This window comes from Actinomadura syzygii (genome assembly GCF_008085905.1).
In the GTDB taxonomy this organism is placed as follows: Bacteria; Actinomycetota; Actinomycetes; order Streptosporangiales; family Streptosporangiaceae; genus Spirillospora; species Spirillospora syzygii.
In genome coordinates this window covers 732,899-788,345 of the sequence record NZ_VSFF01000001.1, presented here as the reverse complement: position 1 = coordinate 788,345, position 55,447 = coordinate 732,899, and the positions used below count along the sequence as shown (strand labels likewise).

General features: G+C 71.4%; 55 protein-coding genes (2 of these 55 cut by a window edge). 32 read left to right on the top strand and 23 right to left on the bottom strand.

Annotated features, from left to right (window positions below; all coding sequences use genetic code 11):
- The 7 genes in view from FXF65_RS03835 to pknB are tightly spaced (at most 22 nt apart) and all read left to right on the top strand, a layout consistent with a single transcriptional unit that may run on beyond the window.
- On the top strand, window positions 1–581 hold the 3' portion of the coding sequence (locus FXF65_RS03835) for an FHA domain-containing protein (protein WP_067905231.1). Its footprint begins 175 nt before the window's first position; only the last 581 of its 756 coding nucleotides appear in the window; its start codon lies beyond the left edge, outside the window; it ends in the stop codon at window positions 579–581.
- Window positions 582–592: 11 nt separating this feature from the next.
- Window positions 593–1,093: an FHA domain-containing protein FhaB/FipA gene (locus FXF65_RS03830; RefSeq protein ID WP_148348243.1), complete on the top strand. Its 501-nt coding sequence runs from the start codon at window positions 593–595 to the stop codon at window positions 1,091–1,093.
- Entirely contained in the window at window positions 1,090–2,667 is a 1,578-nt protein-coding gene (locus FXF65_RS03825) for a Stp1/IreP family PP2C-type Ser/Thr phosphatase (protein ID WP_148348242.1), read from the top strand. The genes FXF65_RS03830 and FXF65_RS03825 overlap by 4 nt, the downstream gene beginning before the upstream one ends.
- On the top strand, window positions 2,668–4,257 hold the full coding sequence (locus tag FXF65_RS03820; RefSeq protein WP_148348241.1) for an FtsW/RodA/SpoVE family cell cycle protein: 1,590 nt from the start codon (window positions 2,668–2,670) through the stop codon (window positions 4,255–4,257).
- Between the two features lie 10 nt (window positions 4,258–4,267).
- Complete coding sequence (locus FXF65_RS03815) at window positions 4,268–5,767, top strand: peptidoglycan D,D-transpeptidase FtsI family protein (RefSeq protein ID WP_148348240.1); 1,500 nt, start codon at window positions 4,268–4,270, stop codon at window positions 5,765–5,767.
- Window positions 5,764–7,191: a serine/threonine-protein kinase gene (locus FXF65_RS03810; protein ID WP_148348239.1), complete on the top strand. Its 1,428-nt coding sequence runs from the start codon at window positions 5,764–5,766 to the stop codon at window positions 7,189–7,191. The genes FXF65_RS03815 and FXF65_RS03810 overlap by 4 nt, the downstream gene beginning before the upstream one ends.
- Before the next feature lie 22 nt (window positions 7,192–7,213).
- Entirely contained in the window at window positions 7,214–9,031 is a 1,818-nt protein-coding gene (gene pknB, locus FXF65_RS03805) for a Stk1 family PASTA domain-containing Ser/Thr kinase (RefSeq protein WP_148348238.1), read from the top strand.
- 228 nt (window positions 9,032–9,259) lie between these two features.
- On the opposite strand, the gene FXF65_RS03800 is transcribed toward pknB, so the two are convergent.
- Genes FXF65_RS03800 through FXF65_RS03785 form a run of 4 tightly spaced genes read right to left on the bottom strand, consistent with a single transcriptional unit; the run spans window position 9,260 to window position 11,434 of the window.
- Window positions 9,260–9,841 (bottom strand): anthranilate synthase component II, encoded by a 582-nt coding sequence (locus FXF65_RS03800; RefSeq protein ID WP_148348237.1) that lies wholly within the window; start codon window positions 9,839–9,841, stop codon window positions 9,260–9,262.
- Entirely contained in the window at window positions 9,841–10,026 is a 186-nt protein-coding gene (locus tag FXF65_RS03795; RefSeq protein ID WP_148348236.1) for a hypothetical protein, read from the bottom strand. The genes FXF65_RS03800 and FXF65_RS03795 overlap by 1 nt, the downstream gene beginning before the upstream one ends.
- An 8-nt stretch (window positions 10,027–10,034) precedes the next feature.
- Complete coding sequence (locus FXF65_RS03790; protein ID WP_246198327.1) at window positions 10,035–10,664, bottom strand: class E sortase; 630 nt, start codon at window positions 10,662–10,664, stop codon at window positions 10,035–10,037.
- Window positions 10,665–10,687: 23 nt separating this feature from the next.
- Window positions 10,688–11,434, bottom strand: a complete 747-nt coding sequence (locus tag FXF65_RS03785) for a DUF881 domain-containing protein (RefSeq protein WP_148348235.1) — start codon at window positions 11,432–11,434, stop codon at window positions 10,688–10,690.
- Between the two features lie 79 nt (window positions 11,435–11,513).
- Between FXF65_RS03785 and FXF65_RS03780 the strand changes: the two genes are divergently transcribed.
- Entirely contained in the window at window positions 11,514–11,771 is a 258-nt protein-coding gene (locus tag FXF65_RS03780) for a cell division protein CrgA (protein WP_148348234.1), read from the top strand.
- A gap of 168 nt (window positions 11,772–11,939) precedes the next feature.
- On the opposite strand, the gene FXF65_RS03775 is transcribed toward FXF65_RS03780, so the two are convergent.
- Together FXF65_RS03775 and FXF65_RS03770 are read right to left on the bottom strand one after the other, a co-directional pair.
- Window positions 11,940–12,836, bottom strand: a complete 897-nt coding sequence (locus FXF65_RS03775) for a rhomboid family intramembrane serine protease (protein WP_148348233.1) — start codon at window positions 12,834–12,836, stop codon at window positions 11,940–11,942.
- Between the two features lie 94 nt (window positions 12,837–12,930).
- Complete coding sequence (locus FXF65_RS03770; protein ID WP_148348367.1) at window positions 12,931–13,455, bottom strand: peptidylprolyl isomerase; 525 nt, start codon at window positions 13,453–13,455, stop codon at window positions 12,931–12,933.
- 217 nt (window positions 13,456–13,672) lie between these two features.
- Here FXF65_RS03770 and FXF65_RS03765 point away from each other — a divergent pair, with 217 nt between their 5' ends.
- Window positions 13,673–14,146: a hypothetical protein gene (locus FXF65_RS03765; RefSeq protein WP_148348232.1), complete on the top strand. Its 474-nt coding sequence runs from the start codon at window positions 13,673–13,675 to the stop codon at window positions 14,144–14,146.
- Between the two features lie 166 nt (window positions 14,147–14,312).
- Window positions 14,313–15,164 carry an acyltransferase gene (locus FXF65_RS03760; RefSeq protein ID WP_148348231.1) on the top strand — a complete coding sequence of 284 codons (852 nt, stop codon included), beginning with the start codon at window positions 14,313–14,315 and terminating at the stop codon, window positions 15,162–15,164.
- 7 nt (window positions 15,165–15,171) lie between these two features.
- On the opposite strand, the gene FXF65_RS03755 is transcribed toward FXF65_RS03760, so the two are convergent.
- A complete protein-coding gene (locus tag FXF65_RS03755) occupies window positions 15,172–16,248 on the bottom strand; it encodes an amidohydrolase family protein (protein ID WP_148348230.1) in 1,077 nt (358 codons plus the stop codon).
- A gap of 98 nt (window positions 16,249–16,346) precedes the next feature.
- Between FXF65_RS03755 and FXF65_RS03750 the strand changes: the two genes are divergently transcribed.
- Window positions 16,347–16,808, top strand: a complete 462-nt coding sequence (locus FXF65_RS03750) for a MarR family winged helix-turn-helix transcriptional regulator (RefSeq protein WP_148348229.1) — start codon at window positions 16,347–16,349, stop codon at window positions 16,806–16,808.
- A 28-nt stretch (window positions 16,809–16,836) separates the two neighbouring features.
- Here the strand turns inward: FXF65_RS03750 and FXF65_RS03745 are convergent, their stop codons facing one another.
- The 4 genes from FXF65_RS03745 to FXF65_RS03730 form a co-directional block, all read right to left on the bottom strand.
- A complete protein-coding gene (locus FXF65_RS03745) occupies window positions 16,837–17,253 on the bottom strand; it encodes a hypothetical protein (protein ID WP_148348228.1) in 417 nt (138 codons plus the stop codon).
- 165 nt (window positions 17,254–17,418) lie between these two features.
- Window positions 17,419–18,951, bottom strand: coding sequence for a DEAD/DEAH box helicase (locus FXF65_RS03740; protein WP_148348366.1), 1,533 nt, complete (start codon window positions 18,949–18,951; stop codon window positions 17,419–17,421).
- A 220-nt stretch (window positions 18,952–19,171) separates the two neighbouring features.
- On the bottom strand, window positions 19,172–19,693 hold the full coding sequence (locus FXF65_RS03735; protein WP_222868355.1) for a protein-tyrosine phosphatase family protein: 522 nt from the start codon (window positions 19,691–19,693) through the stop codon (window positions 19,172–19,174).
- Window positions 19,694–19,699: 6 nt separating this feature from the next.
- Window positions 19,700–19,957: a hypothetical protein gene (locus tag FXF65_RS03730; RefSeq protein WP_148348227.1), complete on the bottom strand. Its 258-nt coding sequence runs from the start codon at window positions 19,955–19,957 to the stop codon at window positions 19,700–19,702.
- Between the two features lie 191 nt (window positions 19,958–20,148).
- Between FXF65_RS03730 and FXF65_RS03725 the strand changes: the two genes are divergently transcribed.
- Complete coding sequence (locus FXF65_RS03725) at window positions 20,149–21,009, top strand: S1 family peptidase (RefSeq protein ID WP_148348226.1); 861 nt, start codon at window positions 20,149–20,151, stop codon at window positions 21,007–21,009.
- Between the two features lie 297 nt (window positions 21,010–21,306).
- Window positions 21,307–21,963 carry a DUF4232 domain-containing protein gene (locus FXF65_RS03720; protein WP_148348225.1) on the top strand — a complete coding sequence of 219 codons (657 nt, stop codon included), beginning with the start codon at window positions 21,307–21,309 and terminating at the stop codon, window positions 21,961–21,963.
- A gap of 51 nt (window positions 21,964–22,014) precedes the next feature.
- Here FXF65_RS03720 and FXF65_RS03715 read toward each other — a convergent pair whose 3' ends face one another.
- Complete coding sequence (locus FXF65_RS03715) at window positions 22,015–22,599, bottom strand: Uma2 family endonuclease (protein WP_148348224.1); 585 nt, start codon at window positions 22,597–22,599, stop codon at window positions 22,015–22,017.
- Window positions 22,600–22,763: 164 nt separating this feature from the next.
- Between FXF65_RS03715 and FXF65_RS03710 the strand changes: the two genes are divergently transcribed.
- The 4 genes from FXF65_RS03710 to cydC are packed head-to-tail and all read left to right on the top strand — an operon-like array spanning window position 22,764 to window position 28,601.
- On the top strand, window positions 22,764–24,179 hold the full coding sequence (locus FXF65_RS03710) for a cytochrome ubiquinol oxidase subunit I (RefSeq protein ID WP_148348223.1): 1,416 nt from the start codon (window positions 22,764–22,766) through the stop codon (window positions 24,177–24,179).
- An 11-nt stretch (window positions 24,180–24,190) separates the two neighbouring features.
- Complete coding sequence (cydB, locus tag FXF65_RS03705; protein ID WP_148348222.1) at window positions 24,191–25,216, top strand: cytochrome d ubiquinol oxidase subunit II; 1,026 nt, start codon at window positions 24,191–24,193, stop codon at window positions 25,214–25,216.
- Window positions 25,213–26,868: a thiol reductant ABC exporter subunit CydD gene (gene cydD, locus FXF65_RS44370; protein WP_222868354.1), complete on the top strand. Its 1,656-nt coding sequence runs from the start codon at window positions 25,213–25,215 to the stop codon at window positions 26,866–26,868. Before cydB ends, cydD begins: the two co-directional genes overlap by 4 nt.
- Window positions 26,865–28,601, top strand: a complete 1,737-nt coding sequence (gene cydC, locus FXF65_RS44365) for a thiol reductant ABC exporter subunit CydC (RefSeq protein WP_222868353.1) — start codon at window positions 26,865–26,867, stop codon at window positions 28,599–28,601. Before cydD ends, cydC begins: the two co-directional genes overlap by 4 nt.
- Window positions 28,602–28,616: 15 nt before the next feature.
- Here the strand turns inward: cydC and FXF65_RS03695 are convergent, their stop codons facing one another.
- Window positions 28,617–31,517, bottom strand: coding sequence for an ATP-binding protein (locus tag FXF65_RS03695; protein ID WP_148348221.1), 2,901 nt, complete (start codon window positions 31,515–31,517; stop codon window positions 28,617–28,619).
- Window positions 31,518–31,921: 404 nt separating this feature from the next.
- Here FXF65_RS03695 and FXF65_RS03690 point away from each other — a divergent pair, with 404 nt between their 5' ends.
- The 7 genes from FXF65_RS03690 to FXF65_RS03660 all read left to right on the top strand — a co-directional run bounded on the left by FXF65_RS03690 (window position 31,922) and on the right by FXF65_RS03660 (window position 38,626).
- A complete protein-coding gene (locus tag FXF65_RS03690) occupies window positions 31,922–32,353 on the top strand; it encodes a hypothetical protein (RefSeq protein WP_148348220.1) in 432 nt (143 codons plus the stop codon).
- Window positions 32,354–32,595: 242 nt separating this feature from the next.
- On the top strand, window positions 32,596–33,528 hold the full coding sequence (locus FXF65_RS03685; protein ID WP_148348219.1) for an ABC transporter ATP-binding protein: 933 nt from the start codon (window positions 32,596–32,598) through the stop codon (window positions 33,526–33,528).
- A 56-nt stretch (window positions 33,529–33,584) separates the two neighbouring features.
- Entirely contained in the window at window positions 33,585–34,367 is a 783-nt protein-coding gene (locus FXF65_RS03680) for an ABC transporter permease subunit (RefSeq protein ID WP_148348218.1), read from the top strand.
- A 671-nt stretch (window positions 34,368–35,038) separates the two neighbouring features.
- Window positions 35,039–35,485: a hypothetical protein gene (locus FXF65_RS03675; RefSeq protein ID WP_148348217.1), complete on the top strand. Its 447-nt coding sequence runs from the start codon at window positions 35,039–35,041 to the stop codon at window positions 35,483–35,485.
- A gap of 78 nt (window positions 35,486–35,563) precedes the next feature.
- Entirely contained in the window at window positions 35,564–35,872 is a 309-nt protein-coding gene (locus FXF65_RS03670; RefSeq protein ID WP_148348216.1) for a hypothetical protein, read from the top strand.
- A gap of 100 nt (window positions 35,873–35,972) precedes the next feature.
- Complete coding sequence (locus tag FXF65_RS03665; RefSeq protein ID WP_425458740.1) at window positions 35,973–37,961, top strand: sensor histidine kinase; 1,989 nt, start codon at window positions 35,973–35,975, stop codon at window positions 37,959–37,961.
- Window positions 37,958–38,626 (top strand): response regulator, encoded by a 669-nt coding sequence (locus tag FXF65_RS03660; protein ID WP_187412067.1) that lies wholly within the window; start codon window positions 37,958–37,960, stop codon window positions 38,624–38,626. Before FXF65_RS03665 ends, FXF65_RS03660 begins: the two co-directional genes overlap by 4 nt.
- Window positions 38,627–38,633: 7 nt before the next feature.
- Here FXF65_RS03660 and FXF65_RS03655 read toward each other — a convergent pair whose 3' ends face one another.
- Both FXF65_RS03655 and FXF65_RS03650 read right to left on the bottom strand, forming a co-directional pair.
- Window positions 38,634–39,344 carry an AfsR/SARP family transcriptional regulator gene (locus FXF65_RS03655; RefSeq protein WP_148348213.1) on the bottom strand — a complete coding sequence of 237 codons (711 nt, stop codon included), beginning with the start codon at window positions 39,342–39,344 and terminating at the stop codon, window positions 38,634–38,636.
- Between the two features lie 196 nt (window positions 39,345–39,540).
- The gene (locus FXF65_RS03650; RefSeq protein WP_148348212.1) at window positions 39,541–39,975 is read right to left on the bottom strand and encodes a hypothetical protein; all 435 of its coding nucleotides are present in this window, start codon (window positions 39,973–39,975) and stop codon (window positions 39,541–39,543) included.
- Between the two features lie 231 nt (window positions 39,976–40,206).
- Between FXF65_RS03650 and FXF65_RS03645 the strand changes: the two genes are divergently transcribed.
- Together FXF65_RS03645 and FXF65_RS03640 are read left to right on the top strand one after the other, a co-directional pair.
- Window positions 40,207–40,728: a GntR family transcriptional regulator gene (locus FXF65_RS03645; protein ID WP_246198325.1), complete on the top strand. Its 522-nt coding sequence runs from the start codon at window positions 40,207–40,209 to the stop codon at window positions 40,726–40,728.
- Window positions 40,729–40,733: 5 nt separating this feature from the next.
- Window positions 40,734–41,444, top strand: coding sequence for a GntR family transcriptional regulator (locus tag FXF65_RS03640; RefSeq protein WP_148348210.1), 711 nt, complete (start codon window positions 40,734–40,736; stop codon window positions 41,442–41,444).
- Window positions 41,445–41,527: 83 nt separating this feature from the next.
- Here the strand turns inward: FXF65_RS03640 and FXF65_RS03635 are convergent, their stop codons facing one another.
- Both FXF65_RS03635 and FXF65_RS03630 read right to left on the bottom strand, forming a co-directional pair.
- Window positions 41,528–41,734: a DUF397 domain-containing protein gene (locus FXF65_RS03635; protein ID WP_148348209.1), complete on the bottom strand. Its 207-nt coding sequence runs from the start codon at window positions 41,732–41,734 to the stop codon at window positions 41,528–41,530.
- Between the two features lie 24 nt (window positions 41,735–41,758).
- Window positions 41,759–42,622, bottom strand: a complete 864-nt coding sequence (locus tag FXF65_RS03630) for a helix-turn-helix domain-containing protein (RefSeq protein WP_148348208.1) — start codon at window positions 42,620–42,622, stop codon at window positions 41,759–41,761.
- Window positions 42,623–42,853: 231 nt separating this feature from the next.
- Here FXF65_RS03630 and FXF65_RS44360 point away from each other — a divergent pair, with 231 nt between their 5' ends.
- Window positions 42,854–43,534 (top strand): ATP-binding protein, encoded by a 681-nt coding sequence (locus FXF65_RS44360; protein WP_222868352.1) that lies wholly within the window; start codon window positions 42,854–42,856, stop codon window positions 43,532–43,534.
- 170 nt (window positions 43,535–43,704) lie between these two features.
- Window positions 43,705–43,992, top strand: coding sequence for a hypothetical protein (locus tag FXF65_RS03620; RefSeq protein WP_148348207.1), 288 nt, complete (start codon window positions 43,705–43,707; stop codon window positions 43,990–43,992).
- On the opposite strand, the gene FXF65_RS03615 is transcribed toward FXF65_RS03620, so the two are convergent.
- From FXF65_RS03615 to FXF65_RS03605, 3 genes are all read right to left on the bottom strand, one after another.
- Window positions 43,970–45,307: a sensor histidine kinase gene (locus tag FXF65_RS03615; RefSeq protein ID WP_148348206.1), complete on the bottom strand. Its 1,338-nt coding sequence runs from the start codon at window positions 45,305–45,307 to the stop codon at window positions 43,970–43,972. The two genes, FXF65_RS03620 and FXF65_RS03615, sit on opposite strands and share 23 nt — an antisense overlap.
- The gene (locus FXF65_RS03610) at window positions 45,304–45,990 is read right to left on the bottom strand and encodes a response regulator transcription factor (RefSeq protein ID WP_148348205.1); all 687 of its coding nucleotides are present in this window, start codon (window positions 45,988–45,990) and stop codon (window positions 45,304–45,306) included. Before FXF65_RS03610 ends, FXF65_RS03615 begins: the two co-directional genes overlap by 4 nt.
- Before the next feature lie 63 nt (window positions 45,991–46,053).
- Entirely contained in the window at window positions 46,054–46,587 is a 534-nt protein-coding gene (locus FXF65_RS03605; protein WP_148348204.1) for a DUF5666 domain-containing protein, read from the bottom strand.
- A 218-nt stretch (window positions 46,588–46,805) separates the two neighbouring features.
- Here FXF65_RS03605 and FXF65_RS03600 point away from each other — a divergent pair, with 218 nt between their 5' ends.
- Together FXF65_RS03600 and FXF65_RS03595 are read left to right on the top strand one after the other, a co-directional pair.
- On the top strand, window positions 46,806–48,053 hold the full coding sequence (locus FXF65_RS03600) for an alpha/beta hydrolase family protein (protein WP_222868351.1): 1,248 nt from the start codon (window positions 46,806–46,808) through the stop codon (window positions 48,051–48,053).
- Window positions 48,054–48,264: 211 nt separating this feature from the next.
- Window positions 48,265–48,753, top strand: a complete 489-nt coding sequence (locus FXF65_RS03595; RefSeq protein WP_148348203.1) for a hypothetical protein — start codon at window positions 48,265–48,267, stop codon at window positions 48,751–48,753.
- Here FXF65_RS03595 and recQ read toward each other — a convergent pair.
- Window positions 48,747–50,579, bottom strand: a complete 1,833-nt coding sequence (gene recQ, locus FXF65_RS03590) for a DNA helicase RecQ (protein WP_148348202.1) — start codon at window positions 50,577–50,579, stop codon at window positions 48,747–48,749. The genes FXF65_RS03595 and recQ overlap by 7 nt on opposite strands.
- 43 nt (window positions 50,580–50,622) lie before the next feature.
- Window positions 50,623–51,282 (bottom strand): HAD family hydrolase, encoded by a 660-nt coding sequence (locus tag FXF65_RS03585; protein ID WP_148348201.1) that lies wholly within the window; start codon window positions 51,280–51,282, stop codon window positions 50,623–50,625.
- A gap of 207 nt (window positions 51,283–51,489) precedes the next feature.
- On the opposite strand from FXF65_RS03585, the gene FXF65_RS03580 reads away from it, so the two are divergent.
- Window positions 51,490–51,954, top strand: a complete 465-nt coding sequence (locus FXF65_RS03580; RefSeq protein WP_187412066.1) for a hypothetical protein — start codon at window positions 51,490–51,492, stop codon at window positions 51,952–51,954.
- Window positions 51,955–52,100: 146 nt separating this feature from the next.
- The gene (locus FXF65_RS03575) at window positions 52,101–52,502 is read left to right on the top strand and encodes a phage holin family protein (protein WP_148348200.1); all 402 of its coding nucleotides are present in this window, start codon (window positions 52,101–52,103) and stop codon (window positions 52,500–52,502) included.
- Window positions 52,503–52,518: 16 nt separating this feature from the next.
- On the opposite strand, the gene FXF65_RS03570 is transcribed toward FXF65_RS03575, so the two are convergent.
- A protein-coding gene (locus tag FXF65_RS03570; RefSeq protein ID WP_148348199.1) for a hypothetical protein crosses the window boundary here: on the bottom strand, window positions 52,519–55,447 show its 3' portion. 134 nt of this gene lie beyond the right edge of the window; the window shows 2,929 of its 3,063 coding nt (coding positions 135–3,063); its start codon lies beyond the right edge, outside the window; it ends in the stop codon at window positions 52,519–52,521.

Here is a 55,447-nt window from a genome sequence, read left to right as displayed (position 1 = left end):
TCGTCGAGATCTCTCAGCAGGACGGGCAGCGGCTGCAGGTGTACGCCGACAGCCTGAGCCAGGAGCTGGCGAACCTGGCGCGCGAGTACGCGAAGGAGCAGGGGTACTCCTTCGTCGGTCCGGTGCGCGTGCGGTTCGAGAACGCGGGCGATCTCGCCACGGGCATGTTCCGCATCCGGTCCGGGGTGATCCGGGGTTCGACCGTCGAGGGCGGGGAGATCCGGCAGCCGGTGAGCGACGTTCCGCGGGGGGGCCGCGGGGGCGTGTTCGGCGGGCATCCGCGGCTGCTGGTGACCACGGCGGTGGAGGGGGCGGACGCGACCCAGCGCACCTATGAGATCAATACGCCGGTGACCCTGCTCGGTCGCGGCACTGACTGCGACCTGCGACTGGTCGATCCGGGCGTGTCTCGGCACCATGCCGAGATCCGCGTAGAAGGTCCCGAAATCGCTCTCGTGGATCTAGGGTCGACCAACGGCTCGTTCGTGAACGGGCAGCCGATCCGGCGGGTGACGCTGGTCGACGGCTCCCGGGTCACGATGGGCCGCACCACCCTTGTGTTCCGCCGCGACAGGGAGTAACCCCGACTCCGATGACCGAATTCACCCTCACGCTGATCAAGCTGGCGTTCCTCGCGGTCCTCTGGCTGTTCGTCATCGCGGCCGTCGGAGTGATCAGGGCCGACCTGTTCGGCTCGAAGGCCGCGGCGAGGGCGGCCAACCGGGAGTCCAAGCCCCGTCCCCCGAAGCCGCGGCAGCAGCAGCCGAAGCCGCAGCGACAGCCCCGCAGCGCCCAGCACGCCGCCCCGACGAAGCTCGTGGTGGTGCAGGGCGAACGGGCCGGCACCGTCATAGACCTCACCGGCGTCCCTATCACCATCGGTCGGGCGAATGACGCCACGCTCGTGGTGACCGACGACTACGCTTCGAGCCGGCATGCCCGAATTTACGCGCAGGACGGTCAGTGGATCGTGGAAGATCTCGGCTCGACCAATGGGACGTATCTCGGCCGCACGAAGGTGAGCCAGCCGATGCCGGTGCCGCCGGGGGTCCCGGTCCGTATCGGCAAGACCGTGATCGAGCTGCGCAAATGACCCTGGGAATCCGCTACGCCGCGCGCTCCGACGTCGGCATGCTGCGCGAGGGCAACGAGGACTCGGCGTACGCGGGCGCGCACCTGCTCGCGGTGGCCGACGGGATGGGCGGGCACGTCGGCGGCGAGATCGCCAGCGCGGCGGCCATAGAGGCGCTCCGCGCCCTCGACAAGGACCTTCCCGCGACGGAGCTGCTGGCCGCGCTGGAGCACACGGTCAAGGCGGCGAACGACAACCTGCACCGCATCGTCGAGTCCGACCCGGCCCTCCAGGGCATGGGGACGACCCTCACCGCGATGCTGTGGGCGGGCAACCAGGTCGCGCTCGTCCACATCGGCGACTCGCGCGCCTACCTCCTGCGCGACGGCAGCCTCTTCCAGATCACGCACGACCACACGCTGGTGCAGTCGCTCGTCGACGAGGGCCGGATCAGCCCGGACGAGGCGGCGTCGCACCCGCAGCGCTCACTGCTGCTGCGCGCGCTCGACGGCCGCGGCGAGGTCGATCCCGACCTGTCGCTGCGCGAGGCGCAGGTCGGCGACCGGTACCTGCTGTGCTCGGACGGCCTGTCCGGCGTCGTCACCGCCGAGACGATCTTCCAGGTGCTGACCGACGTGGACGAGCCCGACCAGGCCGTCCGGCAGCTCATCGACCTCGCGAACCGCGGCGGCGGGCCGGACAACATCACCTGCGTCGTCGCCGACGTGATCGACATGGAGCGGCAGCCGCCGACCGGCGGGCCGGGCCAGGCGGTCGGCGCGGCGGCGAACTCGGCGCCGCCGGAGCCGCCCGGCGGCGGGCCCGGCGCGAACACGACGGTCGCCGACACGCCCGCCGGACGCGCCGCGCAGCTCCGCGACACGATGCCGCAGCCCCCGGTCGCCGTCGACGAGATGCCGCCGCCGCCCGCCCCCGCCCCGCTGAGCGATCCGCGGGGCGGACCGCCGATGGCGGGCGCGATGCAGGGGGCCCCGATGGGCGGCCGGCGCCGCGGCGGCCGCCGCTGGACGTGGCTCGTCGTCGCCGCCGGGGTGGTCGTCGTCGGCCTCGTCGCGGGCGGGGTCGTGCTGGTGCAGAACGTCCGGAACGGCTACTACATCGGCGCGGAGAACAAGCAGGCGGTGCTCTTCCGCGGGACGCCGCACGGCGTCCCCGGCATCGACCTGTCCCGCAGGGCCGACGCCAAGGGCCTCCAGCCGATCATGGTCGAGGACCTCCCCGAGAACCTCCAGCGGCAGGTCGAGGACACCTACACCGTCGACGGCCCGCGCGACTGGAACCTCCTGGTCGAGCGGGTCTGCAAGTACAGCCTGGTCGACGAGTCCGGCAAGGTCGCCATCGTGCGCGGCCGGGCCCAGCAGAACTGCGTGGAGGGCAAGCCCGTCGCCACCTCCCTCCCGGTCGGCGAGCTCCCCGTCTCGGACGCCACGGCGATCCGGAAGGGCGAGGTGTCGAAGCTCATCGGGCGCGCCGCGGCCGACGACCGCCTCCGGCAGCTGACGGACCGCCGCGACAAGTGCAAGCGGCGCGACCCCGCGATCCGGGACTGTCCCTCCGAGGGAGGGAAGTCCTAGATGCAGTCGATCGGAGACCAGATCAGGGCGCACCTGCCCTACCAGCGGCGCAACTCCGCCTCGCTGGCGCTGCTGATCTTCGCGATGGTGCTGACGCTGTCGGCGTTCGCCGAGGTGGGGCTCGCGCGGGACGGCAAGATCCCCGGCGGGCTCTTCGTCTACGGCGGCGGGCTGGTCGTGCTGGCGTTCGCGGCGTTCTTCGTCCAGACGAAGTTCACGCCCTACGCCGACCCGCTGCTGCTGCCGCTCGCGGTCGCGCTGAACGGCATCGGGCTGGCCATGATCTACCGGCTCGACCTGGACACGAGCAAGGATCACAAGATCGCCGAGGCGGCCGGCAAGAAGCTCCTCAAGGACGCCGCCGACGCGCCCGGCCAGCTGATGTGGACGTTCGTCGGCATCGGCCTGTTCGTCATCGCCGTGCTGCTCATGCGCGACACCGACAAGCCGGACGCGCCGCTGTCCGTCACCCCGAAGACCGCGCAGCGCTACACGTACCTGATCGGCCTCACCGGCGTGATCTTCCTGCTGCTGCCGATCGTCCCCGGCATCGGGATGGAGATCAACGGCGCCCGCGTGTGGATCCACCTCGGTCCGCTGTCCGTCCAGCCGGGCGAGTTCACCAAGCTGCTGCTGGTCGTTTTCTTCGCCGGGTACCTGGTGAACAAGCGGCAGGCGATGTCGCTGATCGGGAAGAAGGTCGGGCCGATCAGCCTGCCCCGGGCCCGCGACCTCGGCCCGATCGTGGTGATCTGGTTCCTCTGCCTGGGCGTCCTGTTCATGCAGAAGGACCTCGGCACCGCGCTGCTGTTCTTCGGCCTGTTCGTGTCGATGCTCTACATCGCGACGCAGCGGGTGTCGTGGGTGTTCATCGGCGTCGGGCTGCTTGCGGTCGGCGTGTTCATCGCGACGCTGCTGCCCTTCATGGGGCACGTCAACCAGCGCATCGACATCTGGCAGAACCCGAAGCCGTACTTCGACGGCGGCTGCCTGATGGACGACGGCAAGGTCATCCCGGTCAACCCCGACACCGCCATCTACAAGAAGTTCAAGGCGCAGGGCGACCCGTCGCCGGGCTTCAGCGCCTGCGTCAGCGAGCTCGGCGGCGAGTACTCCGACAGCGCGCAGCTCATGAAGGGGCTGTTCTCGCTCGGGCAGGGCGGCGTCCTCGGCACCGGCCTCGGCCAGGGCGAACCCTGGCGGACACCGCTGTCCTTCAGCGACTTCATCTTCGACTCACTGGGTGAGGAACTCGGCCTGACCGGGTTGATGGTGCTGCTGCTGACGTACGCGTTGATCGTCCAACGGGGGATGAAGACCGCCGTGGCGGCGCGAGATCCGTTCCTCAAGCTGTTCGCGGGCGGTGTGTCGTTCGTCCTCGCCCTCCAGGTCTTCGTGATCGTCGGGGGCGTCACGCGGCTCATCCCGCTCACCGGCCTGACGACGCCGTTCCTGTCCCAGGGCGGTTCGTCGCTGATGGCCAACTGGATTCTGATCGCGATCCTGGTGCGGATGAGCCATGACGCGCGCAAGCCCGCCCCGCAGGCGATCCAGGACGAAGGCATGACCCAGATCGTGAGCACGAGGTGAGCTGCCCTTCATGAACATGGACAAGCCGGTCCGGCGGGTGGCGATCTTCGCGATGCTGCTGTTCTTCGGGCTGATGGCACAGGTGAACTACGTCCAGGGAAGCCAGGCGGAGGACCTCCGCACCGACGCGCGCAACGCCCGGCAGTACGCGGACGTCTTCAACTCGCCGCGCGGCCAGATCTCCGCGGGCGGCGAGGTGCTGGTCGAGTCGAAGGAGACCCACAAGCCCAACCCGAAGTACGGCCGGACGTACGGGTCGAAGCCCGGCGACGGGCCGATCTTCGCGCCGATCACGGGGTACTTCAACGGGAACGCCACGCAGGTCGAGCGGGCCTACAACTCGCTGCTCGGCGGCAAGGACAAGCGGATCACCCAGCAGCGCTGGTTCGACACGTTCATCGGCAAGAAGGCCGAGGGCGCGAACCTGGAGCTGACGGTCGACCCGGAGGCGCAGCGCACCGCCTACCGGGCGTTGAAGGAGAAGACCCAGCCGGGCCGCCGCGGCGGCGCCGTGGTGATCGACATCAAGACCGGGGCGATCAAGGTGGCGGCGTCGTGGCCGTCGTTCGACCCGAACGAGGTCGCGCCGCAGACCGGTGAGAAGGGCGCGAAGCGCCTGGAGGAGCTGGACAAGGGCAGCGGCGTGATCAGGCCGCTGGTCGACAACGCGCTCAGCCAGACGTTCCCGCCCGGCTCGTCGTTCAAGACGGTCACCTCGGCGGTGGCGATGGAGCGGCTCGGGCTGAACATCTCCAGCCAGGTCAACACGGGGCAGCTGATCCTGCCGGAGTCGGGGCGTCCGCTGCCGAACTCGCACGACAGCGGGAGCTGCGCGGGCTCGGCGCCGCTCAAGGGCGCGTTCGCCGAGTCGTGCAACACCTCGTTCGCGAAGATGGCGCTCGACATGGGCATCCAGCAGCTGCACGACGGCTCCGCGAAGTTCGGGTTCGGCGAGCGGATCAAGATGGAGCCGGACATGTACGCCGCCGCGAGCGCCGTCCCGGTGTCGGTGACGGACGCCAAGGGCAACAAGATCGAGACCGGCAAGGACGGGACGGCCCGGTCCGGCATCGGGCAGGAGAACGTCCGCGCCACGCCGCTGCAGATGGCGATGGTCGCCTGCGCCGTCGCCAACGACGGCAAGATCATGAGCCCGTACGTCGTCCAGACGGTCCGCGCGAAGGACCAGAGCGAGCTGTACTCCGCGTCGCCGAAGCAGTTCGCGCAGGCGATGAGCGGCGACCACGCCGAGCAGATGCAGGAGATGATGCGCGCGGTGGTCTCCGAGGGCACCGCGAAGAACCTCCAGGGCCGGCAGATCGCGGGCAAGACCGGCACCGCCGAGCAGGACCCGGCGTCCGGCATCCCGAACTCCCGCTGGTTCGTCGGGTTCAGCCCGGTGCAGAACCCGCGGTACGCCTTCGCCGTCGTCACCGAGGGTTCGGGCGACGGCGCGACCAACGCCGGCCCGATCGCGGCGACGATCATGGCCGAGGTCCTGAAGAAGTGAGCCCGGGCCTCGTCCTGAACGACCGGTACCGGCTGCTGGAGCGGCTGGCGATCGGCGGGATGGGCGAGGTCTGGCGCGCGTCCGACGACGCGGCCGGGTACGAGGTCGCGGTGAAGCTGCTGCGCCGCGAGCTCGGCGGCGACCAGTCGGCGCAGGGCAGGTTCGCGGCGGAGGCGCGGTTCGCGGCCGAGCTGCGGCACCCCGGGATCGCGCGGGCGTACGACTTCGGCGAGCAGGACGGCCGGACGTTCATCGTGATGGAGCTGGTCCCCGGCGAGCCGCTGGACGAGATCCTCGCGCGCGGCGGCGGGCTGCCGGTGGAGGCCGTCCTCGACCTGATGGTGCAGGCCGGGCGGGCGCTGACGGTGGCGCACGCGGCGGGCGTCGTGCACCGGGACGTGAAGCCCGCGAACCTGATGGTGTCCCCGGACGGCACCCTCAAGATCACCGACTTCGGGATCGCGCGGCGGCTGGCGGGGGCGTCGCAGACCGCGACGGGCATGGTCATGGGGACGGCCCACTACATCTCGCCGGAGCAGGCGCAGGGCCACGACCTGTCCCCGGCGGCCGACCTCTACTCGCTGGGCGTGGTGGCGTACGAGTGCCTGACGGGCGCGCCGCCGTTCGACGGGTCCACGCCGGTGGAGGTGGCGCTCAAGCACGTCCGGGACGCGCCCGCCGGGCTGCCGGGCCGGGTGCCGCGCGCCGCCCGCGAGCTGGTCATGCAGATGCTGGCGAAGCATCCGGCGGGACGTCCGGCCGACGCGGGCGAGGTGGTCCGGCGGGCGCTCGGGATCCGCGCGGCGCTGAGCACCGGCCGGCAGGCCCGGGTGGACGCCGGGAACGGCGGGCGCCCGCGCCGATCAGGTGACACCATCGTTACCCGATCGTCCACCTTGTCGGGATTTGACGACTCCGGCGCGGCGGATAGCCTCACCAAGGGGCCGGCGCGCGGGCAACGGCGCAGCGCGCTCGCCTACACGTCGGTCGCCGCCGTCCTGCTGGTGGCCTGCGCCATCGTCATCGGGACGCTGTGGCGCGGGTTCGCCTTCGCGGGCCTCGGCGCCGACGAGCGCGACCCGCCGGCCGGCCCGCCCGCGACCAGGCCGGTCGGGGACCAGCACGTCCGCGACCCGGCCGTCCACCCGGACGGGCTCCCACGGCACCGGGCGCGCACACCCTGGCCGACTGTCGTGCCACGGCACCGGACGCATAGGATCCGTCCGTCAACGCGGGGGGCCCGGAGGACGTCCCCGACACGAGAGACCTCAACGAATCCGCCCCGGGCGACCCCCACCGCCCCAGAGCCACCTGCCCCAGAGCCAACACCCGCACCGACGGAGACCTCCACGACTCCGTCAACTCCGAGCCCGGATCCCTCTTCCGCACAGGACGGGAAGCTAGGTTCGGAGGACAAGGTGTAGACGTACGAGGGAAAGTGCACATATGAGTCAACCTCGGCTGCTCGGCGGCCGCTACGAGCTCGATACGGTGATCGGGCGAGGCGGCATGGCCGAGGTCTACCGTGCCCGGGACCTGCGGTTGGACCGCGTCGTCGCGGTCAAGACGCTCAGGTCCGACCTGGCCCGCGACCCGACGTTCCAGGCCCGGTTCCGGCGCGAGGCGCAGTCCGCCGCGTCGCTGAACCACCCCTCGGTCATCGCCGTGTACGACACCGGCGAGGACATGATCGGCGACACCTCGATCCCGTACATCGTCATGGAGTACGTGGACGGGAGCACGCTGCGCGACCTCCTCCGCGAGAACCGCGCGCTGATGCCCGACAAGGCCCTGGAGATCACCGACGGGATCCTGCGCGCCCTCGACTACAGCCACCGCGGCGGCATCGTCCACCGCGACATCAAGCCCGCCAACGTGATGCTGACCCGGCAGCACGAGGTCAAGGTCATGGACTTCGGCATCGCCCGGGCCATGGCCGACACCGCCGCCACCATGACGCAGACCGCGCAGGTCATCGGCACCGCGCAGTACCTGTCGCCGGAGCAGGCGCGGGGCGAGCGGGTCGACGCCCGCAGCGACATCTACTCCACCGGCTGCGTGCTGTACGAACTGCTCACCGGAAAGCCGCCGTTCACCGGCGACTCCCCGGTCGCGATCGCCTACCAGCACGTCCGGGAGGAGCCCGTCCCGCCGTCGCAGGTCGACCCGCAGATTCCGCAGTGGGCGGACGCGATCGTCCTGAAGGCCATGGCCAAGGAGGCCGACAACCGCTACCAGAACGCGACGGAGTTCCGGCAGGAGATCCAGCGCGTGCTGCAGGGGCAGCCGGTGGCGTCGACGGCCGCGTCCACGATGATGATGGGCGCGCAGCAGCCGCAGGGCACGCAGGTCATGGGCGCCTATCCCGGCGGCGGACCGGCCCGCACCCAGGTGCACCGGCCGGACGACGGGTACGGGCTGCCGCCCGTCCGGTACGACGACGAGCCCGAGCGCGGCGGCGCCGGGAAGAAGGTCGCGCTGTGGGTGGGGCTCGCCATCCTGTTCATCGGCGGCGCGGCGCTCATCGGCTGGAAGATGAGCGGCAACGGGGGGAGCGGCACCGACGAGGTCGCCATCCCGCAGAGCATCGTCAACGTGTCGCAGACCGACGCGTCCGGGCAGCTCACCAAGCTCGGCTTCAAGGTCGGCGAGTCGAAGACCGACTACAGCGACGACGTGCGCCGGGGCTACGTGATCAGCTCCGACCCGCGTCCCGGCACGAACGCCGCGAAGGGCGCGACGGTCACGCTGCTCGTCTCCAAGGGCAAGAAGCCGCCGACGCAGGTCGAGGTGCCGGACGTGACCGGCAAGCCGTACACCGTGGCCAAGGCGACGCTGGAGGAACGCGGGTTCGAGGTCGAGAAGCGGGTCGAGTCGAGCGACAGCGTCCCCAGGCTCAGCGTGATCAACACCGACCCGGCCGGCGGGACGAAGGCCGACAAGGGCGCCAGCATCACCGTCGTCGTGTCGAACGGCCCGGCCAACCTCAAGGTGCCGGACCTGTTCAACAACAGCCAGCGGGCCGCCTGCGGCAAGCTCCAGCGGCTCGGGCTGCGCTGCGATGTGAAGAAGGGCGTCGCGCCGCCGGACCGCCAGGTCGCGCCGGGCTTCGTGTTCAACCAGGAGCCCACCCCGGACGCCACGGTCGCCCCCGGCGACACCGTGACGATCTACGTGGCCCAGCAGGCGCCGAACCCGCCGACCGGCCCGACCGGCCCGCCGGAGACGCCCGGCATCCCCGGGTTCCCGAACGGCAACGGCTGACCCGTCGACCGACGAAGGGCCCCGGCCTCCCCTGCGGGAGGCCGGGGCCCTTTCGGTTCGCAGGCGGTCCCCTGACCTGCGAGTTCCCAAATCAGCCGAGATCTTCAGAAATTTTCGGTTGAAATCCGTAACGTCCCGGTGTGCCGTGACGAAGACCATATCGAGGGCTTCCGCCATTGCCCCCGAGTGGCGGAAGCCCTCTTCGCTGTCTTGAGACGCCTCGGACCGCTAGGAGGTTCGGGTTGATGTCAGCCAGTTCTCCAGGAGCCGGTGGCCGTGGGCCGAGAGGATCGACTCCGGGTGGAACTGGACGCCCTCGATCGGGCGGGATCGGTGGCGCAGCCCCATGATCACGCCTGCGGGGGTTCGGGCCGTCACCTCGAGCGGGGACCGGACGGTCGCCGGGTCCACCGCCAGGGAGTGGTAGCGGGTCGCCTGGAAGCTCGTGGGCAGTCCGTGGAAGACGCCCTCGCCGGTGTGGACGATCTCGCTCGTGGAGCCGTGGACGATCTCCGGCGCGCGGGTCACCGCGGCGCCGTGGACGTGGGCGATCACCTGGTGGCCCAGGCAGACGCCGAGGAGGGGCGTGCCCCGGCGGTCGGCGTCCCGGACCAGGTCCAGGCAGACGCCCGCGTCGGCGGGGTGGCCGGGGCCGGGGCTCAGCAGGACGCCGTCGACGTCCGCCGCGTCGCCGAGGGTGACGTCCGAGCGGTCCTTGACCAGGCAGTCGGCGCCCAGCTCCAGCAGGTACTGGACGATGTTGTAAACGAAGCTGTCGTGGTTGTCCACGACGAGGACGCGCACGGTCATCAGGGCTTCGCTGACTGGGTGGGCGTCGGGCCGTCCACCACGCCGTGGTCGAACTGGACCTTGGGCTCCACCCACGGGAACACCACATACCAGAGGACGACCGCGACGGCGACGACCAGCCCGAGCGCGGTCGCCGTCCTGGTCTGCCACGTGCCCGGCAGGCGGCGCCATATCCACAGGTACACGGGGCCTCCTAGGTCGGTTTCTGGACGCGCCGCACCGCGGACGCCAGCTCGCCGAAAATGATCATCCGTTCGGCGGCGGAGTACTTCGGGTGGCAGGTGGTCAGCGTGATCATGCGCTTGGTGGGCTTGCGGTTCGGGTGCAGCGGGACGGGCGCCGTCACCTCCACGGCGGACGGCTTCACGATCCGGCGGTCGGTGACGGTGTAGGTGTACTGCTCGTCCCGCGTGTCGATGAGGATCTTGTCGCCGAGCCGCAGCTCGCCGAGCCGGTTGAAGGGGGCGGAGTAGGTCGTCCGGTGGCCGGAGACGACGAAGTTGCCGACCTGGCCGGGCAGTGCCGTGCCGGGATAGTGGCCGGGGCCCTTGCGCAGGTCCTTCCGCTCGACGCCCTCGATGACGACGTAGTGGTAGTCCTTGCCGAAGCGGGGGATGCGGATCATCGCCAGGCCCTTCCCGAGCCTCACCTGCTCGGTGGTGACCCTGGACGCGCGCCAGTCCTTCATGAGCTCGTCGCCGAGGCGGTTCTGCTGGCCCTCGGTGTAGCGGCCGGTGCCCCACAGCTCGTACGTCACGAAGAGAATGACGATCAGGCCGGCGGTGATGCACAGTTCGCCCATGCCACGGATGACCGTCCGCAACGCGCGTCCTCTCTGCTCGGGGGCTACTCGGGGGCCCGCTCGGGCGGCACCGTGGCGTGCTTCATCGTCACGTTGCCGGTGTAGGGCGGCAGGGTGGCGCGCTCCACGGTCCGCACCGCGTAGCCGAGCCCGTACGCGCGGACGTACTTCCGGTACACGGCGATCTCGTGGGACGCGCCGAGCGCCGCGCGCAGCCGCCCCGGGTCGCCGACGGCGGTGATCCGGAACGGCGGGGAGTACACGACGCCCTGGAGGATCAGCGTATTGCCCACGCAGCGGACCGCGCTCGTCGAGATGACCCGCTGGTCCATGATCTGGAGGCCGCGGGCGCCGCCCGCCCACAGCGCGTTGACGACGGCCTGCACGTCCGCCTGGTGGACGACGAGGTCGTCCGGACGTGCCCCGCGGGGCGGGTCGCCGTGCTGGGGCGCGTCGTCCAGCGAGACGCCGACGCCGGGCCCGGCGAGCGGGGTGAGCCCGGCGCGGGCGGCGAGCGCGTCCGCTTCGGCCTGGGCCCGCTTCACGCGGGCGTCGTGACGTCCGGCCGCGCGCGATATACCGTCGACCTCGTGGCGGAGCCGCCGGTACTCGGCGCGCTCCTGGCGGCTGCGGCGCTGCTCGGCGGCGATGAGCTCGGTCATCCGGGTGCGGCCCTGCTCGCGCAGGCTCGTGCCGCGGGCCGTGCTCGCGCTCGCCGCGAACAGGGTTCCCGCGAGGAGCGTGAGAACTGGGATGATGCTTCGCCACGCTGGACGCCGTACGCTGCACATCGGCGACTACGCTAACCGACAAACCACCCATGCGCGGACCGGCGCTCCGGCCGCCGGCCGTCCGAGGAGACCGACCACCGTGGCCAAGTCCAAAGTGCGCAAGAAGGCCGTTTACACGCCCCCGCAGAAGTCGAAGGCCCCGGAGGTCAGCCCGCGCTGGCTGGTGCCGACCATGGTGGGGCTGTGGCTCGTCGGCCTGATCTGGATCGCCGTCTTCTACGTGACGGCGAGCACCGGCACCGACGTGCCGTTCATGTCCGACCTGCACAACTGGAACCTGGGGATCGGCTTCACCGCCATCATCCTCGGCGTGGTGCTCTCGACCCGCTGGCGCTGACGCCGGGGTTATCCACAGGCTGGGAGGCTCCCGGGCGGGTTTTCCCCAGGTTTTCCACAGGCCGCGGCGGACAGGCGAGGACGCCGCCGCGGTGACCCCCGAGGGGGTGTGCGCGCGGCGGCGTCCGCGTGCCGCTTGACGTGGCGCTAAGCCGTGCCCAGGCCGTGCCTACACGGACGGGCTCAGCTCCGCCGTCCTGACGAGCACGAGCGCGGCGAGCAGCGCGAGCGTGACCAGCGGCGCGCCCACGTGGAACAGCGTGCGCCGCGCGGCCGGCGCGTACGCGTAGGCGGCGGCGAGCGCCGTGCCCACGACGAGCCCGCCGACGTGCCCCTGCCAGGAGATGTTCGGCACCGAGAAGGTGATCACCAGGTTGATCACCAGCAGCACCACGATCGGGCCGACCGACCCGCCGAACCTGCGGCCGATCACGAAGAACGCGCCGAACAGGCCGAAGATCGCGCCGGACGCGCCGACCGCCGAGTCGGCCGGGGAGCCCACCAGGTACAGCAGCACCGAGCCGCCGAGGCCGGACAGCAGGTACAGGGCGAGGAAGCGCCACCGTCCGAGCACCTGCTCCAGCGCGGGCCCGATCGCCCACAGCGCCCACATGTTGAACAGGATGTGGGTGACGCCGAAGCTGCCGCCGCGCTGGTGCAGGAACATCGTGGTGACCAGCCGGTACCACTCGCCCTCGGCGACGCCGCCGACCTCGCCGTCCGGCAGCACGCCGCGGCCCAGCATCATGAACTCCCAGACGACCCGCCACGACGACAGCTCGGCGAGGTAGGCCAGCACGCACGCGCCGATCAGCGTGTACGTGACGACCGGCACGGCGGTCGCCGAGCCCCGCGCGCCGAGCACCGTCCGGGGCACGGCCCGGCGGACGCCCTGGTTGCCCGCCCGGACGCACTCCACGCACTGGTGGCCGACGGCCGCGTCCCGCATGCACTCGGGGCAGATGAAGCGGTCGCACCGCGTGCAGCGCACGTACGTCTCCCGCCCCGGGTGCCGGTAGCAGGTCGGCACCGACGTCTCGGGGGCGGGACCGTGTTCTGTGGTCATCTGGAACTCCGTTGTGCCGTGCGGCGCATCGCTCGTCGTGGGCCTACGGCCGTCGTGGCTTACACCCGTCCTGGGCTTACACCGTATGCAACGACTAGCGGCGTTCGATCGTCACCGACTGGAGGACCACGTCCTGCTTCGGGCGGTCGCCGCGCGCCGTCTCGACCTTGCCGATCCGGTCGACGATGTCGGTGCCCTCGATGACCTTGCCGAAGATGGTGTGGCGGCCGGTGAGGTGCTGGGTCTGCCCGACGCTCAGCGTGATGAAGAACTGGGAGCCGTTCGTCCCGGGCCCGGCGTTGGCCATCGCCAGCAGGTAGGGCTTGTTGAACTTCAGGTCGGGGTGGAACTCGTCCTTGAACTCGTAGCCGGGGCCGCCGGTGCCGGTGCCGAGCGGGTCGCCGCCCTGGATCATGAACTTGTCGATCACGCGGTGGAAGACCGTCCCGCTGTAGAGCGGGTCGTTGGACTTCTGCCCGGTCCGCGGATCGTGCCAGGTCCGGGTGCCCTCCGCCAGTTCGACGAAGTTCGCCACCGTCTCCGGCGCCTGCTCCGGGTAGAGCTGGGCGACGATCTTGCCCTCGGACGTGTTCAGGGTCGCGAAGATCTCGTTGGCCACGCTGGCCGCCTCCTCGTGAGTCTGCGTGCTCTCTGGTGCGTACTCGCTGTGCCTTACTCGCCCTGCCGTGCTCGCTTCGCCCTGCTCGGCGGGGTCGCGGTCGCGCCCGAACCCGTCACGCTGTGCGGTCGAACGGTCGCGCACGAAGGTTTACCCCCCGGTCCGTGGGAAGGCTGCATGACAGGACCTCGCAAACAGGGAGGTTAGCGTGTCCCTAATGATCAGTTTCCGCGGTAAGCCGCAGGAGGAGGTTCGGAGCGGGCTCGGCCGCGCCCAGGAGGCGGCCCGGGTCGGCGTCGAACGGTGCCGTCAGGGCGCGTCCTCGGCGGCGGAGCGGATCGGACCCGCCGCGGGTGAGCGGGTGATGACGGTCCGCGGCTGGAGCGCCCCGCGCCTCCGGCAGGCGGCCCGATATGTCGAGAGCGGGCTCGCCCCCCGGGTGAGCACGTTCCTGAGCGGTGTCGCGCACCGGGTGGAGCCGCCGAAGCGGTCCGGTCCCGGACGCGGCGCGATCATGGCCATGCTGGGGACGGTCGCCGCCGTCGGCGTGGCCGGCGCGGTCGCGACCCGGCGCGGCGTGCTCCGCGACCTGGCCGGCGGCTCCGGCGACCGGTCGGGCGACGCCACCTCGGCGGACGCCATGACGGTCTCCGGCTCCGACGTCGACGGCCAGGTGCACTCGCCGCACTGAGCCCGCACTCAGGAGCCCCGCACTGAGGAGCCCCGCACTCAGGAGCCCCGCACTCAGGAGCCCCGCAGCAAGCCCCGTCCTCGGACGGATCGCCGAAGGGCCCGGTCGAGAAGACCGGGCCCTCCGGCGTGTCCAGGGCTTGCTACCTACCGGTACGGTGAGGGCCATGTCGCCGAACGGGCCGTCCCGGCTGTCCCGGCCGCTTCGCCGGTCGTTCCGCCGGCCGCTCGCGGCCCGCGCCGGGCTGCGGGCCCGCCAGGGCGTGCACGGGGCCGTCCACCGCGCCTGGGAGTGGGTGCAGCGGCACGGGGAGATCACCCCGGAGACGCCGGGCCGCCGCAGGTTCGCCTACCTCGGCGAGGGCGCGTGCATCGCGTTCCCGGTCGGCGCGATCTACGGCGAGCCGTGGATCGCGATCGGCGACCACACCCTGGTCGGGACGCACGTCACGATCTCGGCCGGGTTCGTCCCCGGCCTCGACCTCGGGCCGGACGTCGTCGTCCGGATCGGCGGGAGCTGCTCGATCGGCCGCGGCACGCACATCGTCGGCCACCAGTCGATCGAGATCGGCGACGACGTGTTCACCGGCCCCAACGTCTACATCACCGACCAGAACCACACCTATGGCGACCTCGACACCCCCATCGGACGGCAGTGGCCGGAGAACAACCCGGTCGTGATCGGCGACGGCTGCTGGATCGGCACCGGCGCGATCATCCTGCCCGGCACCCGGCTCGGCCGGAACGTCGCGGTCGCGGGCGGGGCCGTGGTGCGCGGCGAGTTCCCCGACCACGCGGTGATCGGCGGCGTCCCGGCGAAGGTGCTGCGCAGCCACGACGCCGAGCACGGCTGGCGGCCGCCGCTGCGCACCGACCCGCTGATGTCCCTGGACGAGCTGGCCGCCCTCTCCGTGGACGGCCTGGAGGGCCTGCAGATCCTCCAGGACAGGCTGCGCGAGCAACGCGGACCGGCGGCGCCCGCGCGGGACGAGGGCGTCCTCCGCGAAGAGGCGGGCTGACCCGGGCTCATCCGGTGAGCCGCTTCGCGAGCCGGGGCAGCAGGCGCAGCGCGTTGTCGCGGACGATGGCGCGGTGCGCGCGTCCGTCCACGCCGGGGTCGCGGTCGAAGTCGACGGTGTTGAGCCTGACCTCCTTCGCCGAGTTGGCGGGCCAGTCGGTGCCGAACAGCACGCGGTCGGCGCCCGCGGCGGCGAGCAGGGTCGGCGTCGCGTAGGGCGACGTCGGCAGCGCCGTGTCGTAGTGGAAGCGGCGCAGCGCCGGACGGATCTTCGCCGGGTCGGGCCCGCCGTCCTCGCGGCCCCAGCGCTCGGCGCGTCCGGCCATGTAGGGCAGGAACCCGCCGCCGTGGGACAGGATGATCGACACGTCCGGGTAGCGGTCGAGCGCGCCCGTGGCGATGAGGCTGAGCGCGGTGCGGGTGGTGTCGAGCAGGAAGTCGCCGAGCCAGTCGCCGACCTCCGGCACCTGGACGATGCCCTTCGGCGCGACGGGATGGGTGAACACTACGGCGCGGCGCCGGTTCAGCTCGGCGAAGAGGGGCTCGAACATCCGGTGTCCGAGGTAATGGCCTGCGGCGGAGGTGTTGAGCAGGACGCCGTCCGCGCCGAGGACGTCGAAGGCGTGCGCGGCCTGCTCCACGGCCAGGTCGGGGTGGAGCATCGCGACGTTGGCGAAGAAGCCGAACCGGGTGGGGTGGTCGCGCGCCAGCTCCGCGAGCGACTCGTTGCACACCTGGACGCCGGACACGGCGGTCTTGCGGTCCATGAACGCCTCGGCCGGGACGGGCGCTGAGGCGACGCCCACGGCGATGCCGTTGGCGTTCATGGTGCGGAGCGTGCCCCGAAGGGTCCACTGGGCCCAGGACGGGCCGCCGGTCGGCGGGAGCAGGCCCTGCGCGATGGCCCACTCCCGCATCTTGCGCGGGACGGCGTGGTGGTGCGTGTCGATCCGGCCGTGCGCTGGACGCCGTCGCGGCTCGCTCGCGGCGGCCCCGCTCGATGGGACGGCCGCCAGCGGAACGGCGGCCGCGGCGGCGGCGAGTCCGGACGCCTTCAAGGCACGGCGGCGGGTCATTTCGGACATGCGCGTCTCTCCTTGCTCGGTCGAGTGGTGCCGCCCACCTTTGGACCTAGCGAGAAAGTCTCATCTGAGAGTATATCAAACGGTCCTACCATGGGGGCATGCTCGACGATCTGCTCGAACGCCTCCTGTCCGGGGACGGCGACGCCCGGCACGTGGGGCTCGGCATGCTGCTCGCCGCCGCGCACCAGCACAGCCGGGCGCGCGTCAACGACGAGCTGCGGCCGCTGGGGATCGACGTCCGCGAGTTCTCGATGCTGTTCGCGCTGGAGCTGTACGGGCCGTCCAGCCAGCGGCGCCTCATCGACCTCACGGGCATCGACAAGTCGACGATGGTGCGCGCTATCGACGACCTGGAGGAGGCGGGGTTCGTCACCCGCGAGCGCTCCGCGCACGACCGCCGCGCCTACTCGGTCACGCTGACCGCCCACGGCCGCCAGACGCTCACCACTGCCCGCCGCACCGCCTCCGACGTCGGCGACCGCCTCTTCGGCGGCTTCACCCAGGCCGAACGCGACCAGTTCGTGGCTCTACTCCGCCGCCTCGCCGAACCAACCGACTAATGGAACGCCGAGCGACCGACGTCCGGCGTTAGCGGAGAAGAAGGAACGCGATGACGGCTGCCAGCAAGCCGATGAGTGGCACCAGCGTGTAGATGAGGGCGAGCGTTTCCCCGCCGGGGCGCTCGACCGGCTCGTAGCCGAGGACGCCCTGGTTGTAGATCGTGCGCGGCGTCGTGTAGTAGAGCAGGATCGGGCGTCCCGGCCGCGTGTCCACCGTGATCTCGGCTCGTCCCGACTTGACGCCGCAGTACGAGAGCCACACGCGGATCGGCCACTCGCCGGGCGGCAGGCTGACCGGGTTGTCGCCGACGCGCAGGTCCGTCCGGGTGTCGCCGATGCTCGCCCGGACCGGCAGGTCCCGGGGTCCGCGACCGTCCGGCGGCGTCGCGAACGGCGGCTGGACGCGGATCACCACCGGCACCGACGAGCCGTATCCGTGAGACATCGACGCCGACCCCCCTTACGGGCGCCGCGTTCGGACGCCCACCGGCCGGTCCGTCCGGCCGCTAGAGGCTTCGACGCCGTCCAACGCCGACCGGGTTTGCAAAGAAAAGGAAGCCCCGCCCATACGGGCGGAGCTTCCTATACGTGCCGGTCAGTCGCGGATGGGTCAGTTGTAGCGGGCCGCGCGGCGCTCGGGGTTGTAGCCGCCCCGGCGGTTGCCGTGCGAGCCGCCCCCGGTGCGGGGGCCGCCGCCGCGACGCTCACCGCGCCGCTCGCCGCCGCCACCGCCGGCGCGCTCGCCGTCCGGACGGGGGTAGGACGTGCGGTGCTCGCCGCCGTCGCGGGACTCGTAGGAGCCGCGGCGGCGTCCGTCCTGGCGGTCGCGGTCGAACGAGCGCGGGCCGCGCCCGCCGCGGCGTCCGCCCGGACGGCCCCGGCCGCCCCCTTCGCGGCGCGGCCGCTCCGGGATGATCGGCCCCTCGATCGGGATGCCCGACGGCTGCCGGGCCCCGGTCAGCTTGACCAGCTCCGCGTCGCCCGTGGTGACCCGGACGCGCGGCGCCTCGATGCCCGCCCGCCGCGTCATCGCGGACGTGGACCGCACCTGGTGCGGCAGGACGAGCGTCACGACCGTGCCGCGCTCGCCCGCCCGCGCGGTGCGCCCGGCGCGGTGCATGTAGTCCTTGTGGTCGGCGGGCGGGTCGACGTGCATGACGAGCGACACGTCGTCCACGTGGATGCCGCGGGCGGCGACGTCGGTGGCGACGAGCACGCTGATCGAGCCCTCGCGGAACTCGGCGAGCGTGCGGGTGCGCAGCCCCTGGCTCTTGCCGCCGTGCAGGCCCGCCGCGCGGACGCCCGCCTGGGTGAGCTGCTTGGCGAGCCGGTCGACGCCGTGCTTGGTGCGGGCGAACAGGATCGTCCGGCCCTCGCGGTTGGCGATCTCGGCCGTGATGGCGGCCTTCTCCTTGGGGGCGACCAGGAGGAGGTGGTGCTCCATCGTGTCGACGGACTCGTCCACCGGGCCGATGGCGTGCGTCACCGGGTCGTCCAGGTAGCGCTTGACGAGGACGTCCACGTCGCGGTCGAGGGTGGCGGAGAACAGCAGCCGCTGCCCGCCGCGGCGCGCGCCGTCGAGGATGTCGGTGACGTCGGGCAGGAAGCCCATGTCGGCCATGTGGTCGGCCTCGTCCAGCACGACGATCTCGACGTCGGACAAGTCGCAGGCGCCCTGGCCCATCAGGTCCTTGAGGCGTCCGGGGGTGGCGACGACGACCTCGACGCCCCGGCGCAGGGCGTCGATCTGCTTGAACATGGAGGTCTGGCCGATGACGGTCTTGAACCGGAGGCCGAGGCCGCGGCCGAGCGGCTCCAGGTTGGTCTGCACCTGCTGGGCCAGCTCGCGCGTCGGGACGAGCACCATCGCGAGCGGGCGCTTCGGCGCGGCCTTGCGGCCGGACAGCCGGGCGAGCATGGGGAGGCCGAAGGCCAGGGTCTTGCCGGAGCCGGTCTTGCCGCGGCCGAGGACGTCGCGTCCGGCCATCACGTCGGGGATCGCGGCGGCCTGGATCGGGAACGGGTTCTCGATGCCCTGCCGGCTGAGGGCGCTCACCAGCGACGGCGGGAGGCCGAGCTCGGCGAACGTCGGAACCCGCTCCTCGCTCGCGGCCTCGGCGTCCGTGGACGCGTCGCCGGGCATGGTCGGGTTCTGTGCAGCATCAGCTGTGGTCACGCATTACCTTCCGAGAGGGGGCACGTCTCGGGAGGCTCCACGGTGAGCGCGGCCTGCAAGGACGAGCCTGGCGCCGTCGGGGCGCCGAAGAATGATTCGTTGAGTCTAACGTCGCCGGGGTACCGCGTTATGCCCCGTCCCGGGAGGAACGTTGCGGCCCGCCTTTACCGGGGGCCCGCGAACGGGCTCAGGCGTCGTCGCCCTGGGGGAGTTCGTCGAGCCCGGTCAGCAGCCGCGCGACGTCCAGTCCGGTGGTGAGGTAGTCGACGAAGAGGCCGTTGTTCAGCGCCCATTTCGACCGTCGATAGCGGACGAGGAACACCGCGTCGTCCGCCGGGTAGCCCATGCTCACAAGGCTCTGCGCGACGACGAGCCCCGACCGGTTGTAGCCGGAGTGGCAGCGGACGAGCACCCGCCGCCCGTCGCGGAGCGCGTCCACGACCGTGGCGGCGAGCGCGCACACCGCCTCGATCTGGTCGGCGGTCAGCGGCCCGTCGGGGAGGTCGGTGAAATGGTGCTCGACGTCCCCGGACGGCCCGTGCCCCTCCCGCAGGTAAAGGCTGATGACCAGGTCGAACTCGTCCGTCACGACGGCGGGGACGCGCCCGCCCGACGAGTCCGCGTAGTGGTGGCCGCCCATCCACAGCCCGGGGACGATCTCGTTCCAGGGCTGCGCGGCGTCCGGCGCCCCCCTGCCCGCGGTGCGCACCGGCCGCTACCAGATCGGCGCTTGCCGGTCGATCTCCCGCCCGAGCACGAGGACCATCTCCTCGAACGCGGCGGAGCCGTAGCGGGCGTGGAGCGCGGGATAGACGTTCTTGCGCGCGGCCTCGCTGAGCATCCAGCTCAGGTCCGTGTGCCGCGCCTCCCCGCCGCGGGCCAGCTCGTCGTGCGTCCGGCGGCTCACCCGGAGCAGCTCCGGATGCGGCGCAGACTCGGAGAGGATCATGCGCGTGGCGTCCCTGAGGTCCATGCCGGAAGTGTAGGCATCTGGGCGATCAAGGTCGATCGGTCCGGACGACTTTGCAATGCCTGCCGAATTCGCGGTGTTCGCCCTGTTCGGCCATGCCGCCCGCGACGGGGAACTCGACGCCCTAGTTAACCCTCGTTAACATCGCGCTGCTCCCTCGCACGCTCCTTATCACACCGAGAGGACCCCCCGCCATGCCAAGACGCATTCTCGGCGTGCTCGCCGCGGCCTTCCTAGGAACCGCGGCCGTGACCGCCGGGGCGTCCGCCGCGCACGCCGCTCCCGCCGCGCCCCAGGCGCCGGTCAAGCGCGCGGTCGACTTCACCGGCATCGTCGCCCTCAGCAACTGTTCCGGCTCCCTCGTGCGCGTGCCCGGCGCCGCCGACAGCGACCCGGCGCTCGTGCTCTCCAACGGCCACTGCCTGGACGGCGGCATGCCGTCCGCCGGGCAGGTCATCAAGAACCAGCCGTCCAGCCGGACGTTCAGCCTGCTCAACCCCAGCGGCTCGGGCTCCCTCGGCACGCTGCGCGCGACGTCGGTGCTGTACGGGACGATGACCGACACGGACGTCTCCCTGTACAAGCTCAGCAGCACCTACGCCCAGATCAAGCAGAGCTACAACACGCCCGCGCTGGAGTTGCAGGCGACGCACCCGACCACCGGCGCCGACCTGCGCGTCGTGTCCGGCTACTGGAAGCGCATCTACTCCTGCAAGCTGGACGGCTTCGCCTACCGCGTCCGCGAGTCCGAGTGGACCTGGAAGGACTCGCTCCGCTACACGAGCCAGTGCGACATCATCGGCGGGACGTCCGGCTCCCCGGTCATCGACGCCGGCACCGGCAAGGTCATCGGCGCGAACAACACCATCAACGAGAGCGGCCAGCGCTGCACGCTCAACAACCCCTGCGAGGTCGACGAGTCCGGCCAGGTCACGGTCCGCCCGAACATCGGCTACGGCCAGCAGACCTACACCCTGGCCCCCTGCATCGCCCCCGGCACCGTCCTGGACCTGAACCGCCCCGGGTGCACCGTCCCCAAGGGCCTGCGCCACTAACCCACACCCCCCAGCAACTAGAGCATCGGTGCCGTAGGCACAACAGAACGTCCTCGCCTCTCAGCTGAGAGGCGAGGACGTTCTGTTGTGCTACCGGAAGCCCACGAGCAACGGGACGGGCCAGGGGGTGGGTCAGGCTTGGCCGTCCGGGTCTGGCTTGATGTGCCAGAGGTGATCTCGAACCACGACGTGGGAGCGGGCATCCCAGCAGTTGCGGCACTGCCCTTCACCAGGAACGGCATGTGCGGTGTGGCCCCGGTGCTCCGCGATGCGGTGCGCTACCTCTAAGGAGTGCGAATGTCGTTCGTCAAGCCGGCCGCCGTGGCGCTGACCGTCGCTGCTGTGATGACCACCGCGGGCTGTGGGGACGGCAAGTCCGGATCCGCCGGCGCCACGCCGTCGTCATCACCCTCCGTGAGTGAGAGCACGGGTGGCGGCGCCGGGGGCGCGACAGTCGGTGCGAGCACCGCGCCGAGCCACACTGCCACCAGTGGGTCGGGCGGATCCGGGAGCGGCGACGGGGGTACGCCGGCCGCCATATCCCGATGCCGCACCGCCGGACTGAGCGCAGTCGTCACCGGCTACGACGCTGGTGCGGGGCAACGGTACGCACGCCTGGTCCTCACCAACACCTCGGGGCATTCCTGCCGGATGTACGGGTGGCCGGGGCTGGGGCTCGGCAACCAGAACGAGGGATTCGGCACGACGGTGGTCCGCACGGGCACTGCCTCCACGATCGTCCTCGCGGTCGGTGGCAAGGCGTACACGCGGTTGCACTGGGCGGCCGTTCCGGCCGACGACGAGACCGGTGCGCAGTGCGAGCCGACCGCCACCGTCCTCCAGGTGATCCCGCCGGACGAGACCGCGCCGGTCGTCGCGACATGGAGCGGCGGTCCGGTCTGCCAGCACAACCGGATCGAGACCACCGCCGCCCAAACGGGCACCGGCGCCTGACCCGGCCCCGCAGGCACGGCCCCGGCGGCCATGCCGAGGCGCGGCGGGAGGTCAGTGTTCGTGGAGGGGCTTGAGTTCTATGTCGAGCGCGAACGGCGAGGTCACGGAGATGCGGTCGTGGTGGACGCCGGTCGCGACGTACCGTCCCGTGGCGTCGTCGATCTCGTAGGTGTAGATCGCGAACGCCGGTGCGGTCTGTTCGGTCTCGACGCGCCAGAAGTGACGGATTCCCGCCTCCGCGTAGAGCTCCGGGTGCGCCCGCCGGTCCTTGCGCTTGGTGGACGGTGACACCACCTCGACGACGAGGGTGACCAGTTCGGCGTGGATCGGACGCTGGTAGGGGTCGTGGTCGGCGGAGTACACGACGATGTCGGGAGCGATCTCGACCGGCTCGGTCTCGTCGTCGTCCAGGAGAACGTCCACGTCGGTGTCGACCTGCTGGGTCGGAGGAGCGGCGTCTTCGAGCCGGGTCGCCAACCGCCGCGCGATGCGCTGATGAATCGGGCGCCGCCGGGAGCCGATGACGAGTTCTCCGTGGACGAGGCTTACGCGTACTGGGAGGTCTTCGGGGAGGGCCTCGAACTCTGCTCGAGTCCACGCGTCGCCGGAGGGGAGCGGGAGGGGCAGCGCGTGCATGGCCGGTGGGGCCTCCGGTCGAGTGGGTGCGGGCCCCGGCCAGGGTATCCGGGCATCCCCGGAGTGTTGTGAGCCACTTAACGACGTTTCGTAGTACTACGGCTTGTAGTATTTCTTACGGGTCGTAGTACTACGAGCTGTAGTAGATGGCGGAGGGGCGCGGTATGGACTCGCTCGACATCGCGCGGTGGCAGTTCGGGATCACCACCGTGTACCACTTCCTGTTCGTCCCGCTGACGATCGGGCTGTCCGCGCTCGTCGCGATCCTGGAGACCGCCTGGGTGCGGACCGGGCGTCCCCACTACATGCGGGCCGCGCGGTTCTGGGGGAAGCTCTTCCTGATCAACTTCGCGATGGGGATCGTCACGGGGATCGTGCAGGAGTTCCAGTTCGGGATGAACTGGAGCGACTACTCGCGGTTCGTCGGCGACATCTTCGGGGCGCCGCTCGCGATCGAGGGGCTGCTCGCGTTCTTCGTCGAGTCCACGTTCCTCGGGCTGTGGATCTTCGGACGGGACCGGCTGCCGAAGCGCGTGCACCTGGCGTGCATCTGGATCGTCCACGTCGGGACGCTGCTGTCGGCCTACTTCATCCTCGCCGCGAACTCCTGGATGCAGCACCCCGTCGGGTACCGGGTCGATCAGGAGTCGGGACGCGCCGTTCTTACTGATTTCTGGGCCGTCCTCACGAACTCGACGCAACTGGTCTCGTTCCCGCACACGATCACGGCCGCGTTCGTCACCGGCGGGATGTTCATGGCCGGGGTCAGCGCGTGGCACCTGGCGCGGAAGAAGGACGTCGAGGTGTTTCGGCCGTCGCTCAAGCTCGCGCTGGTGGTGACGGCGATCGCGTCCATCGGCGTGGCCGTCACCGGTGACGTGCAGGGCAAGGTCATGACCGAGCAGCAGCCGATGAAGATGGCCGCCGCCGAGGCGCTGTACAAGACGGAGCAGCCCGCGTCGTTCTCGGTGTTCACGGTCGGGACGCCGAACGGCGAGAAGGAGGTCTTCGGGATCAAGGTCCCGCGCGTGCTGTCGTTCCTCGCCACCGGCACCTTCGACGGCGAGGTGAAGGGGATCGACGACGTCCAGGCGGCGGAGGTCGCGAAGTACGGGCCCGGCGACTACCGGCCGTTCGTCCCGGTCGCGTACTGGAACTTCCGGATCATGGTCGGGGTCGGGATGCTCACCGCGCTCGTCTCGCTGGCCGGGCTGTGGCTGCTGCGGCGCGGACGGCTGCCGTCCAACCCCTGGGTGTACCGGGTCGGCATGGTGTCGCTGACGCTCCCGTTCATCGGCAACTCCGCCGGATGGATCTTCACGGAGATGGGACGCCAGCCCTGGTCGGTGTTCGGCGTGCTCAAGACGTCGGCGAGCGTGTCCCCGGGTGTGTCGGCGTCGTCGATGCTCATCTCCGTCGTCTCGCTGACCGTGCTCTACGCCGTCCTCGCGGTGATCGAGGCGGGGCTGCTGATCAAGTACGCGAAGGCCGGGCCGCCGTCCGAGGAGGAAGTCCTGCCTCCGGACGGCGATGGCGACGACACCGACGACGCCGAGCGCTCGCTCGCGTTCGCCTACTAAGGAAACCGGTCATGGAACTCACCACGGTCTGGTTCATCATCATCGCCTTCCTGTGGACGAGTTACTTCTTCCTGGAGGGCTTCGACTTCGGCGTCGGCATGCTGCTGCCCGTCCTCGGACGGGACGACACCGAGCGCCGCGTCGTCATCAACACGATCGGCCCCGTCTGGGACGGCAACGAGGTCTGGTTCATCGTCGCGGGCGCCGCGATGTTCGCCGCGTTCCCCGAGTGGTACGCGACGTTGTTCAGCGGGTTCTACCTGCCGCTGCTGGCGATCCTGCTGGCGTTGATCATCCGGGGTGTCGCGTTCGAGTACCGGGGCAAGCGGGACGATCCGCGCTGGCGCGCCCGCTGGGACAGGGCGATCTTCGTCGGCAGCCTCGTCCCCGCGTTCGTGTGGGGCGTGGCGTTCGCGAACATCGTCCGGGGGGTGCCGCTGGATGCGCGGCACGAGTACGCCGGGACGCTCGCCGACCTCCTCGGCCCGTACGCGCTGCTCGGCGGGCTGACGACGACGGCGCTGTTCGTCCTGCACGGGGCGGTGTTCCTGGCGCTGAAGACGTCCGGCGGGATCCGGTTCCGGGCGCGGCGTGTGGCGGGGCTCGCGGCGGTCGCGGCCATCGCGTCCGGCGGGACGTTCCTGCTGATCACCCAGTTCCAGCACGGCAAGCCGGTCACCTGGCTGACGGTCGCGGGCGCGGCGGGCGGCCTCGTGCTCGCCGCCGTCGCGAACCGGCGCGGGCGCGAGGGCTGGGCGTTCATCGGGACGGGCGCCGCCATCGTGCTCGCCGTCGCGACCCTGTTCATCGCGCTCTTCCCGGACGTGATGCCGTCCACCACGGTCGCCGCGCACAGCCTGACCACGGAGAACGCCTCCTCGTCCCCCTACACCCTCAAGATCATGACGTGGGTCGCGGCGGTGTTCACCCCGATCGTGATGATCTACCAGGGCTGGACGTACTGGGTGTTCCGGAGGCGGATAGGGACGGCGCAGATCCCGGCCCGCGGGACCCGGAAGGCGGAGCCGGTCCGATGAAGCCGCTCGACCCGAGGCTGCTCAAGCACGCGCGGACGACGCGGGTCTTCCTTGTCGCGTCCGTTGTGCTCGGCACCGCCACCGCCGGGCTGATCATCGCGCAGGCGACGCTGCTCGCGGACATGCTCAGCCGCGCGTTCCTCGGCGGCGCGTCGCTCTCCGACCTGCGGGCCCCGCTGTTCCTGCTGCTCGCGGTCGTCGTCGGCCGGTCGCTCGTCGCCTGGTCGCAGGAGGTCGCGGCGCACCGGTCGTCCGCCGCCGTGAAGTCGCAGCTGCGCGGGCGGCTGCTCGCGCACGCGCTGCGGCTCGGGCCGCGCTGGCTGTCCGGCGAGCGCAGCGGCGAGCTGGCGACCCTCGCCACCCGCGGGATCGACGCGCTGGACGACTACTTCTCCCGCTACCTGCCGCAGCTCGTCCTCGCGGTGATCGTCCCGGTGGCGGTGGGCGCGCGGATCCTGCTGGGCGACTGGCTGTCCGCCGTGACGATCGCGGCGACGCTGCCGCTCATCCCCGTCTTCGCGATCCTGGTCGGGCTCACCACGCAGCGGAGGATGGACCGGCAGTGGCGGGTCCTGTCGGTCCTCGCCGCCCATTTCCTGGACGTCGTCGCCGGCCTCCCCACGTTGAAGGTCTTCGGCCGGGCGCGGGCGCAGGCGGACCGGATCCGCGAGATCACCGACCGGCACCGGCGGGCGACGATGTCGACGCTGCGGATCGCGTTCCTGTCGGCGCTGGTCCTGGAGCTGCTGTCGACGCTGTCGGTGGCGCTCGTCGCCGTGTCCATCGGACTGCGGCTGGTGGACGGCGGGCTCAGCCTTGAGACGGCGCTGCTCGTCCTGATCCTGGCGCCGGAGGCGTACCTGCCGTTGCGCCAGGTCGGCGCGCAGTACCACGCGAGCGTCGAGGGCCTCACCGCCGCCGCCCGGATCTTCGAGGTCATCGAGACACCGGCGCCGGACGCGGGCACGCGGACCGACGTCCCCGACCTGGCGCACGCCACGCTCCGCCTGGAGGGCGTGACCGTCGCCTACGAGGGCCGTGACGCGCCCGCGCTCGACGGCTTCTCGCTGACCGTCCATCCGGGGGAGACGGTCGCGCTGACCGGGCCGAGCGGGGCCGGGAAGTCGACGGCGCTCGCCGTGCTGCTCGGGTTCGTCCGTCCTGATTCGGGACGGGTGCTGGTCGACTGGGACGCGCTCGACTCCTTCGACCCGGACGCCTGGCGGTCGCGGATCGCCTGGGTTCCGCAGCGTCCGCACCTGTTCGCCGGGACGGTCGCCGCGAACATCCGGCTCGGCCGTCCGGACGCGTCGGACGCCGACGTGCGCGAGGCGGCGCGGGCGGCGAACGCGCTGGAATTCGTCGACGCGCTCCCCGCGGGCTTCGACACCGTGCTCGGCGAAGGCGGCCACGGCCTCTCCGCCGGACAGCGCCAGCGCGTCGCCCTGGCCCGCGCCTTCCTCCGCGACGCGCCGCTCCTGCTGCTGGACGAGCCGACCTCGAACCTCGACGCGGCGAGCGAGGCGGCCGTGATCGACGCGGTGCGGCGGCTCGCCTGCGGGCGGACGGTCGTCCTGGCGGCGCATCGTCCGACGCTCATGGGCTTGGCGGACCGGGTCGTCCACATCGAACCGGCGGGGGTGCTGACATGATTCTCCGGCTGATCCGGTTCGCGCGTCCCGCGCGGTGGCGGCTCGCGGTCGCGGTCGTTTTCGGCGCGTTGGCGCTGGGCAGCGGGGTCGGGCTGATGGCGACGTCCGCCTGGCTGATCTCGCGGGCGGCGCAGCATCCGCCGGTGCTGATGCTGATGGTGGCGATCGTGGCCGTCCGCGCCTTCGGTCTGGGACGCGGCGTGTTCCGCTACGTGGAGCGCCTCACCGGGCACGACGCGACGTTCCGGATCCTGGCCGACCTGCGGGCCCGCGTGTACGAACGGCTGGAACGGCTCGCGCCCGGCGGCCTGCCCGCCTTCCGTAGCGGCGACCTGCTGAACCGTCTCGTCGCTGATGTGGACGCCGTGCAGGACCTTTTCCTTCGCGTACTCCTTCCATGCACGGTCGCGGCAGTCGTGGGCGGTGCATCGGTTGGGGTGGCCTGGGCGTTGCTCCCGTCCGCTGGGGTCGTCCTCCTGTTGGCCTTGCTGGTCGCAGGTGTCGTGGCCCCTTGGCTGTCGGCGGTGATGGCGCGCCGTACCGAACGCCAAACGACCGAACTCCGCGCCGAATTGACGGCCCACGTGGTCGACACCCTCCAAGGCGCACCCGAACTGATCGCCTATGGCGCCGCCCCTGGACACCTCGCCGAGGCAACACGAATCGACCGGGATTTCACCCGCGCCTCCGCCCGTTCCGCCACGACCGCTGGAGTAGGCGCAGCCATTTCGGCTCTCGCTGGCGGTCTGGCTGTGTGGGGCAGCCTCGCCGTGGGCGTCCCGGCCGTCCGCGCGGGGACGCTGGACGGCGTACTGCTGGCAGTGGTCGTCCTGCTGCCGCTGGCCGCATTCGAGGTCGTAGCCGGGTTGCCCTTGGCCGCGCAGTACTTGGAACGGGTTCGACGCTCGGCGGCTCGCGTCTTCGCCGTCCTGGACAGCCCCGAGCCAGTCCGCGACCCAGAAGACCCCGCTCCGCCGCCCTCAGCTCCGTACACCCTCAAAGTCGAAAACCTGAGCGCCCGTTGGTCCGCCGAAGCGCCCTACGCGCTCAACCACATTTCCCTTGACCTGACACCAGGACGCCGTTGCGCAATCGTCGGCCCGAGCGGCTCAGGCAAGACAACCCTGACCGCTGTCCTTCTCCGCTTCCTGGAGTCTTCTGGCGGCACGGCAACGCTGAACGGCATCGACCTCCGCGCTCTATCCGGTGACGACGTTCGCCGCGTAATCGGCCTCTGTGCCCAGGACGCCCACCTGTTCGACTCGACGATCGGTGAGAACATCCGTTTGGCCCGTCCGTCCGCCACTGAGGACGAACTCCGCGACGCCCTCCGCCGCGCTCGCCTGCTCGACTGGATCGACTCCCTGCCCCAGGGCCTGGACACCCGAGTCGGCGAACACGGCGCGCAGGTATCCGGCGGCCAGCGCCAACGCATAGCCCTGGCGCGCGCCCTCCTGGCGGACTTCCCGATCCTTCTCCTCGACGAGCCCGCCGAACACCTCGACCTGCCGACCGCCGACGCCCTGACAGCAGACCTGCTGACCGCCACAGAGGGACGCACAACCCTGCTGGTCACTCACCGCCTGACCGGCCTGGACGCCGTGGACGAAATCATCGTCCTGGACGAGGGCCGCATCACCGACCGAGGCACCCACGCCGACCTGATCGCACGCCCCGGCCTCTACCAGTCCCTCTGGCACCGCGAACACCTCGTCCCCGCGACACCGCTCTGACCCACCGCGGCGATGTCAGTCCGTTCTGGACAGGGACGCGGTGACGCCGGTGCGGGAGGTGACGCCGAGTTTGGCGAAGATGTGGCTGAGGTGGCCCTCCACGGCGCGCACGCTGATGACGAGCGACTCGGCGATCTGCAGGTTCGTCCTGCCCTCCGCGACCAGGGTCGCCACCTCCAGCTCGCGCGGGGACAACCCGTACGGGGCGGCGTCCCAGCCGGGCGGCGCGGGGACCGGGACGCCGTGCCGGCGCAGTTCCTTGACGACCCGCCGGTGGAGGCGGCGGGCGCCGCACGCGCCGAGCCTCTCCGCGGCCTCTTCGAGCGCCTCCCGCGCGGCGCCGAGGTCGTCGGCCCGCGCGGCGGCGACGCCCGCGGCGAGCAGCGCCCGGCCGGTGTCGAGCCGCCAGTCCGCCCCGGCGAGCGACTCGGCCGCCTCGCGCGCCTTCGCCGCGGCCGAGCGGGGATCGGCGTGCTCCAGGGCGTGCGCGCGGGCCAGGGCGGCGAGCCCGACCGTGCCCGGCAGGCCGGGGTGGGCGCGCCGCTCGGCGTCGGCGGCCCAGCGCGCCGCCTCCTCGTGGTGCCCGCTCGCCGCCTCCAGCGCGGCCAGCCGCTCGGCGCAGCGCAGCAGCGTGCTCGGGTCGGAGACGCGAGGCCCGCCGGTGGAGTTGCACGCGGCGAGGAGCCGCTCCCGCGCCTCGTCCGGCCGGTCCGCGTCGGCCAGCGCCAGGCCGTAGGCGTAGTCGGCCTGCCCGCTCACCCATTCGCGGTTCCCGCCCGACGATCGGATCGCCTCCCTGCCGCCGGCGAGCGCCGCCTTGACGTCGCCCGTCCAGTGATCGACGAGACACTGCTCGGTGTAGACGAAGGCCGACTGGTGGGACGAGCCGAGCAGCCAGGCCGACTCGACGGCCTCCCTGACGGTGCGGGCCGCGTCGTCCAGCCTGCCGAGCCCGACATAGGCTCGCGTCTTCCCGGAGAGCGCCACCGGGATGATGTACTGCCGGCCGGTGCCCCGCGCGACGGCCATCAGCCGGTCGAACCGGCGGACCGCGCCCGCGTGCAGGCCCATCAGGCATTCGGTCCAGGCGAGCCAGGCCAGGGAGTCCAGGCAGTCGACGAGATCCTCGTCCGGGGTCGCGGCCACGGCCTCGTCCGCGGCCCGCACGCCCGCGAGGGCCGCGTCGACGTCGCCGCTCACGTAGGCGGCCATCGGCCGGATCGCCTTCAGGGCGAGGGCCAGGCTCGGGGGCCAGCCGCTGCGCATGTCCGGGACCCGGTCGATCTCGCCCATGGCCGTCCGGCGGTCGAGCCCGAGCAGGGTGTCGCTGATCAGCCGCACCCGCAGCCGGACCGCCGCCTCGGACCCCTGGTCGGGGATCGCCGCCAGCTCGTGGACGAGCAGGGCGCGCCCCTGCTCCACGCTGCCCAGCAGCCGGTGCGCGATGGCGCAGAACCGGACGGCGACCGACCGGCGGTCGTAGTCGTCGGCGGGGAGCAGCCCGAGTAACTCGGTGGCGGTCTTCCGGCCGTCCTCCATGCGTCCGATGACGGACTGGAGTTCGGCGAGCTCCAGCATGAGCGTCAGCCGTTCGGGCTCGTCATGCGGCATGAGCCGCAGCGCGGACGCGAACCATCCGGCGGCCGTGTGCGGGGCCTGGAGGGCCACGGTGCGGGCGGCGTCGACGAGCGTGCCGACGGCGGCGCGGTCGCCCCGGGTCGCCGAACGTTCGACGTGGTGGGCGAGCTGCGCGGCGGGAGCGCCGAGCGCGGCGAGGTGGGCGCCGACTCGTCCGTGCGCCGCAGACCGCCGGCCGGGCGGGGTGGAGCCGTAGATGACGTGGCGGATCAGCGGATGGCGGAACCGGAACCGGAGGCCGCCCGCGGCCTGCCGGACGACGTCGCGGGCGACGAGCCGGTCGAGCGCGGTGAGGGTCTCCTCCGCGGTGGTGCCCGCGGCCACGGCGACGAGGGCGGGCTCGAACTCGTCGGCGACGATCGCGGCCGCCTGCGCGACCAGGGAAGACGAGTCCGACAGCCCGTTCAGCTCCGCCTGGATCGTGGTCTGGACGTCATGGGGAGGCTCGTCGTGCTCGTTGCGCTCCCCGGCCGATGTCATCCGGACCAGCGCGTCGAGGTAGAAGGGATTGCCGCCGCTGGCCTTGTACAGCGCCTCGCAGCGCGTGCGGGCGACGTCCGGTCCGAGGAGTTCGACCACCTCGTCGAGGGTGAGCGGCGCGACGGTGATGCTCGGCCCGTGCTCGGCCGCGCTGCGGAGCGGAGCCGCCAGCGCGGACCCCACCTGGGCGGGCCGGTACGCGACGGCGATGAGCACCCCCATGTGCGGAGGGTGGCGGACGAGGTGGTTCAGCAGTTCCACGGAGGAAGCGTCGGCCCAGTGCATGTCGTCGAGGGCGAGGACGAGACCGCCCCGCAGGGCCAGCCGCTCGATGAGATCGCGGACGGCGCTGTAGAGCCGGTAGCGCACGAGCCCGGCCGGACCGCCCTGGTCGTCGGCGGCTTCGTCGGCGGCTTCGTCGCCGGGACCGCTCGCCGCCGCCATCGCCGGGAACGCCATCGCGAGCTGGCCCACGACGCCCGGACGGAGTTCGGAGACGAGTTCGGGGAGGTTCTCCTCGATCGCGTCGTCCAAGGCGTCGATGAACACACCGAAGGGCATTTCCTGCTCGAACTCGGAGGCCGTTCCGGACATCACCGGCAGCCCTCGCGCGGAGGCCGCGGCGGTGAGCTCGCCCAGCAGCCGGGTCTTGCCCGCGCCCGGTTCCCCGGCCAGCGTGAGAACGTGGAATTCGCCGTCGGCGGAGCCGCCCACTACCTCGCGCATCGTGCGGAGGGCGTCCTTCTGCCCTACCAGCGGCCGCCGTGGACACGCGGATTCCCGAGCCGGTTTCCACATCGGTGACCCTCACTGTCGGCTCGTCTTCGTCGGTCAGGGCGGAGTCTCCAACTCGCCACGTTACTCGACGGTGAACACCCGTTATCGGCCGCGCCGGAGAAGACGCTCGTGCTCTGATCACGGGCAATGCGCCCGACGTTGTCGAATGGAGCGTTCCCGTCCGGGATTTCACGGCGGGTGGACGTGGGGTGCGGCCCTCGGCGGGCCGATATCGGCCAATTTCGTGATCGAGTTCGCCGGATCGGGAAAACGGTTCCGACCCGCTCGCGAGACAGCGCGGAGATGCCGCGACCCGTCCAGGCGACGGACGTGAGACGCCGCGAAGACAGCGCGCTGTTTGAGTTCCTTCCATGGTCCAGATCGGGCTTTGGCGGCCGAACCGCCGCCAACGGAAAGGAGCACGCATGAGCAAGAGTTCTCTCGCCGCGCGGACGGCAGGGGTGACGCTGGCGGCCGCGCTCGGCCTGGGTGTGGCCGGTCCGGCCGCCTCCGCCGCCACGGTCCAGGGCGCCCGCACCCCCGCCGCGGTCCAGCAGGTCGGCGCACCGGCGGCCGCGGTCCCGGCCGCGCCGCAGAGTTCGCCGGTCACGCCCGCCCAGCAGGCCGAACTCCAGCGGGCCATCGCCGCCGGGCAGGCGCCCGTCTGGCTCAACCGGGTGATCAAGGAGCTCAAGAAGCGGTTCGCCACTTACCTGGCGCTGAAGAGGGCGGCCAAGAAGGGCTTCGGCACCTTCAAGATGACCTGGAACAAGCGGGTGTCCAAGTACATCAAGAAGCTCGTCGGGACTGGCCTCAGGCTGCGCTTGGTATACACCTACTTCCGCGCGGCCCGCTAACGGGCGGTCTTTCCCTGATTTTCTCCTGACTCTCCTCCTAGCCGACATCGACCACCGGATGGGGCGCCCCTCCCGAGGGCGCCCCATCCGGTGCTTTCTCCACCCGGAGATGGACTCCTCCGCCATCCCCGGATCGAGCCGATGCCCATTCCAGCGGAGGAAGCGATCGACCTCCCGCGAATGGTCGACTGACACGACGAGCGGGCGTCCGGGTGACCGAGGCCCGCGGAAGGGACGCGATCTTGATCATTGTCGAAGGGCTGACCAAACGATTCGGGAAGCGGACGGCGGTGGACGGGCTGTCCTTCGCCGTCCGTCCCGGAGTGGTGACCGGCTTTCTCGGGCCGAACGGCGCGGGAAAGTCGACGACGATGCGGATGATCGTCGGCCTGGACCGTCCCGCCGCCGGTTCGGTCCTGGTCGACGGCAGGCCGTACGCCGAGCTCGACGCGCCGCTGCGCACTGTCGGCGCCCTGCTGGACGCTGGCTGGGCCCGGTCGCGGAACTCGGCGCGCACGCATCTGCGCTGGGTCGCGAGCCTGAACGGGATATCACGGGAGCGAGTGGAGGAACTGCTCCGGCTGGTCGGCCTCCGGGAGGTCGCGGGCCAGCGGGTCGGCACGCTCTCCCTCGGGATGCGGCAGCGGCTCGGCATGGCGATGGCGCTGCTGGGCGACCCCCGGATCCTGCTGTTCGACGAGCCGATGAACGGCCTCGACCCGGAGGGGATCCACTGGGTCAGGGGACTCCTGCGGGGGTTCGCGGCCGAGGGCCGGACCGTGCTCGTCTCCAGCCACCTCCTGTCGGAAATGGCGATCACCGCCGACGAGGTCGTCGTCATCGGCGCCGGACGGCTCATCACCAGCGGCTCGACCCGCGACTTCATCGAGCGCACCACCCGGGCCGCGGTGCTGGTTCGCACACCCGGCGGGGCGCGCCTCACCGAGACGCTCCGGCGGGCGGGACACCAGGTCGACCTGCGACCGGACGGAACCCTGGCCGTCACCGGAACCACCGCGGCACGGGTCGGCGAACTCGCCGCCGAGTGCGGTGAGGTGCTGCACGAACTGCGCACCGATCACGGCTCCCTGGAGGAGGCGTTCATGCGAACGACCTACGACGCCGTCGAATACCGCGCGACGACCGCCGCGCCCGCGTCCGAGAGCACCCAATGACCACCTCGCCGGAAAGACCAACAAGAACCACGACAGAAGACGCGCCGAGAAGCGCGGTGAGGGGTGTGGAGGGCGGGGGCACGAGCGGTCCGGCGGGCGGGGGGCTGAAGGGGGCGGCCGCGGCGGAGTGGGTTCGGCTGGTGCACAGCGGGTCGACCTGGTGGGGGCTCGGCGTGTCAGGTGCGCTCGCCCTCGGGGTGGCGGCGCTGACGGCCCGGGTCGCGCCGGGGGACGAGGAGCCCGCGACCGTCGCCGACGCCGTTTCGGGGACGCTGTTCGGCCAACTGATCCTGCTGGTGCTGGCGGTGCTCGCGATGACCTCCGAGCACCGGTCCGGCACCATCCGGCTGGCCTTCCAGGCGATCCAGGGCCGCTGGCAGGTGGTGGCCGCCAAGGCCGCGGTCCTCGGCGGCGCGGGCGGCGCGGTCGGGCTCGTGTACGGTTTCGCCGCCGTCGGGCTGGGGTCGCTGCTGGCGCCGGCCGGGCTCGACCTGGCCCCCGACACCGCCACGGAATGGCGGCAGGTGGCGAGTCTCGGCCTGATCTACGCGGTCACCGCCGTGATCGGCGTCGCCATCGGGACACTGGTGCGCACCAGCGCAGGCGGGGTCAGCGCGGCGCTGGTCTGGATCCTGGTGCTGGAGAGCGCGGTCGGTCTGGTCCCCCGCGTCGGGGACGCGATGGCCCGCTGGATGCCCTTCAGCGTGCTCGTGTCCCTCACCGACTCCGCGAAGATCGACAAGCCGTTCGGCGCCGTCGGCGCCGCCGTGTACTGCTCCGCCGTGGCGGTGGCCGTCCTCGCCCTCGCCCTAGCGGTAGTGCGCAAACGAAAACTGTGACCCCCAGAAGCGTGGCAGGGACTTAGGACGAGGTCTCAAGCCGAAATCCGAACGCCGACGCCGCTAAAGCGGTAACGACGTCTCCACCTAGGCGGTTTCACGACCCCGGGCCGGTGATGTCGCGTCCGATTTGGCGTCCTTTTTCGGCATCGCTCGATGGATTCGCCATTGTCCGTGGCGACGGAGGCCGGGCCCGGTCAGGGCCCGGCCTCTGGCTTTTCCGAAACCGGGAACCCCTGACGCCCGCACCTGAGCCGGTAACGACCCCAGCCGCCGCCGCTTGAGTTCGACCTTGTGCTTTTGCAGGTGAGCGATGCCTTCTCCGCCCTGGGGTCGACCTCCTGCACTGCCCGCCGGCTGAGTCACATCGGTTCCGCTGAAGGATGCGCCCGGTCCCGTCCCCGGGGTTTACTCGAAGCAATCCCAGGAAGGGGTCGATGTGACAGGCGGAAAAATATTCGTTACGCGCTCCTCCTGCGATGACGACGCCGCGGAGACGTCCCCGAGACGACTCCCGGGATGCGCGAGAGATCATGAGGAGACGGCGCCATTGGTGTGCTTGTACCCGCAACTCAAAGCGGGTTGCAGCGGGCATTGCCCGCTAATGGAAGGAAGCACTTCCAATGAACAGAAGGCGTCTCGCTCACCATGCGGTGGGCACCGGTCTGGCGGTGACGCTCGGCCTGGGAATCGCCGCCCCCGCCGCCACCGCGGAGGCCGCGTCCCCCGCCCGACCCGTCACACGTACGGCCACCATGCAGCAGGTCGGCACCACCAATGGGGCACCGACGCAGGCGGCGCCGACGCAGAGCGCGCCGGTGCAGGGCCGTCCGAGCGCTCCCGTCGGCGGCGGCCAGCGCTCGGATGCCCAACTCCAGCAGGATGTGGCCAAGCGCGGCTGGAAGTGGTCCGCCGTCAAGAAGGGCTGGAAGTACCTCAAGAAGAAGCTCTCCAAGAAGCAGCTCTCCAAGCTGAAGAATGCCGCGAAACGCGGCAAGGCCGCTTTCAAGCGCGAGTGGAAGAAGGCCCCTTGGACCGTCCGGTTGACGGTCAAGGCGATGTTCTTCTTCGCCGATCCCATCGACGTGCTGATGTGGATCTTCAACCACTGGGCGTGACACCCATCCGGGCGGCCGGCATGACGTCGGCCGCCCGGCCGGTGGAACGGCGAGCGAACGACCACGATTGGAATGCGGATGTCATCGAATGACTCGGTGCGAAGAAGCGCCGCCAATGACAGAAGTCGCGGCGAGCCGAAAACGCTCGTCTGGGCATGGGTGCTGGTGGTGATCGGTAATTCGATCATGCGGCATTTCGACGGTCGCGGGCCGGGCTGGGCAGGGCTCGTGCTGGGCGCCGTCGGAGTCGTGGCCCTGCCGTACTCCCTGGTGCTGGGGATGCGGACCACGAGCGGCGCCGTCGCGCGAATCGCGGTCCTGGCCTTCCATCTGGCCGCCTTCGGCAGCTTCTTCTACTTCGCCGCCACTTCAAATCTCTGGCATTGACTCGGCGGACCGCCTCCGGACCGAGCTCGGAAATGCCCGCCCACGGATGGGCGCGTCCGTCCATTGACAGCATCGAGCGGAACGGGATTAGAGTCACAAAGTGCTCTCGTTAGTCGGGTTGACACGACATCGGCCACGTGTGAACGACGTCGTGCTGCCCCTGGCCCTTCTGGCGGCTCAGCTCGTCGCGGGCCAGGTCGTGGCGGCGATCCTCGAAGAGCCCTTCGGCGCGCGGGAACGGACGCTCGGCCTGCTCGCGGGCGCGGTCGTGGCGGTGGCGCTGTGCCTGCGCCGGGAGCATCCGGCGGCGGTGCTCGGCCTGGCGGTGGCGATCGCGGCCGCGGCCGATCTGGCTCTCCCGTCCGCCGCCGGCGCCCCCGTGCTCTGGGCGGCCGACCTGGTGGCGCTCTACTCGCTGGCCGTGCATCGTCCGGCCAGGACGGCCGTGACCGGCGGCGCGCTGGCTCTCACGGCCGGTGCCCTCGTCACCGCCGTGACGCCGAACTCGCCGCTGGAGGCGCTGGCCACCACCGTGATGATGACCGCCTGCTACACGGCCGTCATCGCCTTCGGGCAACTGCGGCGGCAACAGCTGGAAGTGCGGCGGCTGCTCGCCGAACGGCTGGCCGCGGCCGAGCGGGAACGGCTGCTGCTGGCCGCGGCCGAGCGGGAGCGGCTGGCCCGCGACCTGCACGATGTCGCGGGTCACCACCTCAGCGCCGTCACCGTGCACGCGACCGCCGCGCTCCGCCTCGCCGAGCGGCGTCCCGAGATGGTCGCCGAGGCCCTCGCCGTCGCCGTCGGCACCGGACGGGAGGTCCTGGCCGCGCTCAACCGGCTGGTGGACGTCGTGGGCCGATCGTCCGACCGGCCCCCGGACGCCGACCTGCGGGCGGCCGTCTCGCCGCTGTGCACCGGGCTGGCCCGGCTCGGCGTCCCGGTGTCGGTCGCGGTGTCCGGCGAGTCGCGCGCGCTGCCCGGCGAGACCGTCGCCGCCGCCTACGGCGTGGTCCAGGAGTCGCTCACGAACGCGATGCGGCACGCGATGGGGGCGCCGGTCACCGTTCGCATCGAGTACCGTCCCGGCGCGCTCGACGTGCTCGTGCGCAACGAGAAGGGCGGCGCCTGGGCCGACGGCACGGAGCTGAGCGGGGGCCGCGGGGTGGAGGGCATGCGGACCCGGGCGGCCGAGGCGGGCGGCACGCTGCGGGCGGGCCCCACGGCGGACGGCGGCTGGTCGGTCCACGCGGTGTTCCCCGCGCCGGTCCGCGTGCGCCGCGAGCTCGGCTGGCCCGAACTGGTGGACGTGATGGCGGTGGCCCTGTCCGTCGGGCTGCCGCTGCTCGCGGTCACCCCGCCTGACCCGGTCGTGTACGCCACTCCGGTCGGCCTCACCGTCCTGTTCGGGCTGCTGTCGGCGCACGCGCTCGTGCTGTTGTGGCGGCGGACGGCCCCGGTGGCGACCATGGCGGGCCTGGCCGGCGTCGACGTCCTCTGGGCCGGGCTGACCCTGACCGGGGTGATCACCCCGGGCTGGCTCACGGCGCTGGCGCTGGCGTGGACCGCGGAGGCGATCGCCGTGTACTCGCTGGCCGTCTACGGGCCGTCGGCGACCTCGGGCCTGCTGGGCGTGGCCGCGACCGGTGCGGTGGCGGGTCTGCTCGCGGGGGCGGGCTTCGCCGCCGATCCGGCGGAGGCGCCGTTCACCGCCGGGGACGTCGTCTCCGGCCTCGTGTTCTTCGGGGCGCCCGCCGCCTCCGTCATGCTGCCATTCTGGACGTGGGGCGCCGCAGTCAGGTCCAGGCGGAGCCGGGGCAGAGAATGGGAGCGATCGATGGCGGAAGCGGTGGCGGCGCACACCGACCACGTCGTGCGGGCCGAGCGGTACCAGGTCGCCGCCGGGTTACGGGAGGCGGTCTTCGACCACACCGTCCGGCTGGTGCGCACCGGCGAGTCGGCGCTGGACGGCGGTCCGGCGCACGACCGGCACGCCGCGCTGACCGTCGTGGCCGCAGAGGCGCGGGCGGCGCTGGCGGGCATGCGCGAACTGCTGGAGACGATGGAGTCGGCGGCGGGGGCCCGGCCGTGACGATCCGCGTGCTCGTGGCCGACGACCAGCCCGTCGTGCGGGTGGGATTCGCCGCGATCATCGACGAGGAGCCCGATCTGACGGTCGTCGGGCAGGCGGGGGACGGGGCCGAGGTCCTGCGGACGGTCGCCGGCTGCCGTCCGGACGTCGTCCTCATGGACATCAGGATGCCCGGCATGGACGGGCTGGCGGCCACCCGCGCGCTGGCCGAGGCGGCGCCCTCGACCCGGGTGCTGGTGCTCACGACGTTCCGGCGCGACGAATACGTGTTCGGCGCCCTGCGCGCAGGCGCCTCCGGCTTCCTCCTCAAGGACTGCGATCCGCAGGACCTCCTCGACGCGATCCGTACCGTGGCGGGCGGCGAGGCGATGCTGGCCCCGGCGGTGACCCGCCAGTTGATCGACGCGTTCGTCGCGGGCTCGGTCGGCGCGCGGCCCCGCCCGGACGAGCGCCTCGGGCTGCTCACGGGCCGGGAGGTCGACGTCCTGCGCAACCTGGCGCGGGGCCTCAACAACGCCGAGATCGCCGCCGTGCTGGGCATCGGCACCGCGACGGTGAAGACCCACGTCAACGCGATCTTCGGCAAGCTCGGCCTCCGGGACCGCGTCCAGGCCACGATCTTCGCCTACGACATGGGCCTCGCCGGACCCGGCGGGAGCGGCTGACGTGCGGTCAGTGCAGGTCGGAGACCAGTTCCTGGAGGGCGGGACCCGGCTCCACGCCCAGCTCCCGCCGCACCACGGTGCCGTAGTCGAGGAAGGTGCGGTAGGCGGTGACCGTGTCGCCGCGCCGCAGATGCGCCTGGACGAGGACGCGCGGCGGGATCTCGGCGAGGTCGTCCACCTGCGTCCCGAGCGTGGCCAGGATGATGGCGTTCTCCGTGTCGCCGAGCTCCAGCGCCGTCGTGGCCAGCCTTTCGAGGGCGAGCAGGCGAAGCCGGTTCCACCGGTCCCGTTCGCTGAGGACCTCCTCGTCGTAGCCGTCGCGGAGCAGCTCGGTGCCCAGCAGGCGCACGATCACCGGGTCGATGTCGTGCAGGCCGCCCGGGTCGACGTGGACGATGTGCTGGGCCAGGCTCTTGGCCGCGTGGTAGTCGACGGTCACGTCCTCGGCCAGCCGCAGCGAGTCCGCGCCGATGACGAGCATGGACCGCGCTTCCGGCCGCATGCGCCAGAGCAGTTGCCGCAGCCGCTTGGCGGAGCCGACCGGGTCCAGGTCGGGCCAGAGGCGCGCGGCGATGACCTGCCGCGACAGGCTGCCGGTCTCCAGCGCGAGGTGGATGATCAATCTGCTGACGGTCTCCTCCGCACCGATCTCACGGCCCGCCGGACGGCACGCGAAATGGGGGAGGAGTTGGATCGTGACTTCGTCGGGATCGTGCATGCTCAGCCTTCCTGCCGTCGCGGTCGATCGATCTCCACGGCGCGGGGCTACCGGCGTCGAACGCTGCTACCCGCCGGTCCTCTGAGAATGTCATCCGAACGCACACCTCCGCCACAGTGAATCCCGTCCGCCACTCACCCCTTCCATCCCACCTGCACGAACGCCACTTCAATCTCTGATAGAGAGAGGGCCGCCCTTACACGCTCGTGAGGATGAAGACGAAGAAGAGCAAGAGGAAGAGCAGTACCAAACCCAGGCAGCCGAGCAGCACGGATTGCATCGCCAGCCCGCGCTGGCGGACCGTGCCGGGCAGACCGAGTTCACCGGCCATCGCCAAGTGGGCCGGACCGCGGTACTCCAACTCGGCCGACGCCCCGGGCGCCAGCACCATCGTCGCAAGCCCCGCCTGGCGGCTCCGCAGACTCTGAAAGACCGCCACCGAGACCGGGCGGTCTCCTGGTATCTCGAATGCCTTCCGGCCCCAGCGCTGCGGATAGTCGTTCCCGTCGATGTTGACGGTGACAGAGGAACCCGCGACCAGGCCGCGACGCAGGTTCAGGACGAGGATCCGGCGCGGCCCGTCGTGGTACCCCGCATAAGGAATCGGAGGCGTGCCCGTCGGTGGCTGCATGCCCCCAAAACCTACCGAACCACCTAACCGAATAATCCTCCCCCGAAACGGATAATGCCCGTGGGTTACCAGAGGTCGAATGGGGCGGCCCGCGCCCACACCGCCCCGAACCCCGCGGTGCGCCACCGGACCGCTGGGGGACGTCCAGTACGGGTGACTAGAGCCAGATGGCGGCCATAATGGTTTTCGCGATAAGTAGAGGGCGTTGAAGGGGCGAGTGTCGTGTGGGTCGTGAGTTCGCTGCCGTACCTGTCTCCCAGGCAAGAAGGACAGGTCGATGCGTGGACCGAGGAGGCTGCGCAGGCTGGACGGGTCGGCACGCAGCGGTTGCGGGACGTGTCGACAGAGGTTCCGCCCCCGGACGTGGCCACGGCCTTGGGGCTGGCGCCTGGACGTCCGGCCGTGGTGCGGCGCAGAACGATGCTCCTCGATGGACGGCCCGTCGAGCTCACCGACTCGTGGTATCCGGCTGAAATCGCTGATGGCACCGCCCTCGCCGCCATGGGGAAGATCAAGGGTGGTGCCGTGACCCTGCTCGCGAACATGGGCCGTTCGGTGCACGAGGCCCGGGAGGACATCGCCTTCCGGGACGCCACGGCCGACGAAGCCGCCGAATTGAACCTCCCCGCGGGGACGCCGGTGATCGTCTTGTCGCGTACTTGCCTGGACGCCGAAGGCGCGGTGTTCGAGGCGTCCGTCATGGTGATGGGCGCTGAGGGGCGCCGTTTGCGGTACCGGCTGGTTGCGGGTTGAGCGCGATGACGCGACGAGCGGATGACCGTCCTCCGTACGAGCAGATGGCGGCGGAACTGCGGGCCCGGATCATGGCCGGGGACCTCCTGCCGGGAACTCAACTGCCTTCCACGGCGCTGCTGGTCACAGAGTTCGGTGTCTCCAATACGACCGTGCAGAAGGCTCTGGCGGTGCTCAAAGCCGAGGGCTATTTGACGAGCCGTCAAGGCAAGGGCGTGTACGTCCGTGATCGCCAGCCGTTCCGGGTGGAGGTCGGAGCCTATTTCTCACCCTCTCCTGGCGGATATTCCTACGAGTTGCTGCACGTCGGAGAGGTCCCGGCTCCGAACGAGGTGGCCGAGGCGCTCAACATCGACGCGGGCGGGCATGTGTTGCTGCGTCGGCGGTTGCTGCGCCACGGCGGACGGCCCGTCGAGGTCGAGTGGTCGTACTACCCGCTGGAACTGGCGAGCGGTACCGCGCTCGCCGGATCGAAGAGGATCCCCGGCGGGGCGCACCGCGTTCTGGCCGCCCTCGGATACGAACTCCAGCACTTCGTAGACGCCGTGTCCGCGCGGATGCCGACGAGCGAGGAGGTCGACCTCCTGGTGCTGCCGGACGTCCCCGTGATCCGCCAGTTCCGGGTCGCCTTCTCCCACGACGACCGTCCAGTAGAGGTCTCAGTCCTGGTCAAAGGCTCACACCTGTACGAGCTGACCTACCGCCAGCTCGTCTAACCTCGCGCCTTGCGATAGGGGAGGTGGGTCTTCGCGCTGTGGAGCGCCGGAGGACAGAGCGCTCACTGGGGGGCGGGGCTAGGTCACGGGAGGTCGAAGTGGCCGTCGCGTGCGTCCGCTATGAAGGCGGCCCAGGTCTCGGGGGTGAATGAAAGGTGCCCGGCGTTCGGGGTCTTGCTGTCGCGGACTCCGATCCTCGGCATGAGGTCGGCCACTTCCACACAGTTGCCGCCGTTGTTGCTCCGGCGGCTCTTTCGCCAGACGGCGCGGGAGAACTCCGCGTCGGCCATGGCCCGCACCTCCTCGATCGCGACTCACGACAGTTCGTCGGCTACGCGAGTGATCATAGTCAGCGACTCGTCGGGATCGAGCGCTTTGGCTATGAGGTAGTTGAACATCAGTGTATAGCGCTCGACTTGGGGCGTCTCTTCCAGATAGAGGCTGCCTGTCTGGTTCTCCAGGTAGACCACATCGGGGTCGCTGGCCCCCGGAAAGTCCAGAATCGTGAACGATCCGTCCATCGCTGGATGCACTCCGGCCTTGAAGGGGAGTACCTGGACGCTCACTTGAGGCCGACGGGCGAGTTCTACGACGTGGCGTAGCTGGGCGCTCATCACCTCCTCGCCCCCGACCACTCGGCGGATCACGGCTTCGTTCACCACCGCCCAGAACTTCGGCGGGTCCTCTCCGGTGAGGCGCTCCTGGCGGGCCGAGCGCACGTCGATCTTGTGGTCGATCTCGTCATCGTTGCCCACCGCAGGCGCGGCGTTGAGGAACGCCCGGTAGTAGTCCGGGGTCTGGAGCAGGCCGGGCATGAGTTCGGACTCGTACGCCTTGATCGAAGCCGCCTCGGTCTCCAGGCCGACGAAGAACTGGAACCAACTGGGGATCGCGGCGCCGTACGAGTGCCACCATCCCCGCTGGCGGGCTTCGCGGGCGAAGGTGAGCAGCACCTCTTGCCTGTCGGGGTCCACTTCGTAGATGTCCAGCAACACGCGCAGGTCGGCGGGGCGGACGCGGCGTTCGCCGTTCTCCCATCGGCTGATGGTCGAGGCGCTGAAGTCGTCCTGGGCTCGGCTCACGACCTGGTCGATCGTCAGCCCGCATTCTTCCCGCAGACGTCGCAACTCGTAGCGCAGTCGGCGACCGCGCACGGTCGGACTCGGGCGTATCGGCACGACCCTGCCTCCAGTTTTGGAAAGTTGCCGATTGGGACTTGCCGAGAGGGTATCACTGGGTGCACTCTTGACGGCGTTAGCTTGCCAGCGTCACAGGCTGCGTGTGAGTGCTTCTGGAGAGTTACGAAGCATTTGGCGGACCCGGTCGTGACGTGTGCGAAGAGACAACGACCCGGCCGGTGCTTACCGCACCGTGTCCGGGGCCTTGCCCGGCTGGAAGGAGTCGGACTCGTGGGCGACTGTACGGGCAGGCCGCTGGACGTCCTGGCGGCCAAGTTGGCGCAGCGGGGATACCTCGCGACCGTTTACGGCGGGACGTTGGTCGCGTCGCTGGGGGCGCGGGGTGAGCAGGTGATCGTGTGTGACGGGCGGCGGTTCCGGCTGGGCGGCGAGCGCGGGCATGTGCTCGGCGAGGTCGGGGCCGAGTCGGCGGTGGCGGACCGGGCCGTCCGGGTGCTGCGGCAGATCAACCGCACCGCCGAGGGCGCGCTGGACGTGCGGTTCCTGGCGGCGCGGACGGCTCCGGGGCAGGTGCGGATGCTGGTGGAGTTGCGGCTTTCCGCATGGGGGATGGCGGGGTTGCGGGACGACGTCACGTTGATCGCAAGTGAGCTGGTCTCGAACGCGGTCGTGCACACGCCGGACGGTGGCGAGATCCGGGTGCGGTTCACGCGGGTGGCGTGCGGGGTGCTGCTCGCGGTGTGGGACTCCTCGGACGGCAGGCCGACGATCAAGCGTCTGCTGGAGGCGGTGGCCGGGGACGCGGCTCCCGACGCGGCGGCCCTGGACCCCGGGCATGACGACGGGACGGGCGGGCGCGGGCTGCCGATCGTGGAGGCGCTGGCGGCCGCGTGCGGCGTGACCCCGACTGAGCCGAGCGGGAAATGGGTCTGGGCGCGGTGTGCGGTGTGACCCGTCCGGGTCGGACGAAGGCTGCTCGACGGATCAGAGAGAAGGGTGTGGGCGGGTTGGGTTTACGTGGAGCGGTTGGGCGGTGGCGGGTCGTCCTGGACTGTCGGACATGCCTAGGCCATGACGTGGCGGTGCGCAGGTTGGAAGCGTTGCGGGTTGCGCTCTTGCCGATGGGATGGCGATGCGTCGGCCTGTACGACCGGGACGAGTTCCGGTTTCCCGTGCCCCTGCTGTGGGTGTGCTGGGACGGGGCCGTCGACAAGGTCGGGGCCGTGGTGACCGTGCGGGCCGTGCCGGGACGGGCCTGGGCCTACTTCGAGGCGGGAGACGGGCGGGGCGGGTTCGTCTCGCCCTGCGGGGACGCCAGGTCGGCGGCCATCGCGCTGGACCTCATCTTGCGACACCGCATGGTTCCGGCCGAGGACGGCGGGGGCGTTAGTGCGGAAGGCCGAGTGTGATGCGGACGGTTGTTCCTCTGGACGGTTCGGAGAACAGTTCGGCGCGGCCGCCGTGGGCGGCGGCGATGGCGGCGACTATTGGGAGGCCCAGGCCCGCGCCCGTCGTGCCCTGTTCGGCTCGGTGAAAACGCTCGAAGGCGCGGGCGGCGTCGGCGGGAGACATACCCGGGCCCTCGTCGCTCACCTCTATGACGCCCGGCGCAAGGCGAATGGTCGCGGGCGTGCCGGGTGGGGTGTGTGCGCGGACGTTCGTCAGCAGGTTCGCCAAGATCTGCCGGATGCGCGCCTCGTCCACGTCCGCGACGAGCCTCTCCGGGGCGTCCAGGACGAGGGGGCGCGCGGGCTCTGCGGCGGCGGCGTCGGCCATCGCGTCGCGGGCCAGGGCGACGAGGTCGGTCGGTGCCGGGCGCAGCGACGCCTCCCGGTCGAGGCGGGCTAGTTCCAGCAGGTCGCTGACCAGCTTGTTCATCCGGGCGGCCTCGTCCTCGATGCGGCGCATGGCGTCGGGCAGCTCGTCCGGTCCGAGTGCGCCGTGCCGGTACAGCTCGGCGTAGCCCTGGATCGTCGTCAGCGGGGTGCGCAGCTCGTGCGAGGCGTCGGCGGCGAACTCGCGGACGCGGGCCTCCGAGCGGCTGCGCGCCCAGAACGCCTGCTCGATCCGCTCCAGCATCACGTTGATCGCGGCGGCCAGGCGGGCCGTCTCGGTGCGCGGCCCGGGGTCCGGCATGCGGGCGCGCAGGTCGCCGCCGACCGTGATCGCGTGCGCGGTCGCGGCCATCCGGCCGAGCGGCAGCAGGCCGCGGCCGATCAGCCACCGCCCGAGCACGATCAGCGCGGCGAGCAGCAGCGCGGCCGTCGCGGCCTCCGTCAGGACGAGGTTCCGCACCGCCGAATGGATCTCGCTCAGCGGCGCCGCGACGACCACGACGCCGTTCCGCCAGGGCCGCGCCACCGCCCGCAGTCCGGGCAGGGAGAACGGTTCGAGGGTGCGGGCGCGGGCGGCGAGCTCGTCCGGGCCGAGGCGCTCGACCTCGGCGACGGCCCGTTCGGGGGACGGCAGGTCGCCGCTGAGCACGCGCGCCTGCCCGCCCGGCCCGACCGCCAGCACCACGAACCGCGCCGGAGCCACCCCCTGCTCCGGCAGGCCGGGCCGCAGCAGCCGGGACACCGCGCGGTCCCGGGTGGCCTGGAGCTGCTCGTCCACCCGGTTCATCAGGTAGCCGCGCAGCACGAGCGCGCTGACCAGGCCCATGATCGCCAGCCCGGCGAAGGTGACGCCGAGCAGGCCCGCGAGCAGCCGGGCGTTGAGCGTCATGGCCGCAGCGCGTAGCCGACGCCGCGCTGGGTGTGGATGAGCGGGGTGCCGAGCGGGTCGAGCTTGCGCCGCAGGTAGCTGATGTAGGTCTCGACGACCTGCGGGTTCCCCTGGTCCCAGCCCCACACGCCGGTGAGGAGCTGGGACCGCGACAGCACCATCCCGGCGTGCCGCATCAGGTACGCGAGCAGGCGGAACTCGGTGGGCGAGAGGTCGACGTCCACGCCCCCGCGGCGGACACGCCAGTGCGCCTCGTCCAGTTCGAGGTCGGCGACGCGGAGCACCTCGCCGTCCGTTTCGGCGGACGGCGGGGCCGTCCGGCGCAGCACCGCCCGCACCCGCGCGACCAATGCCTCGATCGAGAACGGCTTGGTGACATAGTCATCGCCGCCGAGCGTGAGACCTGTGACGGTGTCGGACGGCGTGTCCCGCGCGGTCAGGAAGATCACCGGGACCTGGTCGCCGTCCGCGCGCAGCCTCCGGCACACCTCGAAGCCGTCCAGGTCGGGGAGCATGACGTCCAGCAGGACGAGGTCCGGACGTTCCGTCCGGACGGCGCGCAGGGCGTCCGCCCCCGTCGCCACCGTGCCGGTCGTGAAGCCGTGGAAGCGCAGCGCGACCTCGATCAGGTCGCGGATGTTGGCCTCGTCGTCCACGACGAGGACCCGCCGGTTCTCGCTCATCGGCTCCCGCTGATCGTGCCGTCCGCCCAGGTCGTGGCTCCGAAGTTACCCGCCGTACCCGACCTACCGGGCCTTCGGGACGCGGACCAGCCGCGCCGTGCGGGTCTCGCTCTCGCCGGACCGCTCGCCCGCGACCATCACTTGGTCGCCGTTCGCGAGGGACTTCAACTCCGCCTTGTCGCCGTTCTTGCGGACGAACGTCTTGTCGTTCGCCGTCCACGTCCAGGACACGCCGTCGTCGCTCCGCACGGTCAGCGTCGTCCCCGACACGGCGGTGATCTTGCCGCGCTGCCAGGTGGAGAGGTGGAAGCCGTCCTTGCGCTTGACGGTCGCCTCACCGTGCACGCCGCCGAACCCGCCGCCGCCCCGGAACCAGCCGCCTCCCCACCGGTGCGGCTGACCCGGGCGCCCGTTCTCCGGACGGCCCTGCTCAGGGTGCCCCTTGTCCCAGTGGTGCGGCCGCGCCGACGGCGCCGACGACGGCGACGACGACGGGGACGGGTCGTCCGCGGCCGCCGGAACGGCGAGGTACAGCCCGAGCCCGAGCAGCCCGGCCGCGCCGACCCCGGCGGCGATCGTCTTACGGTCGATTCGCATGGCGATCAGGTAACCGGGCGCACCTGGCAGAAGTCCAGGCGGTTTCCTGAGAGAACCCTGAGAATCGCCACGAGCGCAGACCGGTCGTCGCGCGAGTACCCGGAGGGGAAGTCAGGGATGTTCCTGGTTCGACCCTGAGATCGCGTTCACGGCCTGTCGCCGTGATCTCTCCGACGCCAGCATCGAGAAGTCTTTCGACCACCGATGAGGGAGTCAGAGTGAACCCACGGGCCTCGCAGCCATCACGCCGGGCGGTACTGCTTTCGGCCGGAGCGGCGGGAATCGGGCTCGTCGTCGCCGGGACGGACCGTCGGAGCGCGGACGCAGCCATTCCGGAGGCAACGGCCGCACGGCGCCGCGGGGGCCGGATCCGGCTGACGCTCCCGGCGCCGACCGGCGGGCACCGCATAGGGACGACCTCGCTGCATCTGGTCGACCGTTCCCGGCGCGACCCGTGGACGTCCACACCACGCGAACTGATGATCAGCCTGTGGTATCCGGCGCGGACCACCGAAGGCGACCGCGTCCCCTGGATGACCTCCGCCGCGGAGGCGCTGTACAGGCAGCAGACCAGCCGCAACCTTCAGACGTCGCTGGACGCCGTCGACTTCCCGCTGACGCACGCCCGCCGGAACGTTCCCGTCAAGGCTCGTCACGGCGGCCGTCCGGTCATCATCTTCTCCCCGGGCTACGCCGCGATGCGCGAACAGGGCACGACACTGGTCGAGGACCTGGCCAGCCGAGGCAATGTCGTCGTCACCATCAGCCACACCCATGAGGCCCAGTTCGTGGAGTTCCCGGGCGGACGGGTCGAACCGAGCCGGCAGCCCGCCGACCCCGACTACGCACTGGCGCTACGGACCCGGCGGGACGACACGACGTTCGTGTTGGACGTCCTCGCCCGACTGAACAGCGGGGCGGGCACGACCATCCGGGGCCGCCACCTGCCCCACGGCCTGCGGGGCGCCCTCGACCTGTCCAAGGTCGGCATGTTCGGGCATTCGCTGGGCGGTGCCGCGGCCGCGGAGACGATGGCTCAGGACCCTCGCGTCCGCGCCGGCGTCGACCTTGACGGCAGCGTCATCGGCGCCGCCCGGGACACCGGCCTGGACCGCCCGTTCCTGCTGACGGCCAGCGCCGGTCATGGGCGCGACAACGACGATTCCTGGGCGGACTTCTGGTCCCGTCTGCGCGGTTGGCGCCGCCAACTGCTCCTGAAGGACTCGGGACATCAGACCTACACCGACCTGGGCCCGCTCGTGCCGCAGTTGATCAAGGCGCTGCCCATCCCGCCGCAGGTGGTCGCCAGGCTCATCGAGAACATCGGAACGATCGACCCCGACCACTCCGTCGCCGCCCAGCGGGCCTACCTGGCCGCCTTCTTCGACCTGCACCTGAGGCACCATGACGACCACCTGTTCGCGGGGCCGTCGCCGCGCTACCCCGAGATCGAGTTCGTCCCCTGAGCCACCCGCCGCCGCGACCGGTGCCGAGCGCGGGCAGCGACGTGGGCCCACCTCCGAACGAGCCGGGCCCTGGCAGCCGTCCGTCCATACTTCGACGGGCGTCGAGATGTCCTCGGTTTAGCTTGAGGCCGGGAGCGCTGTCGGCCTCCCCTGGGTGACGGCCATTGCGTGCAGTTCGCCCAGTTCTGGATTCTCAAGGTGGAGGCCGTGGATGTCCGAAGAGGTGCCGATCACCGATGACCGCGAACCCGCGTTGCTCGTGACGGCGATGGTCGACCACGTGCTCGACCTGGCGGCGACCTGGACGGTCTGGGACGGTCGTCCGGTGCCCGAGGGAGACCGGATCTACACCCCGCACAAGGCGATCCGCCGGGTCGCCGACCACCTCGTCGACCATCTGGCCGAGGTGGAGGCGCGGCTGGCCGGGCGTCCGACCATCCCCGACGACTGGCATGCGTCGGCGATCACGACTCCCGCCGACCTGGCGCCGTTCACCGACCAGGACCTGGACGAGGCCGTCAGTAGGCTCACCCGGCTCGGCCATATCTGGGCCGACCGGCTGACCGTGCTCACCGCGGACCAGCTCGATCAGTCACCCGGCGAGGGATGGACTTTCCGGCAGATCGTGTTCCACCTGACCGATTCGGCGGGCTACGCCGACGCCGTCGGGAAGCTGTCGGCGGCTGGGCCCGGTCACTGACCCTCCTCCGGCGAAGACAGGGTTTCCAGGACTTGCTCGCCGTATTTTGCGAGCTTGTTCTCGCCCACGCCGTTGACGCGGCCCAATTCGGTGAGGGACGCGGGAAGGGCGGTGGCGATTTCGCGGAGGGTGGCGTCGTGGAAGATGACGTAGGCGGGGACGCCCTGCTCCTTCGCGGTGGCGGCGCGCCAGGCGCGGAGGCGTTCGAAGATCGGCTGGGCCTCGGCCGGGAGGTCGGCGGCGGGGGCCTTGCGGTCCTTGGCGGCCTTGGCGGGCTTCGTGGCGGGACGGTCGGGCTCGCGGCGCATCATCACCTTGCGTTCGCCGCGCAGGACGTCGGCGCTCGCGTCGGTCTGGAGCAGGGTGCCGTGGTTGCTCTCGACGGCGATCAGCCCCTGCGCGAGGAGCTGGCGGACGACGCCGCGCCATTCGGTCTCGCGTAGCTCGGCGCCGACGCCGAACGGTTTCAGCGAGTCGTGGTCGAACTGGATGACCTTCGCGCTCTTCTTGCCGAGCAGGATGTCGATGATGTGCCCGGCGCCGAACTTCTGGCGGCGCTCGCGGTCGAGCCGGACGATCACCGACAGGACCTTCTGCGCGGCGACGGTCGCGTCCCACGACTCGGGCGGGGTCAGGCACGTGTCGCAGTTGCCGCACGGCTCCCCGGACTGGCCGAAGTAGTTCAGCAACTGGACGCGGCGGCACTCGACCGTCTCGCAGAGGGCGAGCATGGAGTCGAGGTGGGCGGCCTGGCGGCGGCGGAACGCCGGGTCGCCCTCGCCGCCGTCGATCATCTTGCGCAGGTTGACGACGTCCTGGAGGCCGTAGGCGAGCCAGGCGGTGGACGGCTGCCCGTCGCGTCCGGCGCGGCCCGTCTCCTGGTAGTAGCCCTCGACGGACTTCGGCAGGTCGAGGTGGGCGACGAAGCGGACGTCGGGCTTGTCGATGCCCATGCCGAACGCGATGGTCGCGACGACGACGAGACCGTCCTCGCGGAGGAAGCGGGCCTGGTTGGACGCGCGGGTCTCCGCGTCGAGACCCGCGTGGTAGGGAACGGCCTCGATGCCGTTCTCGGTGAGGAACGCGGCGTGCTTCTCGACCGAGTTGCGGGACAGGCAGTAGACGATCCCGGCGTCGCCCTTGTGCTCGGTCTGGAGGAGGCGCAGGAGCTGGCGTTTCGCGTCGGTCTTCGGCTCGATGCGGTACTGGATGTTGGGACGGTCGAAGCTCGCGACGAAGTGGTGCGCGTCCTCCAGTTGGAGGCGGGACGCGATCTCGCGGCGGGTCGCGTCGGTCGCGGTGGCGGTGAGCGCGATGCGGGGCACGTCCGGCCAGCGTTCGTGCAGGCCGGACAGCATCAGGTAGTCGGGACGGAAGTCGTGCCCCCACTGCGACACGCAGTGCGCCTCGTCGATCGCGAACAGCGCGACGTCGGCGCGGTCGAGCAGCTCGACGGTGGCGGGCAGCCGGAGCCGCTCGGGGGCGAGGTAGAGCAGGTCGAGCTCGCCCGCCACGAGCTGCGCCTCGGTGACGCGGCGCTCCTCGAAGTCCTGCGTGGAGTTGAGGAAGCCCGCGCGGACGCCGAGCGTGCGCAGGGCGTCCACCTGGTCCTGCATGAGGGCGATGAGCGGGGAGATGACGATCCCGGTGCCCTTCCGGACGAGCGAGGGGATCTGGTAGCACAGCGACTTCCCGCCGCCGGTCGGCATCAGGACGAGCGCGTCCCCGCCGCCGACCACGTGGTCGACGATCTCGCGCTGGCCGTCGCGGAACGCGTCGTAGCCGAACACGCGCCGCAGGACATCGAGGCTCTCGGGGGAGGTCACCGCTTCATACTATGAGCGGCCGCGGACAGCGTCCGGGCAATCGTCAGCTGTGGATAACCTCGACCAGCTCGGGGGTGACCTCGTCCAGACCGGCGGCGACGTGGGCGGCCAGGTCGAGGGCGTCGGACGCGGGCGGGTGCGCCGGACGCGGCACCGCGATCACCGTCATCCCGGCGGCGTGCGCCGAGCGGAGGCCGTTCGAGGAGTCCTCGATGGCGACGCACGCCCGGCTCGGCACTTCCAGTTGGGCGGCCACGGTCAGATACCCGTCCGGGGCGGGTTTTCCGCGGTCGACCTCTTCGGTCGACACCGTCGCGCGGAACAAGGCGTCCAGTCCCAGTTGGCCGAGCACCAGGTCGATGAGCGCGCGGGGAGACGAGCTGGAAAGGCCCAGGGGGTGGTGCTCCGCCATGCGGCGGACGGTCTCCTCCGCTCCGGGCAGTACGGGGAGGTGCTCCTTGTACTTGATCGACATCCTGTCGATCACCTGGTAGGCGACCTCATCGGCTGTGACGCCGTCCACCAGGTCGGTGGCGATGTAGGCGGCCCATTCGACGGTGCTCATGCCCATGAGCCGTTCCTGTGTGTCGGGCAGCCAGCGTCCGCCGCGCTCGGCGACGTAGCCGCGCCGCACGTCCTCCCAGACCGGTTCGGAGTCGATGAGGACGCCGTCCAGGTCGAACACGACGGCCTGTACGGGCATGGCGTTCCTCCACGGGTCTCGGCGGTGTCCGGGGATGCTCCAGCAAAGATCATTACCCGGGGCGACCGGGATGGAACCTTCTGCATTGGATCGGACTAAAAGCGTCTGACCTGGATTTATCCGACAAAACTACATGATCCAGTTTTCGTCTGGCATGGTGGGGGCCCTCCGCACCCCCTCCGGAGTCACAGCAGAGGAGAGCTGCCCATGGTGTTCCTCGGTTTCCTGCTGGTAGCGGCGGCGGTCGTCGTCGGCGCCGGCGTCGTGCTCGACAACACCGGATCCGCCCACCTCGTCGTCTTCGACCGGAACGTGCCCGGCATCAGCGAGGAATGGCAGGTCTTCGCCGCGGGGACGGCCATCGGGGCCCTTTTCGTCATCGGCATGATGATGACCTTCATGGGGGCCGCTCGCCGCCTGCGCGACCGCCGGGACCTGCGCGACCTGCGCGACGAGCACGAGGAGTCGCTGACGACGCTGGAGATGGAGAAGCGCCGCCTCCAGCGGGAGTTGGCCCGCGTCCGCCAGCAGCCCCGCCCGGCACCGGCACCGGGCGCGCCCGCGCCCGCGCCGACGGTGCCGCCGCAGGGGCGGCGCGAGCCCGCCGCCGCCCCCGCCGCGCCGCGCTCCCAGGTCACCGCCCGCTCCCCCTTCTTCGACCGCGCCGACTGAACGTCCGCGCGGCCGCCGTGGGGGACGACCCCCACGTGCTGACGAACTGGCTCGTTCCGTCTCGTTCTGGATGATGACGGGCTTGTTCGGGCGAATCGCCGCGTAGAGGGATGACGAACCGCGGTCGCGACCCGCATGATCGTGGTGTGCGGATTCTTCTCAAGGTGGGCATCACCGCGGTCGCTCTGTGGGTCGCCACGGTGCTGATCAGCGGCATCACGGTGGAGGGCGACACCGCCGGTCGGCGGGCCCTCACCCTGATCGCCGTCGCCGTCATCTTCGGTCTCGTCAACGCGATCATCAAACCGGTCATCAAGACGCTCGGCTGCGCGTTCTACGTGCTCACGCTCGGGCTGATCGGGCTCGTGGTGAACGCGCTGCTGCTCTGGCTCACCAGCGAACTGGCCGAGGAGCTGTCGCTGCCGTTCCACGTCGGCGGGTTCTGGGCCGCGTTCTGGGGCGCGATCGTCGTCGGCGTCGTCGGCTGGGTGCTGCACGTGATCGTCCCGGACGAGAAGCGGAAGAAGGACGACGACGACCGCGACTGACGCCCCCTGACCCTCCTCAACCCTCCTCGACCAGGCCGGGCGCGGCGGCCTCGGCCCGGCCGAACGGGCTGGTCGCCTGCCTGCCGGACGGCGCGTCCGCGTACTCCCGGTACTCCGCCGGGGACAGGCCGGGCGCGCTCACCAGGACCCAGCGGCGGGCGCGGACGGCGCCGATCAGGAACTCCGCGTCCGTGACGGCGCCCGCGTCCGCGACGATCAGCGCGTCGAACGGCTCGTCGCCGACGGCCAGGCCGACGCCGACCGGGGTTCCGGCGACGAGGTCGGCGGTGCGGAGGAGGACGTCGCCCTCCGCCGTCAGCTCGCCGTCCAGGTAGCCGGTGAGCTGCTCGATCCGGGCCATCGCGCGGCGCTGGTGGCCGGGGACCGCCGCCGGGTCGTCGGCGGGGTCCGCGCCGCAGGTTGCGACGACGTTCTCCCGCGACCGGGCCTCCGTCCGCGCCGCCGTCTCCAGGTCGGCCTCGCGGGCGGACGTCTCCTCGGCGGCCTCGGCGGTGCGCCGTTCCAGCTCGGCGACCTTCTCCGCGGCCCGCCTGGCGGCGACCTCCGCGTCCGCCCGCGCCTGGCGGGACGTCGCGAGGGCCTCGTTGCGGGCCGTCCGCGCCGCGTTCACCCTCTCCTGGACCGCGTGCGCGGCCTGCTGCGCGGCACGGGCCCGCAGGCCGTCCTCGGTGGCCTTCTCGACGGCCTCCGACGCCGCCCGCGCATGTTCGCGGTGCTCCGCCGTCGCGGTCTCCCGCTCGGTCGCGAGCCAGGTCAGCTCCGTGCCGAGCCGCTCCTGCGCCTCCTGCGCCGCCCGCAGCTTCGCCCCGCCCTCGGACACGAACGACGCCAGCCCGCGCCGGACGCGCTCCGCGTGCTCCGCCGCGTCCTTCGCCTCGCGCGCCCGCTTCGCGGCCTCGTCGGCGTCCCGCGTCCGGGCCTTGACCTCGGCGCGCAGGCCGCTGAGCTGCTCCGGCGGCGACGACACGTGCAGCCGCTGCCCGAGCGTCATCTTCCGCCGCACCCCGGACAGCGCCGACTCCGCCGACACCAGCCGGTAGTACGCGGCGTGGCCCTCGGCGGCCGCGTCCGCGTCGGCGGCGGTGAGGCGGTGCGCCTCCTCGGCCGCGCCGGGCAGCGCCTCCCGCGCCCGCGCCAGCTCGTCCGTCAGGGACGCCTCCGCCTGCCGCGCCGCCTGCAACTCCGCCTGCGCGGTCTTCGCGCGCTCGTCGAGTTGGACGCACCGCGTGTAGGAGGCGTCGGCCGTCCGGGTCAGCGCGTTCGCTCCGGCGGCGGACTCGTCCGCGATCGCCTGGAGCCGCTCCGCCTCCGCCCGCGGACCCGCCAGCTCCGCCTCGGCCTCCTCCTGGACGGCCACGAGCCGCTCCGCCTCGGCCTCGGCCTCCTCCGCCGTCCGTCCGGCGGCGGTCGCCGCGTTCCGCGACTCCTCGATCGCGCCGGTCAGCGCGGCGCGCTCGGCCTCCAGCGCCTCGGCGCGCCGCAGGTTCTCGTCCTGGACGGCCTGGAGCGCGGCCGCGTCCCTGGGCCACTGTTCGAGCCACATGAGGCCCCGCCGGAGCAGGCGCGTCTCCGTGTCCCACGACTGCCGCCACGCCTGCCCGACCGGACGCAGCGCCGCCGTCCGGATCCGCGTCTCCGGCGCAGACGGGCCTTCCTCGGGGACGGCGGGCTCGGTGGCGGGCAGCGCGGGAAGCGGCTCGACCCGCGTGACGGCCGACGCGCTCTCGCTTTCGGCGGGCTGCGGTTCGGGCTCGGGCTGCGGTTCGGGCGTGGCGGGCAGGGGCGCGAACTCGACCGTCTCGCTGGAGCCGGGCCGCCGGGGCGGCTGCGGCTGGACGGGCGGCTCGTTCGGCTCGCCCGGTTCGTCTTCCAGCGGCGGGAGGGCCTGCGTCGCCACGGACGGGGACTCCGCCGCCGCCGGATGCGTCTCGATCTTCAGGGAGAAGACCTCGGGGTCGTCCTCCAGGGAGAGCAGCAGCTCCGCCGCGCGCTCCGGCGTGGGCGCGATCAGCAGGGCGCGCTCGTCGGCCGCGGCGAGCTCCTTCACGATCTCGCGGACCACCTCGTCCGGCCGCTCGGCCCGGACGAGGCGCAGGCCGTCCGGCTCGGCGTCCAGCGTTCCGGGGGCGACGAGGAAGCGGGCGAGGGTCTCCCAGTCGCCCGCGACCTGCCCGCTCCGCAACGCCTGGAGCGCGGCGACGTGCGGCGCCCAACCGGCGGGCGGGACGTCCTCGGGCACTTCCTTCAGGCGCGCGTCGAGGTGCTCATACAACTCGGCCAGCGGACGGTACACGTCCTCGACCAGCTCACGCCCGCCCCACCCGTCCTGGACGACATGCTCCCCAAGCGGCGGCGTCACCGTCGCTTCGTCCTGCAAGGGAATGGTGCTGAACCCGGCCCGAGGATCAAACCCGTCCTCCGGCTCAACCACGGCCGCGGGCTCTGGCTCAGCCTCGAAATCGCTCTGGGCGACGGGCTCAGGCTCAGCTTGAGCTTCGGCAACAGGCTCGGCCTCCGGATCGGCCCAGGCGGTCGGCTCCGGTACGGGTTCGGGGTGTGTTTCGGGGACGGGTTCCGGCGCAGCTTCGAGTTCGGTTTGCGGGGCGGGCTCGGGTTGCGTCGCGGAAGCGGGCGCCGCCCCGACCTCGGCCTGCGAATCGGCCCAGGCGGTGGTCTCGGGCTCAGGTAGTGCTTCGGGGGCGAGCCTTGTCTCAGGCTCGTATTCGGCTTGGGCGGCGGAGGCAGGGTCGGGTTGCGTCGCGGAAACGGGCTTCGCCTCTGCCTCGACCTCCGAATCGGCCACGGCGACGGGCTCGGGTTGCGTCTCGGGGATGGGCTCGACCGTCGGTTCGGGGTCTGGGGCGGGGACGTCGGGAACGGTCTCGCTTGCGGGGGCGTCCGGGTCGGACGTCGGGAGCTGTGCC

Coding starts and splice junctions, on each gene's coding strand:
- FXF65_RS03755 (WP_148348230.1), bottom strand. CDS start 16,248: ATGTCCGAAATGACCCGCCGCCGTGCCTTGAAGGCGTCCGGACTCGCC.
- FXF65_RS03730 (WP_148348227.1), bottom strand. CDS start 19,957: ATGGACCTCAGGGACGCCACGCGCATGATCCTCTCCGAGTCTGCGCCG.
- FXF65_RS03610 (WP_148348205.1), bottom strand. CDS start 45,990: ATGAGCGAGAACCGGCGGGTCCTCGTCGTGGACGACGAGGCCAACATC.
- FXF65_RS03740 (WP_148348366.1), bottom strand. CDS start 18,951: ATGCCCGGCGACGCGTCCACGGACGCCGAGGCCGCGAGCGAGGAGCGG.
- FXF65_RS03750 (WP_148348229.1), top strand. CDS start 16,347: ATGCTCGACGATCTGCTCGAACGCCTCCTGTCCGGGGACGGCGACGCC.
- FXF65_RS03820 (WP_148348241.1), top strand. CDS start 2,668: ATGCAGTCGATCGGAGACCAGATCAGGGCGCACCTGCCCTACCAGCGG.
- FXF65_RS03650 (WP_148348212.1), bottom strand. CDS start 39,975: ATGCAGCCACCGACGGGCACGCCTCCGATTCCTTATGCGGGGTACCAC.
- FXF65_RS03615 (WP_148348206.1), bottom strand. CDS start 45,307: ATGACGCTCAACGCCCGGCTGCTCGCGGGCCTGCTCGGCGTCACCTTC.
- FXF65_RS03595 (WP_148348203.1), top strand. CDS start 48,265: ATGTCCGAAGAGGTGCCGATCACCGATGACCGCGAACCCGCGTTGCTC.
- FXF65_RS03760 (WP_148348231.1), top strand. CDS start 14,313: ATGTCGCCGAACGGGCCGTCCCGGCTGTCCCGGCCGCTTCGCCGGTCG.
- FXF65_RS03670 (WP_148348216.1), top strand. CDS start 35,564: ATGTCATCGAATGACTCGGTGCGAAGAAGCGCCGCCAATGACAGAAGT.
- FXF65_RS03605 (WP_148348204.1), bottom strand. CDS start 46,587: ATGCGAATCGACCGTAAGACGATCGCCGCCGGGGTCGGCGCGGCCGGG.
- cydC (WP_222868353.1), top strand. CDS start 26,865: ATGATTCTCCGGCTGATCCGGTTCGCGCGTCCCGCGCGGTGGCGGCTC.
- FXF65_RS03695 (WP_148348221.1), bottom strand. CDS start 31,517: ATGTGGAAACCGGCTCGGGAATCCGCGTGTCCACGGCGGCCGCTGGTA.
- FXF65_RS03620 (WP_148348207.1), top strand. CDS start 43,705: ATGGGATGGCGATGCGTCGGCCTGTACGACCGGGACGAGTTCCGGTTT.
- FXF65_RS03640 (WP_148348210.1), top strand. CDS start 40,734: ATGACGCGACGAGCGGATGACCGTCCTCCGTACGAGCAGATGGCGGCG.
- FXF65_RS03635 (WP_148348209.1), bottom strand. CDS start 41,734: ATGGCCGACGCGGAGTTCTCCCGCGCCGTCTGGCGAAAGAGCCGCCGG.
- FXF65_RS03690 (WP_148348220.1), top strand. CDS start 31,922: ATGAGCAAGAGTTCTCTCGCCGCGCGGACGGCAGGGGTGACGCTGGCG.
- FXF65_RS03720 (WP_148348225.1), top strand. CDS start 21,307: ATGTCGTTCGTCAAGCCGGCCGCCGTGGCGCTGACCGTCGCTGCTGTG.
- FXF65_RS03815 (WP_148348240.1), top strand. CDS start 4,268: ATGAACATGGACAAGCCGGTCCGGCGGGTGGCGATCTTCGCGATGCTG.
- FXF65_RS03715 (WP_148348224.1), bottom strand. CDS start 22,599: ATGCACGCGCTGCCCCTCCCGCTCCCCTCCGGCGACGCGTGGACTCGA.
- FXF65_RS03655 (WP_148348213.1), bottom strand. CDS start 39,344: ATGCACGATCCCGACGAAGTCACGATCCAACTCCTCCCCCATTTCGCG.
- FXF65_RS03745 (WP_148348228.1), bottom strand. CDS start 17,253: ATGTCTCACGGATACGGCTCGTCGGTGCCGGTGGTGATCCGCGTCCAG.
- pknB (WP_148348238.1), top strand. CDS start 7,214: ATGAGTCAACCTCGGCTGCTCGGCGGCCGCTACGAGCTCGATACGGTG.
- FXF65_RS03765 (WP_148348232.1), top strand. CDS start 13,673: ATGATCAGTTTCCGCGGTAAGCCGCAGGAGGAGGTTCGGAGCGGGCTC.
- FXF65_RS03585 (WP_148348201.1), bottom strand. CDS start 51,282: ATGCCCGTACAGGCCGTCGTGTTCGACCTGGACGGCGTCCTCATCGAC.
- FXF65_RS03825 (WP_148348242.1), top strand. CDS start 1,090: ATGACCCTGGGAATCCGCTACGCCGCGCGCTCCGACGTCGGCATGCTG.
- cydD (WP_222868354.1), top strand. CDS start 25,213: ATGAAGCCGCTCGACCCGAGGCTGCTCAAGCACGCGCGGACGACGCGG.
- FXF65_RS03830 (WP_148348243.1), top strand. CDS start 593: ATGACCGAATTCACCCTCACGCTGATCAAGCTGGCGTTCCTCGCGGTC.
- FXF65_RS03785 (WP_148348235.1), bottom strand. CDS start 11,434: ATGTGCAGCGTACGGCGTCCAGCGTGGCGAAGCATCATCCCAGTTCTC.
- FXF65_RS03580 (WP_187412066.1), top strand. CDS start 51,490: ATGGTGTTCCTCGGTTTCCTGCTGGTAGCGGCGGCGGTCGTCGTCGGC.
- FXF65_RS03710 (WP_148348223.1), top strand. CDS start 22,764: ATGGACTCGCTCGACATCGCGCGGTGGCAGTTCGGGATCACCACCGTG.
- FXF65_RS03725 (WP_148348226.1), top strand. CDS start 20,149: ATGCCAAGACGCATTCTCGGCGTGCTCGCCGCGGCCTTCCTAGGAACC.
- FXF65_RS03800 (WP_148348237.1), bottom strand. CDS start 9,841: ATGACCGTGCGCGTCCTCGTCGTGGACAACCACGACAGCTTCGTTTAC.
- cydB (WP_148348222.1), top strand. CDS start 24,191: ATGGAACTCACCACGGTCTGGTTCATCATCATCGCCTTCCTGTGGACG.
- FXF65_RS03775 (WP_148348233.1), bottom strand. CDS start 12,836: ATGACCACAGAACACGGTCCCGCCCCCGAGACGTCGGTGCCGACCTGC.